The sequence below is a fragment of the Acidovorax radicis genome (assembly GCF_020510705.1).
In the GTDB taxonomy this organism is placed as follows: domain Bacteria; phylum Pseudomonadota; class Gammaproteobacteria; order Burkholderiales; family Burkholderiaceae_C; genus Acidovorax; species Acidovorax radicis_A.
This window is the reverse complement of sequence record NZ_CP075184.1, coordinates 1203902-1256358: the sequence shown is the minus strand read 5'-3', so window position 1 is coordinate 1256358 and position 52457 is coordinate 1203902. Positions and strand designations below refer to the sequence as shown.

Annotated in this window: 71 protein-coding genes, 2 tRNA genes and 1 pseudogene (2 of these 74 running past the window's edge); 30 read left to right on the top strand and 44 right to left on the bottom strand. The window is 63.0% G+C overall.

All coding sequences use genetic code 11. From position 1 onward, the window contains the following. The 19 genes from KI609_RS05765 to KI609_RS05680 all read right to left on the bottom strand — a co-directional run. Positions 1 to 202, bottom strand: the 5' end (the start) of a protein-coding gene (locus tag KI609_RS05765; RefSeq protein WP_226448027.1) for a terminase large subunit. Its footprint begins 1457 nt before the window's first position; 202 of the gene's 1659 nt are visible here — the first part of the coding sequence; the start codon lies at positions 200 to 202; the stop codon falls past the left edge of the window. Beyond that, positions 202 to 552, bottom strand: coding sequence for a terminase small subunit (locus KI609_RS05760; protein WP_226448024.1), 351 nt, complete (start codon positions 550 to 552; stop codon positions 202 to 204). The genes KI609_RS05765 and KI609_RS05760 overlap by 1 nt, the downstream gene beginning before the upstream one ends. Positions 553 to 838: 286 nt before the next feature. Beyond that, positions 839 to 1156: an HNH endonuclease gene (locus tag KI609_RS05755; RefSeq protein ID WP_226448022.1), complete on the bottom strand. Its 318-nt coding sequence runs from the start codon at positions 1154 to 1156 to the stop codon at positions 839 to 841. A 232-nt stretch (positions 1157 to 1388) separates the two neighbouring features. Next, positions 1389 to 1580 carry a hypothetical protein gene (locus tag KI609_RS05750; protein WP_226448020.1) on the bottom strand — a complete coding sequence of 64 codons (192 nt, stop codon included), beginning with the start codon at positions 1578 to 1580 and terminating at the stop codon, positions 1389 to 1391. 301 nt (positions 1581 to 1881) lie between these two features. Then, positions 1882 to 2009: transfer RNA gene (locus KI609_RS05745), tRNA-OTHER, on the bottom strand. Positions 2010 to 2065: 56 nt separating this feature from the next. Beyond that, positions 2066 to 2353: a hypothetical protein gene (locus KI609_RS05740; RefSeq protein WP_226448018.1), complete on the bottom strand. Its 288-nt coding sequence runs from the start codon at positions 2351 to 2353 to the stop codon at positions 2066 to 2068. Between the two features lie 134 nt (positions 2354 to 2487). After that, on the bottom strand, positions 2488 to 2862 hold the full coding sequence (locus KI609_RS05735) for a hypothetical protein (RefSeq protein WP_226448016.1): 375 nt from the start codon (positions 2860 to 2862) through the stop codon (positions 2488 to 2490). Positions 2863 to 2880: 18 nt separating this feature from the next. Continuing rightward, complete coding sequence (locus KI609_RS05730) at positions 2881 to 3054, bottom strand: hypothetical protein (protein WP_226448014.1); 174 nt, start codon at positions 3052 to 3054, stop codon at positions 2881 to 2883. After that, a complete protein-coding gene (locus tag KI609_RS05725) occupies positions 3048 to 3629 on the bottom strand; it encodes a recombination protein NinG (RefSeq protein ID WP_226448012.1) in 582 nt (193 codons plus the stop codon). The genes KI609_RS05730 and KI609_RS05725 overlap by 7 nt, the downstream gene beginning before the upstream one ends. Continuing rightward, positions 3626 to 4039 (bottom strand): recombination protein NinB, encoded by a 414-nt coding sequence (locus tag KI609_RS05720; RefSeq protein WP_226448010.1) that lies wholly within the window; start codon positions 4037 to 4039, stop codon positions 3626 to 3628. The genes KI609_RS05725 and KI609_RS05720 overlap by 4 nt, the downstream gene beginning before the upstream one ends. Beyond that, positions 4032 to 4247: a hypothetical protein gene (locus KI609_RS05715; RefSeq protein ID WP_226448008.1), complete on the bottom strand. Its 216-nt coding sequence runs from the start codon at positions 4245 to 4247 to the stop codon at positions 4032 to 4034. The genes KI609_RS05720 and KI609_RS05715 overlap by 8 nt, the downstream gene beginning before the upstream one ends. A gap of 114 nt (positions 4248 to 4361) precedes the next feature. Then, positions 4362 to 4649 carry a hypothetical protein gene (locus KI609_RS05710; protein WP_226448006.1) on the bottom strand — a complete coding sequence of 96 codons (288 nt, stop codon included), beginning with the start codon at positions 4647 to 4649 and terminating at the stop codon, positions 4362 to 4364. Beyond that, positions 4646 to 4852 carry a hypothetical protein gene (locus KI609_RS05705; RefSeq protein ID WP_226448004.1) on the bottom strand — a complete coding sequence of 69 codons (207 nt, stop codon included), beginning with the start codon at positions 4850 to 4852 and terminating at the stop codon, positions 4646 to 4648. Before KI609_RS05705 ends, KI609_RS05710 begins: the two co-directional genes overlap by 4 nt. 342 nt (positions 4853 to 5194) lie before the next feature. After that, positions 5195 to 5443, bottom strand: coding sequence for a hypothetical protein (locus tag KI609_RS05700; RefSeq protein ID WP_226448002.1), 249 nt, complete (start codon positions 5441 to 5443; stop codon positions 5195 to 5197). Then, positions 5443 to 5571 (bottom strand): hypothetical protein, encoded by a 129-nt coding sequence (locus KI609_RS22890; RefSeq protein WP_264181372.1) that lies wholly within the window; start codon positions 5569 to 5571, stop codon positions 5443 to 5445. Before KI609_RS22890 ends, KI609_RS05700 begins: the two co-directional genes overlap by 1 nt. Continuing rightward, positions 5568 to 6425, bottom strand: coding sequence for an ATP-binding protein (locus KI609_RS05695; RefSeq protein WP_226447999.1), 858 nt, complete (start codon positions 6423 to 6425; stop codon positions 5568 to 5570). The genes KI609_RS22890 and KI609_RS05695 overlap by 4 nt, the downstream gene beginning before the upstream one ends. Continuing rightward, positions 6409 to 7134 carry a helix-turn-helix domain-containing protein gene (locus tag KI609_RS05690; protein ID WP_226447997.1) on the bottom strand — a complete coding sequence of 242 codons (726 nt, stop codon included), beginning with the start codon at positions 7132 to 7134 and terminating at the stop codon, positions 6409 to 6411. Before KI609_RS05690 ends, KI609_RS05695 begins: the two co-directional genes overlap by 17 nt. Positions 7135 to 7145: 11 nt before the next feature. Continuing rightward, positions 7146 to 7427: a winged helix DNA-binding domain-containing protein gene (locus KI609_RS05685; RefSeq protein WP_226447995.1), complete on the bottom strand. Its 282-nt coding sequence runs from the start codon at positions 7425 to 7427 to the stop codon at positions 7146 to 7148. A gap of 278 nt (positions 7428 to 7705) precedes the next feature. Beyond that, the gene (locus tag KI609_RS05680) at positions 7706 to 7912 is read right to left on the bottom strand and encodes a hypothetical protein (protein WP_226447993.1); all 207 of its coding nucleotides are present in this window, start codon (positions 7910 to 7912) and stop codon (positions 7706 to 7708) included. Between the two features lie 124 nt (positions 7913 to 8036). Between KI609_RS05680 and KI609_RS05675 the strand changes: the two genes are divergently transcribed. Further along, positions 8037 to 8240 carry a hypothetical protein gene (locus KI609_RS05675; RefSeq protein WP_226447991.1) on the top strand — a complete coding sequence of 68 codons (204 nt, stop codon included), beginning with the start codon at positions 8037 to 8039 and terminating at the stop codon, positions 8238 to 8240. A 77-nt stretch (positions 8241 to 8317) separates the two neighbouring features. Here the strand turns inward: KI609_RS05675 and KI609_RS05670 are convergent, their stop codons facing one another. Further along, a complete protein-coding gene (locus KI609_RS05670) occupies positions 8318 to 8509 on the bottom strand; it encodes a hypothetical protein (RefSeq protein ID WP_226447989.1) in 192 nt (63 codons plus the stop codon). 71 nt (positions 8510 to 8580) lie between these two features. On the opposite strand from KI609_RS05670, the gene KI609_RS05665 reads away from it, so the two are divergent. The 25 genes and pseudogenes from KI609_RS05665 to KI609_RS05550 all read left to right on the top strand — a co-directional run bounded on the left by KI609_RS05665 (position 8581) and on the right by KI609_RS05550 (position 23584). Continuing rightward, the gene (locus KI609_RS05665; protein WP_226447987.1) at positions 8581 to 8985 is read left to right on the top strand and encodes a hypothetical protein; all 405 of its coding nucleotides are present in this window, start codon (positions 8581 to 8583) and stop codon (positions 8983 to 8985) included. A gap of 622 nt (positions 8986 to 9607) precedes the next feature. Then, on the top strand, positions 9608 to 9850 hold the full coding sequence (locus KI609_RS05660) for a hypothetical protein (RefSeq protein WP_226447985.1): 243 nt from the start codon (positions 9608 to 9610) through the stop codon (positions 9848 to 9850). Between the two features lie 290 nt (positions 9851 to 10140). Then, a complete protein-coding gene (locus tag KI609_RS05655; protein WP_226447983.1) occupies positions 10141 to 10380 on the top strand; it encodes a hypothetical protein in 240 nt (79 codons plus the stop codon). A gap of 286 nt (positions 10381 to 10666) precedes the next feature. Continuing rightward, a complete protein-coding gene (locus KI609_RS05650; protein ID WP_226447981.1) occupies positions 10667 to 10861 on the top strand; it encodes a hypothetical protein in 195 nt (64 codons plus the stop codon). A 401-nt stretch (positions 10862 to 11262) separates the two neighbouring features. Beyond that, entirely contained in the window at positions 11263 to 11550 is a 288-nt protein-coding gene (locus KI609_RS05645) for a hypothetical protein (RefSeq protein ID WP_226447978.1), read from the top strand. Then, positions 11547 to 11723 carry a hypothetical protein gene (locus KI609_RS05640; RefSeq protein ID WP_226447976.1) on the top strand — a complete coding sequence of 59 codons (177 nt, stop codon included), beginning with the start codon at positions 11547 to 11549 and terminating at the stop codon, positions 11721 to 11723. Before KI609_RS05645 ends, KI609_RS05640 begins: the two co-directional genes overlap by 4 nt. A 240-nt stretch (positions 11724 to 11963) precedes the next feature. Beyond that, entirely contained in the window at positions 11964 to 12302 is a 339-nt protein-coding gene (locus KI609_RS05635) for a hypothetical protein (protein WP_226447974.1), read from the top strand. After that, on the top strand, positions 12299 to 12571 hold the full coding sequence (locus KI609_RS05630) for a hypothetical protein (RefSeq protein ID WP_226447972.1): 273 nt from the start codon (positions 12299 to 12301) through the stop codon (positions 12569 to 12571). Before KI609_RS05635 ends, KI609_RS05630 begins: the two co-directional genes overlap by 4 nt. Then, positions 12568 to 12975 (top strand): hypothetical protein, encoded by a 408-nt coding sequence (locus KI609_RS05625; protein WP_226447970.1) that lies wholly within the window; start codon positions 12568 to 12570, stop codon positions 12973 to 12975. The genes KI609_RS05630 and KI609_RS05625 overlap by 4 nt, the downstream gene beginning before the upstream one ends. Beyond that, positions 12975 to 13286 (top strand): hypothetical protein, encoded by a 312-nt coding sequence (locus tag KI609_RS05620; RefSeq protein ID WP_226447968.1) that lies wholly within the window; start codon positions 12975 to 12977, stop codon positions 13284 to 13286. Before KI609_RS05625 ends, KI609_RS05620 begins: the two co-directional genes overlap by 1 nt. Beyond that, complete coding sequence (locus KI609_RS22885) at positions 13283 to 13411, top strand: hypothetical protein (RefSeq protein WP_264181371.1); 129 nt, start codon at positions 13283 to 13285, stop codon at positions 13409 to 13411. Before KI609_RS05620 ends, KI609_RS22885 begins: the two co-directional genes overlap by 4 nt. A gap of 7 nt (positions 13412 to 13418) precedes the next feature. Continuing rightward, positions 13419 to 14486, top strand: coding sequence for a hypothetical protein (locus tag KI609_RS05615; protein WP_226447965.1), 1068 nt, complete (start codon positions 13419 to 13421; stop codon positions 14484 to 14486). 11 nt (positions 14487 to 14497) lie between these two features. Further along, positions 14498 to 15319: a hypothetical protein gene (locus KI609_RS05610; protein ID WP_226447963.1), complete on the top strand. Its 822-nt coding sequence runs from the start codon at positions 14498 to 14500 to the stop codon at positions 15317 to 15319. Next, positions 15312 to 15974 (top strand): hypothetical protein, encoded by a 663-nt coding sequence (locus KI609_RS05605; RefSeq protein WP_226447961.1) that lies wholly within the window; start codon positions 15312 to 15314, stop codon positions 15972 to 15974. The genes KI609_RS05610 and KI609_RS05605 overlap by 8 nt, the downstream gene beginning before the upstream one ends. Before the next feature lie 45 nt (positions 15975 to 16019). Continuing rightward, positions 16020 to 16511, top strand: a complete 492-nt coding sequence (locus tag KI609_RS05600) for a single-stranded DNA-binding protein (RefSeq protein WP_226447959.1) — start codon at positions 16020 to 16022, stop codon at positions 16509 to 16511. 61 nt (positions 16512 to 16572) lie between these two features. Further along, entirely contained in the window at positions 16573 to 17868 is a 1296-nt protein-coding gene (locus tag KI609_RS05595) for a DNA cytosine methyltransferase (RefSeq protein ID WP_226447957.1), read from the top strand. A 55-nt stretch (positions 17869 to 17923) separates the two neighbouring features. Continuing rightward, complete coding sequence (locus KI609_RS05590; protein ID WP_226447955.1) at positions 17924 to 18496, top strand: hypothetical protein; 573 nt, start codon at positions 17924 to 17926, stop codon at positions 18494 to 18496. Continuing rightward, a complete protein-coding gene (locus KI609_RS05585; protein WP_226447953.1) occupies positions 18493 to 18975 on the top strand; it encodes a hypothetical protein in 483 nt (160 codons plus the stop codon). The genes KI609_RS05590 and KI609_RS05585 overlap by 4 nt, the downstream gene beginning before the upstream one ends. Further along, positions 18972 to 20165: a DNA translocase FtsK gene (locus KI609_RS05580; RefSeq protein WP_226447950.1), complete on the top strand. Its 1194-nt coding sequence runs from the start codon at positions 18972 to 18974 to the stop codon at positions 20163 to 20165. Before KI609_RS05585 ends, KI609_RS05580 begins: the two co-directional genes overlap by 4 nt. A gap of 307 nt (positions 20166 to 20472) precedes the next feature. Beyond that, positions 20473 to 21123 carry a hypothetical protein gene (locus KI609_RS05575; RefSeq protein WP_226447948.1) on the top strand — a complete coding sequence of 217 codons (651 nt, stop codon included), beginning with the start codon at positions 20473 to 20475 and terminating at the stop codon, positions 21121 to 21123. Further along, entirely contained in the window at positions 21120 to 21308 is a 189-nt protein-coding gene (locus tag KI609_RS05570) for a hypothetical protein (protein WP_226447946.1), read from the top strand. The genes KI609_RS05575 and KI609_RS05570 overlap by 4 nt, the downstream gene beginning before the upstream one ends. Continuing rightward, complete coding sequence (locus tag KI609_RS05565; RefSeq protein ID WP_226447944.1) at positions 21305 to 21451, top strand: hypothetical protein; 147 nt, start codon at positions 21305 to 21307, stop codon at positions 21449 to 21451. The genes KI609_RS05570 and KI609_RS05565 overlap by 4 nt, the downstream gene beginning before the upstream one ends. A 41-nt stretch (positions 21452 to 21492) precedes the next feature. Further along, positions 21493 to 22419: a recombination-associated protein RdgC gene (locus tag KI609_RS05560; protein WP_226447942.1), complete on the top strand. Its 927-nt coding sequence runs from the start codon at positions 21493 to 21495 to the stop codon at positions 22417 to 22419. Between the two features lie 62 nt (positions 22420 to 22481). After that, positions 22482 to 22568, top strand: a pseudogene (locus KI609_RS23010) (hypothetical protein); the annotation flags it as partial. Between the two features lie 59 nt (positions 22569 to 22627). Further along, positions 22628 to 23584 (top strand): tyrosine-type recombinase/integrase, encoded by a 957-nt coding sequence (locus tag KI609_RS05550; protein ID WP_226447940.1) that lies wholly within the window; start codon positions 22628 to 22630, stop codon positions 23582 to 23584. A 79-nt stretch (positions 23585 to 23663) separates the two neighbouring features. Here the strand turns inward: KI609_RS05550 and KI609_RS05545 are convergent. From KI609_RS05545 to KI609_RS05535, 3 genes are all read right to left on the bottom strand, one after another. Further along, a tRNA-Ser gene (locus KI609_RS05545) sits at positions 23664 to 23753 on the bottom strand. A gap of 29 nt (positions 23754 to 23782) precedes the next feature. Further along, on the bottom strand, positions 23783 to 25099 hold the full coding sequence (gene serS, locus KI609_RS05540) for a serine--tRNA ligase (protein ID WP_226447938.1): 1317 nt from the start codon (positions 25097 to 25099) through the stop codon (positions 23783 to 23785). Positions 25100 to 25133: 34 nt separating this feature from the next. Beyond that, complete coding sequence (locus KI609_RS05535) at positions 25134 to 26075, bottom strand: threonine/serine dehydratase (protein ID WP_226447936.1); 942 nt, start codon at positions 26073 to 26075, stop codon at positions 25134 to 25136. 202 nt (positions 26076 to 26277) lie between these two features. Between KI609_RS05535 and KI609_RS05530 the strand changes: the two genes are divergently transcribed. Next, positions 26278 to 26988 (top strand): HPP family protein, encoded by a 711-nt coding sequence (locus KI609_RS05530; protein ID WP_226447934.1) that lies wholly within the window; start codon positions 26278 to 26280, stop codon positions 26986 to 26988. 139 nt (positions 26989 to 27127) lie between these two features. Here the strand turns inward: KI609_RS05530 and ispH are convergent, their stop codons facing one another. Beyond that, positions 27128 to 28123, bottom strand: coding sequence for a 4-hydroxy-3-methylbut-2-enyl diphosphate reductase (ispH, locus tag KI609_RS05525; RefSeq protein WP_226447931.1), 996 nt, complete (start codon positions 28121 to 28123; stop codon positions 27128 to 27130). Then, a complete protein-coding gene (locus KI609_RS05520; protein ID WP_226447929.1) occupies positions 28123 to 28587 on the bottom strand; it encodes an FKBP-type peptidyl-prolyl cis-trans isomerase in 465 nt (154 codons plus the stop codon). Before KI609_RS05520 ends, ispH begins: the two co-directional genes overlap by 1 nt. Before the next feature lie 88 nt (positions 28588 to 28675). Here KI609_RS05520 and radC point away from each other — a divergent pair, with 88 nt between their 5' ends. Both radC and KI609_RS05510 read left to right on the top strand, forming a co-directional pair. Beyond that, positions 28676 to 29389 (top strand): RadC family protein, encoded by a 714-nt coding sequence (gene radC, locus KI609_RS05515; protein WP_226447927.1) that lies wholly within the window; start codon positions 28676 to 28678, stop codon positions 29387 to 29389. Between the two features lie 227 nt (positions 29390 to 29616). Then, positions 29617 to 30396 carry a Smr/MutS family protein gene (locus KI609_RS05510; protein WP_226447925.1) on the top strand — a complete coding sequence of 260 codons (780 nt, stop codon included), beginning with the start codon at positions 29617 to 29619 and terminating at the stop codon, positions 30394 to 30396. A 132-nt stretch (positions 30397 to 30528) separates the two neighbouring features. Here the strand turns inward: KI609_RS05510 and KI609_RS05505 are convergent, their stop codons facing one another. From KI609_RS05505 to KI609_RS05470, 8 genes are all read right to left on the bottom strand, one after another. After that, positions 30529 to 32598, bottom strand: coding sequence for a bifunctional 2',3'-cyclic-nucleotide 2'-phosphodiesterase/3'-nucleotidase (locus tag KI609_RS05505; protein WP_226447923.1), 2070 nt, complete (start codon positions 32596 to 32598; stop codon positions 30529 to 30531). 130 nt (positions 32599 to 32728) lie between these two features. Then, on the bottom strand, positions 32729 to 32956 hold the full coding sequence (locus tag KI609_RS05500; RefSeq protein ID WP_226447921.1) for a hypothetical protein: 228 nt from the start codon (positions 32954 to 32956) through the stop codon (positions 32729 to 32731). Between the two features lie 13 nt (positions 32957 to 32969). After that, complete coding sequence (locus KI609_RS05495) at positions 32970 to 33455, bottom strand: RidA family protein (RefSeq protein ID WP_226447919.1); 486 nt, start codon at positions 33453 to 33455, stop codon at positions 32970 to 32972. Positions 33456 to 33518: 63 nt separating this feature from the next. Then, positions 33519 to 34610 carry a M48 family metalloprotease gene (locus KI609_RS05490; protein WP_226447917.1) on the bottom strand — a complete coding sequence of 364 codons (1092 nt, stop codon included), beginning with the start codon at positions 34608 to 34610 and terminating at the stop codon, positions 33519 to 33521. A 128-nt stretch (positions 34611 to 34738) separates the two neighbouring features. After that, a complete protein-coding gene (locus KI609_RS05485) occupies positions 34739 to 35332 on the bottom strand; it encodes a LemA family protein (RefSeq protein WP_226447915.1) in 594 nt (197 codons plus the stop codon). Between the two features lie 316 nt (positions 35333 to 35648). After that, positions 35649 to 36092, bottom strand: coding sequence for a group II truncated hemoglobin (locus KI609_RS05480; RefSeq protein WP_226447913.1), 444 nt, complete (start codon positions 36090 to 36092; stop codon positions 35649 to 35651). A gap of 133 nt (positions 36093 to 36225) precedes the next feature. Continuing rightward, the gene (locus KI609_RS05475) at positions 36226 to 38745 is read right to left on the bottom strand and encodes an ABC transporter permease (protein ID WP_226447911.1); all 2520 of its coding nucleotides are present in this window, start codon (positions 38743 to 38745) and stop codon (positions 36226 to 36228) included. Between the two features lie 78 nt (positions 38746 to 38823). After that, positions 38824 to 40488, bottom strand: coding sequence for a C13 family peptidase (locus KI609_RS05470; RefSeq protein ID WP_226447909.1), 1665 nt, complete (start codon positions 40486 to 40488; stop codon positions 38824 to 38826). 248 nt (positions 40489 to 40736) lie between these two features. On the opposite strand from KI609_RS05470, the gene KI609_RS05465 reads away from it, so the two are divergent. After that, complete coding sequence (locus tag KI609_RS05465) at positions 40737 to 41807, top strand: DMT family transporter (protein WP_226447907.1); 1071 nt, start codon at positions 40737 to 40739, stop codon at positions 41805 to 41807. Positions 41808 to 41912: 105 nt separating this feature from the next. Here the strand turns inward: KI609_RS05465 and KI609_RS05460 are convergent, their stop codons facing one another. The 11 genes from KI609_RS05460 to KI609_RS05410 form a co-directional block, all read right to left on the bottom strand. Next, positions 41913 to 42848, bottom strand: coding sequence for a formate dehydrogenase accessory sulfurtransferase FdhD (locus KI609_RS05460; protein ID WP_226447905.1), 936 nt, complete (start codon positions 42846 to 42848; stop codon positions 41913 to 41915). A gap of 212 nt (positions 42849 to 43060) precedes the next feature. After that, the gene (locus KI609_RS05455) at positions 43061 to 43450 is read right to left on the bottom strand and encodes a hypothetical protein (RefSeq protein ID WP_226447903.1); all 390 of its coding nucleotides are present in this window, start codon (positions 43448 to 43450) and stop codon (positions 43061 to 43063) included. 11 nt (positions 43451 to 43461) lie between these two features. Next, positions 43462 to 44682: a formate dehydrogenase subunit gamma gene (locus KI609_RS05450; protein ID WP_226447901.1), complete on the bottom strand. Its 1221-nt coding sequence runs from the start codon at positions 44680 to 44682 to the stop codon at positions 43462 to 43464. An 8-nt stretch (positions 44683 to 44690) separates the two neighbouring features. Then, positions 44691 to 44933, bottom strand: a complete 243-nt coding sequence (locus KI609_RS05445) for a hypothetical protein (RefSeq protein WP_226447899.1) — start codon at positions 44931 to 44933, stop codon at positions 44691 to 44693. Then, positions 44930 to 45547 (bottom strand): formate dehydrogenase FDH3 subunit beta, encoded by a 618-nt coding sequence (gene fdh3B, locus KI609_RS05440; protein WP_226447897.1) that lies wholly within the window; start codon positions 45545 to 45547, stop codon positions 44930 to 44932. Before fdh3B ends, KI609_RS05445 begins: the two co-directional genes overlap by 4 nt. A gap of 24 nt (positions 45548 to 45571) precedes the next feature. Then, on the bottom strand, positions 45572 to 48541 hold the full coding sequence (locus tag KI609_RS05435) for a formate dehydrogenase subunit alpha (protein ID WP_226447896.1): 2970 nt from the start codon (positions 48539 to 48541) through the stop codon (positions 45572 to 45574). 14 nt (positions 48542 to 48555) lie between these two features. Next, positions 48556 to 48765, bottom strand: coding sequence for a formate dehydrogenase (locus tag KI609_RS05430; protein ID WP_226447895.1), 210 nt, complete (start codon positions 48763 to 48765; stop codon positions 48556 to 48558). Between the two features lie 149 nt (positions 48766 to 48914). After that, a complete protein-coding gene (locus KI609_RS05425) occupies positions 48915 to 49550 on the bottom strand; it encodes a molecular chaperone (RefSeq protein ID WP_226447894.1) in 636 nt (211 codons plus the stop codon). After that, positions 49547 to 51628, bottom strand: coding sequence for a 4Fe-4S binding protein (locus KI609_RS05420; RefSeq protein ID WP_226447893.1), 2082 nt, complete (start codon positions 51626 to 51628; stop codon positions 49547 to 49549). Before KI609_RS05420 ends, KI609_RS05425 begins: the two co-directional genes overlap by 4 nt. Further along, on the bottom strand, positions 51588 to 52367 hold the full coding sequence (locus tag KI609_RS05415) for a DUF3306 domain-containing protein (RefSeq protein WP_226447892.1): 780 nt from the start codon (positions 52365 to 52367) through the stop codon (positions 51588 to 51590). Before KI609_RS05415 ends, KI609_RS05420 begins: the two co-directional genes overlap by 41 nt. Then, positions 52360 to 52457: the 3' portion of a DUF3305 domain-containing protein gene (locus KI609_RS05410; RefSeq protein WP_226447891.1), read on the bottom strand. The gene runs 484 nt beyond the window's last position; only the last 98 of its 582 coding nucleotides appear in the window; the start codon falls outside the window, past its right edge; its stop codon occupies positions 52360 to 52362. The genes KI609_RS05415 and KI609_RS05410 overlap by 8 nt, the downstream gene beginning before the upstream one ends.

Here is a 52457-nt window from a genome sequence, read left to right as displayed (position 1 = left end):
AGATGGAGCGCACCAGGTCGAACACCCACTCTGCGCACGCCTCGCCAAACGTCGGGCTGCCCGGCGCGTCAACAATCCTGAGCTGCTTAAAGACCGCCAGCGCTTCCTCAGCCTGTTCATGGAAGATCGGCGGCGGGATGATCGATTCGCCCGCGCGCAGCCGCGCCGCCCAGTCAGGGCAGGCCGTTGACCACTCGGGCATCAGACCTTCTTACCGCCGGCTGCAACCAGCTTCGGGGGTGTCGCCGTGGCGAACTTGCTGGCCACCTTCTTTGCTGCGTCGGCCTGCTCCTGCTTCTTCCCGCCCTCCCCCTTCTTGGGGTGGCAGTACGGGGCAGCCAGGGTGGCCGCTTGAATGCGCCGGCCTTTATCCTCGGCTTCATCGCGCATGATCTGCAGCAGGTAGTCCAGCGGCATCAGTCCCGACAGGTCTGGCGCCGGGGCGGGGGGCGGCGTCTCCACCTTCTCCCGGCCGAACGGCCAGCCAGCAGGCGCGGCTTCTGTTTTGAAGCCCTGCGCATCCACAACCGGAGCACTTGCCGGCGATTCCACGGGGGTTTTCCGCTTCCGGCCAGCACCGGGACGGCTACCACCACGGGGCATTTTGATTCCTTTGAATTCGTCTTTTCCCTGCCCAGGCAATCAAACAGGGGGCTTTTTTGTCTACGTGGGGTACAGCGGGGTTTCGGCCGGGTTCAACCCCTAGACTTTCGATACCCCCCTCCCCTTCGCCACTCGGCCCGGCCCTGCGTCGCATTCCTGCCACACCGGAGGCAGGCCGCACCAGGACGGTGCATTTATGCCCTCGCGCTGGAAAAGCCGCTTAACTCTTGATCTTTTAAGCGCCAGCCCTGGCCTTGCCTTCGGCCTTGGTCTTGGCCGCGTGGCACCTATCAGGCCCACCACACAGCAGCTGCAGGTTGTCGAGGTCGTTGCTACCGCCTTGCTCCAATGGCACGCGGTGGTCAACCTCATGGTCTGCCCTGATGGCCCCGCAGGCGGCACAGGTGAACTTGTCACGCTGTTGGACCTGGCGGCGGGTTGCCATCCATGCATCGCCTCGGATGCGCTGGGTTGTGCCTGCCTTGGCTTGGAGCGTGGGCAGGCGGTTGGTGGCGATGGATGCAAGTCTGTTGGGCAAGCGGTTGAGTGCCATGAGCGCTCCTTGTGTTCTGCCAGCCATGGGACAACAGGGCTTGATCTGGCCCTGCTGGCTGCTGCCTACGCTTCCCAGCACCGAGCTTGCGGAGGAGACCCTTGATCCCGGATAAGCCCGGCGCTGGTTGCCAGTGATCAGGAGGGTGCGATGTGGATGAATGCGGGCCAGGCTGGGCGAGCCACTTAGCCACACCGGTCACGGATGGTGTCGGTGCGGGCCCTGCCAGCAATCAGGATGCAGTGGCGCTTGCCTTTGTGCCCAGCGGCACCTCAACGATCTTGAGCTCGTTACCGCTGTGCACGTAGACCTCCAATTCGTCGCCGGGCTCCAGCACGACAGAAGCGGCGCCACTGGTTTGCTCGACCTTGGCTTCGTAGGGGCCGGAGTTCTTGGGCACTTGAATGCGTACCTTGAGTGTCATGAGATTCCTTTTGGGGTTTGGTGCTTGTTGCTCAGCGCAGGACGATCCAGGGCGGTGAAAACTGTGTCTGGCGGGGCCTGGCTGAGCGAACGAGACAGGGCGCCCGTGGTATTGCTACCAGAGGCGCCCAGATACTTGCTATCCACATGGGACACAAGCGAAAAATGGCCGGGTGCGAATCCGGATGTGCTGCTGTCTTTCGTACCTCAGTCCACAAGGCTCAGTCGCGGGCGCGTCTCCCGCTTTCCACTTGTAGCACCTTGCTTTGTCCGGCGCCGGACTCGGCTAGTCACTACAAAACCTGCCGCGCTGGGATTCGAACCCAGGTAGGAGCATGTATTGCCTGCGCGCGGCACACGTCCCTGTTGCTTGCATCAGGCTTCCGGCCTGCCTTGGCGCATCACCTTTAGGCCACTCGGGCACACAGCGGGAAACGAAAAAGCCGCCTTATATTTCTATCGGCGGCTTCCATTGTGGGGTACTTGCTATTTCACGGGAGTGAGGCGCAGCACGCACTGGGCTATCTGCTTTTCAAGCATCATTGGCACCTTGTTAAATTCCACAAAACACCGTTGAGTGCGGCCAGCTAGCCTGAACGTTGCTGCCCTGCCTTCAGCCTGCAAGAGCGCTTGATAGGCTTGCAGTGTTGCGTCATCAGGAACGTAGAACACACCCGCGCCATCACAGCCATTTAGAGGCTTGTCTTGCGCTGGGATGCGCAACCAACCTGTCGAAGTTTCTATTTCAAGCATTTGTTTTGCAAAAGCCCGCATGGCGTGAACCTATGCGGGCTTGGCGTCAGCTTCTGGTTTAGTCACCGCACCCGGCGCAAACCGGGTCGTCCTATGCCATTGCCAACGAATGGGCGCACGTTATCACATTGTCAAGCGTGGCGCAAGGGGTTTAATCACAGTCTGTTCTGCAGCATCGTGCGCCCAGCCTCAACCAGATCAGCCAGCCCTTGCTTGCTCACCGCCAGCGAGCGGGCCATGGCCACTGGGTTGCCTGCATGCACATAGCTCCAGCGCACGGCGGCGCGGTGCTTCTCTGGCAAGGCTGAGACCGCCTTCTCCACCAGCACGGCGTCGAGTGTGTCCACCGGGTTCTGAATCACAGGCGCTTCCCACTGACGGGCCTTGCTCTGGTACATGCGGAACATTGGGGCGGTCTGCCAGCCATGGGGGCGGACAGTGACCCAGCGGCGCCAGTTCTCCAGGCGTTCGTGAATCGCCTTGTGGCGGTCCAGGACGTGGTTGTAATCGACTGTGTCTTGTACGCGCATCAGCATGTGTCCCTTTCGTTATCCAATTTCTTTCAGCATCTCTTTGAGATCTGCCTCGGCTTGCTCGATCAACTCCTTGGCTCTGCGCGGGCTGACCTCGGATCGCTCCAGACGGCGGCGCATGTCCACGTGTCTGCGCGCGAGGGCTTTGGCTTGCCGGAGGACTGTTTCCTGTTCTTCGCGGGTCAGCATTTCATCTCCTTGAGCTTTGCCTTGTAGGTGTCGCGGATGCCGCGCAGCTCGTCGTGCGCAAACTTGCGGACCGTGTTGTTCGTCTCCAGAGCCACTACCCGGCCCTCGCCAATCCGCGCGATGAGGCCGATTCGATACTCCACCGCGCGCCCCGCGCCGTACTGATTGCAGTGGACGCACTGGGCGTGAACGTTGTCCTCGTGGTAGCGGAGATGCGCAGCACTGCCCACAGAGCGATAGTGGCCAGCGTCACGACCAGCGTGTAATCCCGATAGATCAGGTGGAGGCGCACCGCAGGAGATGCAGGGTAGATGCGCGTCACGCGCGCGGATGAATGCGTTGAACTCACGTTCAGCCTCTTTCTTGAGTTTGGGCAAGGTCTTGATGGCCTCCTTGCGCCGGCGCGTCTCTGCCCTCTCCACCTTGGCAGCGGCGCGGGCCTCTTTCGCCTTCTTGCGCTCCATGCGTGCGGCCTCGGCTACAGCAAAGTCATCAATGCAAGCCGGGTGCAGGATTCGCTGGCCTGTCTCCAGCTTGCCCTTGCAGTGCTTGCAGCGGGTGCGGGGGAAGGTCATGCGGCCTGCCTCTCGCCCGTCTTGAAGACCGGCTCAACACCAGACTGCGCGGCCATGGCGATCAGGAACTCCAGCCAGTCGCTGAATACCTTCTTGCCCATGCTGCTGGTGCGCTGCGGGAGCATGATTACCTTGCCGTCGAACGCGGCCATGCGGGTTTCGCCATTCCAGCAGCCAGTGAGCACGTCTTTCCAATCGTCGTTCGTGACGTGCTGCATGACGCCGTTGATGCACAGTTGCTTTTGCTGGGCGAAGCCTTCCAGGTATGGCCACTGCGCGGCGTTCTGCTCAAGGCTGCGCGTCGGTTCCGAAACAGTTACGCAATAGCCATCAGGGGCGGTCTGGACTGCCTCGACAGCACCTCGGCGCGCGGTGGTGTGCACCAGCTTGAAAACTCGTTTTTCAGCCATGGCGGGCTACCTCCTCAGGCGTCATGTAGACCAGATCGCGCCCCTTCACCATGCGGTCACGGTCCCATAGCGGCACATAGACAACGGCCCAGCCTTTAAAGCCGGAGAACTTGAACCGCATCGGGTGAACGCAATCCTTGTCCTCGGCAAACTTCACCATGTCACCTTCGGCGGCACGGGACATCACGAACGTTGCTGCTTTAGCCATGGCTCACCCAATCCCGATAAGCAGCCGAAGGCGTGTACCCAATCCCCAGATAGCGGTTTGGGATGCCCTTGATGCCGCAGTGCCAGACACCGTAGATTCGCTTGATGTGGGGCTTCACTGGGGGCTCCTTGCGCGCATGGCCTTTGCAAGAAACTCGCAGGCACGAGGCTCACCGCTGGCTGCGTTGCTTAATTCCACATCGCCATTGAGAAGGGCCGTGTCTTTGTAATCGCTGTAGTGCGATCGCATTTCGTCACACACCTGCGCGCAAGCCTCCCGCTCCTTTGCGGCTACCAGGGCGGCGAAGCGCTCAAGCTCTACCGTGAAAAATGGCCAGTAATTTGCGTCGGAGTAATCGCCTATGACCTCTTTTGCCATGGCGATGATTTCGGCGGGGGTCATGCGGGCACCTCGTCGCGGCTGGGCAGCGCGAACCGCACGCGGCCCACTGCTTTGCGCATCGCGCGCACGGCGTACCGGCTTGGCATCTCATTGCTCCAGGAGATCGTTTGCCCTTCGGCCGTCAAGCCACCGTCGCTTGCCCAGGCGTAGTAGGCGTTGGAACTCCAGAACCGCAGATCACCACGGGCGCAGCGCACAGTCATGTGATGCGCTTCTGTGCTGACTACCTTTAGGTCTGGCGCCGCAGCGAAGTCGAGGAAAAGTTGCGAAAGATCGGGCGAGGCCCTGTAGTTACGCAGCAATGGAAACGGCCAAAACTTAAGCATGATTCACCCCCCAGCTATCTGCCGTGCGCCGGATGACCGCGCAAGCCAAGTTACTCTTGCGGTCACCACTTGCGGGGTGGCCTGTTTGTGTTTCCCGCATGTGTGCTGCGGTGGATAGAAAACCCACCTCGTGCCCAGGCTGCACAGAGCCATGCGGTGTTTGGACATGCCGCCCGACTCCTTTGGCAGCCAGTTGGTGCAGGTTTGGCAGGACATTCATCAGTGCCTCTCAGCAAACATGTTCTTGAACTCGCCAGAGTCGATGACGGCCTGGCAGAGTTGTTGTTGTTCTGGACTAATGGGCATCCGCCGCGTGTCCACTTGCCCATTCATGTAGCCGTGCCAGTACCCTTGATCGCGCTGGGTGTAGTCGGGCTCGTTGCGCATCCCCGCCCGGTATCCAGCAACGATCTGGTCTTGATCCAGGGCGTTCAGCGCTGCCACGGTGGTGATTGCTTTGAAGGTCATCACATGTCCCCCAAGATGCGCAGCGCGGCGCGAACATCACGGGAGAGAGCTGGCAGGCCGTCGCGCACGTCATCGAGCACGGCGTGTGCCCATGCCTTGTCATCGGTCAGGAAAGCGCGGAGGGTCATGCAAACTCCTTGCGAGCCTGCGCCCGGTAGCTTTCACCCTCAAAGGTCACAATGCGGGCGGTTTCCGTCAGGCGGTCATAGATGCGCTCACCAAGCACCTCGCGCAGGCCTGCGGGGTCTTCCGGCTTCTCGCGCTTGAGCTTCAAGTTGGCAAGCAGGACCGTGGGCATCATGTCGCGGTAGCGGCGGTCCATCACGTCAAACAGAATGTTCTGCTCGCTGTCGGTGCCGTACTGCACGCCGATTTCATCAATCACCAGCAGGGGCACGCTGAACAGGATCGAAAGCACTTGGGTCTCGGTCTTTTCAGAGTTGGGGCGCCACGTCGAGCGGACGGCACGAATGACACCCGAGCAGGTGGTGTACAGGCCGCAGTATTCCGGCAGGATGGCTTGCAGGATTGCCGCGGCGAGATGACTTTTGCCAGTCCCCGGCGCGCCCAGCAGGATCAACGAGTCGCCGCGCTTGGCCCTCTGCGGGAAGTTGTCGGCGTAGTCGGTAGCGACGGCAAGGGCGCGCTTTTGCTCTGGCGTCTCGGCGTTGTAGGTCTGCAGGGTGCGACCAATGAACCGGCGCGGTATCGCAGCGTCTTCAAGCATTGCCTCCAGCCGCTGGCGCGCAGCCGTCGCGGCCTTCTCGGCTTCAGCTTGTCGCTCACCTACCAAACGGGCCTCTTCACAGTCAGGGCAAGGCGTCCACACCTGGCGGTTCAGGCGCCCGATCTTGTAGCGCATGCCGGTCGATGTGTAGGCGCCGTGCGTGGCGCAATCCTTGCCGACTTCGCCAAGGGCATCCTTGGACGTATCCAGCAGTTGCCCGATGCTCTGGGCGGTGTTTTCAGGCGAATGTTCCATCTGCATTGACTCCTTCGGAATAGCTGCGGGTGGCCAAGCCGGTGTGTGCCGATGGCCGCTTGATCGATGTGCGCTGTCCGAACTTCACGGCGTTGCGCAACCACGTGCGGAACCCGGCCTGCCAGTCCTTGAAGACGGTGCCGCGTGCGGTGTGGTGGTCCAAAAAGTTCGCCAGCTCGGCCTGCAGGCTGATGCCAGTGCTCGCGGCAATGTCGATGGCGGTTTGGTCTGGCGTGAAGTCCGCAGGCACCACCGTTCCACGGCTCGGCTTTGTCGGCGCGGTAGCGGCGGAATGATTCAGTGATGGTTCACTGATGGTTCTATGATGGTTATTTGCGGGTGCAACGGGCTGCACCCTTTTGTGTTCTGGATTGCACCCTTTCGTGTCTCCAGTTGCACCCTTTGTGTCGTCGTTTGCACCCTTTTGGATGGGTGCAATATCTGCACCCTTTATCCAATCGAGCGAAATCCGGTACTCATTGGTCATCGAGCGACCACCGTTGCCAGAATTGACCAGGATCAGCCAGCCCGACTCTTCCATGCGGCGCAGCTGATACTGGATCGTCCGCTCGGACTGGCGGGTCTTCTCGGCCAATGCCTTAATGCCTGGGAACACGCGGGTGCCGTCATCGCTGGCATGGTCGGCCAACGCAAGCGCGGTCAGCATCTCGCCGCCGCCATTGGGATAGCGGTCGAACACTGCTGTCATGACTCGAACGCTCACACAGCCTCCCAAACCCGATAGCCCTTGCGGATCAGGTCGTTGCCGTTGTCCTGCACTACGCGGGCCTGTCCGGCCTTGGACAAATCTGGCAGCCTCCGATCTGACTGAACAATCGTCAGGCCGGTGTAGGCCTGCAGCTCTGCAGCTGTGGAAGGGCCGTACAGCTTGAGTGCTGCCAGGATGCGTGCGCAGTGGGCACCAGAGAAAGCGGCGGAACGCTCTGCAGCCATGACGGATGAAAGGGGGTCGCTGGCGCGAACGAGGTGTTGGACTTGCATGGATGCACCTTTTCCGTTACGCGAAAGTGCAGCCGCCGCAGCGGGCGGGCTTACTGGCGCTTGATGAATGGAAGAACCCGAGCTGGAACCTTCGGCCGAACGAATCGCGCCTGAATTTCCTGCTGGGTTAGTTGTGTGCACGCCTGTTCCAGCGTTAGCCCGTGCTGATCCGCGTACTGCTGGACCTGACGTGCTTCCGCCTCTGACAGCTGCACTGTCGGTGGTGGTTTTTGATGCACTGGTGCTCATTCCGTTACTGGTTTGAAACGGGAATGAAACTAAGCAGCGGCTCGCATTTCGCAAGCACCCGCACCAGAATTGCCACCATGAATCTGCTTCGCCAACGCCTCCATCAACAGCTCACGAATGAACGTGCTGGGCTGCATGTTGTTGATCTCGCTGACGGCCTCGATCACGCGCATCTCTGCCGCGTTGAGGCTCAGATTGACTCGCTTGACTCGAATAGCACTGGGATCGGCGTACATGTTTTTCTCTCGTTTGTTTTGGTTGGGTTGGTGGATGGCTTAGGCCGTGGCCTTGGCTGGGGTGTCTGCCCGCAGACGATGGACAATGGAAGTGCAACCAACCAAGCCAACGAAAGGGGCAGACATGAAATCGAATACACGTCTCACGCTGGAGAACGCGACAGAGGGGGTGTTGAACGCCACGTACGAACTCACTTTGAGCAACGGGGAGTCAATGCGCCTGAGCTTTCTGCTGCCGAAGAAGCAGGAATCGCAGACCCTTCACCAGATCGAACTGGCAATGCTTCAGAGGGCGAAGGACATTGCGGAGCGCATGCTGCAGGGCTAGCGCCACAGATCAGGATCTCCACGTCAGATGCCAGAAACTTGACGGTGGATGGCCCGCGTTCGCACGTGCAGATGGCATCAGCCATGTGCGGCCTCCTTGGTCTTGCGGGTCTTGCCCTTGCGCGCCACGACACCAGCAACGCGATCAGCGGTTGCCTGGGGCAGCGTTTCGGGCCAGAGGTAGATGGTTTGGACAGCGCGGTAGCCCATGGCCTCCGCAGCCTTTTTAGGCGTGCCGCCCAGCAGTTCGATAGCGCGTGTCTTTTTCATGGTGCGCCATTGTAAACATGTTTACAGCAAATGACGCAACCTAATTTACATTTGAGAGCGTATTTTTCGGCATGACCTACGGCGAACGACTCTTATTGGCGATGCGCAGGCGCAGTGATGCACTTGGGCAGGAAATCGAGCGCAAGGATGTGGCCCGCGTGGCAGGCGTGAGCCCTCAGAACATTGGCATGATCATCACCAATGCGAAGGGCCGCGACCAGAATTTGCGCACCAAAGCGCACACCGCCGTGGCCGCATATCTCAAGGTTAATTCTGACTGGCTGCTTACCGGCGAAGGTCAGATGGAATCGACCGCAACTGTCAACGCGCCGACAGAGCTAACCCCCGCCGCCATTGAGCTGGCGGTCCTTTTCGACATGCTGCCCCAGGCAGACAAGATCAGCCGCGCAAAGGCGTTCAACGCGGCCAGCACGGCCATCATGCAAGTGCTGCAAGACGCAGCCTCCAAGCCCTAAGCAACGATTCGTCGGGAAATACCAATGTCTTGACCCCGGTCAAGGCCAGGTGTTGCGCGTGCGCAGCGGCGACCTCCAGTGATTCACCGGCACCCAGCACCCGCACTCGTGTGGGTGATTCGCTATCGTCCGGCGATACTGTGTTTTTATCCATGGGTTCCATGCTAGCCGTCTCCCTATAGGTGTGGCAACAACTATATAGACCGCTGAAACACATTGTTTTTTTGTAAATTTATCTACAAATACTTGCGCACATTCCTGTAAACGTGTTTACAATCACCCATCGCCAGCCACAAAGCAGCGACAGGGTGAGCGGATCGGCGGTCACCTGGGGTTCTTTAACAACTGAGAGGATGAACTGGCGCACTTGATGAAAGCGCCCTGCCCCCTCGATCTGTCGGCAGAAGCAAAAGACAGGTGGCGCGCGAACACAACCCGCGAACCAGGCCCAGCTCGGGCTAGATCAAAAAAGCACTACTCGCCACCCGGGGCGGTCAAGCCGGGACAACAGCAGATGGAGCCTGAGCAATCGGGGAGATGCCAGCTGCAAGGGCCTTGGGGACAGGGCCGACATCAAAGCGTCTTACAGGTAGGGCGCTTCGATGTTTAACCAGGAGAGAGCATGGCCACCTCACAACAGATTTCCAACGCCTTTGGCAATGCCATTTGCAGGCCAGTGAAAAAGACTCGGACAACGCCGTCCAAGAAGCGCCGAGAGCTGGTGGATGCGCAGGTGGCCGCGCTCAGGGCCGCAATCGAAGACATCCGAAACAAGGCCCGCGAAACCCCTGCGTGGGCGCATGGCTACAACAGCGCGATCACAGCAATCGAGTCGCGCATACAACTCTTAGGAAAAGCCGAATAGTTCGACTTGGCTACTCGTCGGGCTGACCAAACGCGATGCTTTCATCACCTGGGTGCGCCATGTTCACCAACTTGTTGCGGTGGCCGCAGCCAGGGCAAAGGAAAAAGCAGCCGTCTTCGTCTACCTCGGGCTCGACAGCGCGGAATAGCACAAGCAGTCCGCAGGATTTGCACTTCCACATAACAGCACTCCGTAGCTGGGTGTCTGGATCGTAACCCCTTCCCCCATCCACACGGGGCAACCCAGGCGCTTCTAGTGAGGCGCTTTTGTTTTTTAACGAAGGAATTCACATGCAACGTTCAGCACCATTTGCACGCGCCATGGCTATGGCCGCAGCTATCGCCGGGATCATGAGCAGCGCTGTTTCTGCATCGGTGCAGCAAGCGCAAATTGCAGAACTCGGCCCTTACGTCTCACGCGGTAAAGGCCAAGGCCATGGCAACCGCTGCGCACCCGGAGCCCACAAGGCCGCACACCGTGCCGCGATGAAGTTGCGCCGCGTCAAAAAGCACAAGGCACGCTGCAAGTAACCCCACCCCGCCCCTACACCAGGGGCCGGGAGTGCCGGGATTGCTTTGATGGGCGGAAGCGGCGAAACCTTCGGGTAACGGGGCCGCAAACATGCCAAATCATGCGAGGAAGTAGCGCCCTCGGGTAGATAGCGCTGTGACGACCCTGGCAGGGCTTCGGTCCGGGTCGGTTCATATTTGAGGCACGTGAACACAGTGTCATAGCCAGGACTGGCCGTCTGGCCCGCCCTTCAAAGCATTCACCCCGTCCCGGCCAAGCGCCGGGGCTAACTGATAGGAGATAGAGATGGACCCGAAATCAATTCCGGCGTTTCCAGTGACAGAAGCCAACGGCTCTAACGATGGGCAGCCTGGCATGACGCTGCGCGACTACTTTGCGGCTAATGCGATGCAGGTGTTCCTTGCAAACACCGAGAGCTCATTCGCGTCTGACGCAAAAAATGCCTACGCAATGGCAGACGCCATGCTCGCCGCCCGTTAACCCCACCCCGCCCCTACACCAGGGGCCGGGAGTGCCCGGAGTTGTCCGGGGCCATCATTGAAGCGGCGGCGTGGAAAATCGATGACACGCTAGTCCTCCCGGGGACGAAAAGCTCAGCCGGGATTCTCAAGGTAGGTAGGTGACCTTTGGCAGAAACTGAGAGCCGTTCGCGGCCAGCCTGACCGAACACATCGCGGGGGTAGCGTCCCGCCCGCTTCAATGATGGTGAATGCGGAGGCTGATCCGCAAACGGATGGATGGGATAAGCAGGCGGAATGCTCCTAGGCTGTTTTCACAGCTGCCATGAAAAAGCGCCGCGCCACTGAGTCGGAAATCAGCACCGACCACCATCAACCACCCAACCCAAGCCGCCATGAGCGGCTTTTTTCATGGAGCAAGCAATGAGCAAATTCCCTTGGGGCAAGGTGCTTGAGCGATTCGAGTACGACTTTGACGGCCAGCAGGTTGAGGTGGTGAAGTATCTCGCCACCAAGTTTGTCAACGGAAGCGCGGTGCGAGGCGAATGGGAAGACGTGCCGTCGTATCACATAGAAGAATTGAGCGAGTCTGCTAGGTCGCTTGATTACATCCTGATCGCATGGATCGCCCGCAAGCGCATCGGCCTCAACCAACACGCGCTTATCTCAGGCATCTGCAGGGCGCTCTGCGTTGAGCGAAACCCATCATGAACGACCACGTAGACCCCGGCATATCAGCCCTGCTGCATCGCTTCTGGCCCATCCCACGCGATGTTGACCACTTTGCCCGCGAAGAAGCGCTGAGAGAAAAAGCACGGGATCGGCAGATGCTTGCCCATCCTGATAGTCGCGATCCAGCACACCCAGGAGATGAAGATGAGTGACCAAGAATTGACACCGTGGTTTGTGAATGGCGAGGCCCCTTGGGAGCCGGGTGTTTACAACGTGTCGTGTCGTAAATATGACCAGACCGGGTCTTGGTGGAGCCACTGGAATGGCGGTGCATGGTCTAACGCTGCATCGCACCCTGAAGCAGTCCGCATGGGTGGATACGGAAGCCTTCCGCTGCATTTTTCGGCAAAAGGCTCTTGGCGCGGCCTAGCCCACCCACCAAAAGCCAAGCCATGACCCCAGACCTCCGAGCAGTCCAGAAGGCTAGCACTGAAGCGCAGGCACGGGTGAAGCGGGAGAACGCGGCCAGTGACATGCTGGACATGGCCTACATCAATAGTTTGCCGCAACCATTCGTCGCAATAGGGCGCGATGGATGGGGGTGGCCTGTCGAGTCGATTGATGTGGAAACTGGGCTGGTGCGAGTTGATGTGTGCGGACTTCTTCAGGCCATGCACGTCAGTGACTTTGCCAGCTTCCGCGATGACGCAGGCATTGGGCATACGGCAGAAGGCTTCTACAGCGATGCCATCCCAGAAGAACGCGAACCGATTCAGGAGAAGACCCCATGACCCACCACCCGAACTGGAAAACCTTCCTCTACCTGGCCGCGATTTTCGCGGCTTTCTTTTGGGCGCAATGGGACGATCACCGCGCCGAGTGGCCCGAGTCCGACAACCTTGTAGCCATCCAGCAGGAAGAAGCTGCCCGAGCCTCGCGCGAGTTTGCAGGCCAGGAAGTTTGCGGTCCTGGTGCGCTGGCTCAGTGGGTGGACGACAAGACTTTGACCTGCACGCCACGGCGCGGGCAGACCTACACCGTTGCAGGGGGAACGAAATGAGTGAAGCAATCAAGCCGACGCAAGGCCTGTGGGAATTGGAGACGTACGGCGACGGTGGGTGGTGCTTGTTTGTTTTGCCCGTAGTAGACATGGGCGTGGCCAGAACCATCGCCAGTCGCGGCCAATGGAACCACAACATCGAAGAGAGCCACGCCAACGCGGCATTGCTCCTTGAGGCTGGCACCGTCTGGAACACCACCGGCCTCACTCCCCGCCAGCTTGTAGAGCGGGTGAAGGAGCTGGAGAAAACTCTCGCGTTAGTAGCGGATGTCTATGCAGCGATGCGCACGACGCTATCCGAGAAGTACCCGCAAGACGGTTGGACGAAAGAGACGATGACTCTAGACGCAGCCCGCGCCGCCCTCTCCAAGTCTCTCCCCAACACAGTAGCGGAGGTGCAGTGATGACCAAGAAAATCACAGTGAAGCAATACGTGTACTGGCAAAAGTGCAAGTACACCGGGCACGAAAAGTTCGGCGCTACCGAGTACGACTTCCGCCTCTTGCGCGAGGAACACCGCTACGGCATGGTCTTCGTGAAGGAGATCCAGACCACTTTTGAAGTGCCCGACGACTTCAACCCAGTTCCGCAACAGATCGCGGACCTTGAGGCCATCAAGACCAAGGCCAGCGCGGATTTCTACGCCCGCGTTACCGAGATTGACCGCCAGATCCAGAGCCTGATGGCGATTGAGCATGTGGAGCCATCCCCATGACCAACAACCCCGACGACATCGACTTGACCCCAGGCGAAAGCCTGTTCTTTTGGGCTGTTGTTGCCCTGGCCATCTTTGCAGTGACCGGCTTTTGCGCCGGGCTGCTTTATCCATTCTTTCTCTGAGGACCATATGAGCAACACGACCGAACTTATCGAATTGCCACCTGCAGAGACAGCGCTGGCGGTCTATTCAGCGCCGCATGGCCTGGACCCGTACCTCATCAAGATCAAGGAAGAACTCGACGCATTCGTGCATGATGTGTCCACCAAGAAGGGCCGCGACGCCATCGCCTCGATTGCCTACAGGGTGGCGAAGGGCAAGACGGCGCTCGACAACATCGGCAAAGAGCTGGTGGCAGAGTTGAAGAAACAGCCCGGCCTGGTTGACGCCGAGCGCAAGCGCATGCGCGACCTGATGGACCAATGGAAAGACGAGGTGCGCAAGCCCCTCACCGACTATGAAGAAGCGGAAGCGGCGCGCGAGGCCAAACATAAGGCTGGCGTTCAGTGGCTGAGCGACCAGGGGCGTGAGATCGGCTTTCTCAAGCGGGAAGAACTGCAAACCGCCATCGCCGCTGTGGAGGCTCGGATTGTTGACGAGTCGTGGGAAGAATACGAGGCCGAGGCGCACCGAGCCAAGGCTAGGACGCTCGAATCACTTGCCACAGCCATCGCCACCAGGGAGCGCGAGGCAACCGAGCAGGCCGAACTCGCCAAGCTGCGCGCCGATGCTGCTGCCCGCGAGCAGAAGGACCGTGAAGAACGCATTGCACGCGAAGCCGCCGAGCAGGCACAGCGCGCGGCTGACGCCAAGGCCCAGGCCGAGCGCGACGCGGCCGCCAAGCGCGAAGCCGAAGCCAAGGCCGCTGCAGAGCGTCGCGAGCTGGAACTGAAGCTGCAGGCCGAGCGCGCAGAGCGCGAGAAAGCCGAAGCCCTGCGCCGCGAAGAGCAGGCCAAGGCAGATGCGGAGCGCCAGGCCGCCGCAGCGGTTGAAGCCGAGCAGCGCCGCGTAGCCGCCGCTGCGGAAGCCGAGGCCCAGGAAGCCAAGCGCCGCGAGCGCGACAAGGCGCACAAGATCGCCATCAACCGCGCAGCCATGGAGGCATTCATGGCTGGCGGCCTGACCGAGGAATGCGCCAAGACCGCCGTGACCCTCATCGCGAAGAAGGCGATCCCGGCTGTATCCATAACCTACTGAGAAACACCACTATGAACGCTGTCGTTGAAGTTGATACAGCCAGCATGGTTCCCGCACGAAGCGCGAACCCAACTGCTGAAGTCGTCGCGCATGCCAAGACCGTGCAACAGGTTATGCAGGCCGTGATGAAACCCAATGTGCACTACGGGGCCATTCCTGGCGCTGGCGACAAGCCTACGCTGCTGAAGTCCGGCGCCGAGGTGCTGTGCATGACATTCCGCATTGCCGACCGCTACGAGGTCACAGACCTGTCGCGCGATGGCTCCATTCGCTACCGGGTGAACTGCGTAGGTGAGCACCAAACCTCTGGAGCGACGCTGGGCTCTGGCCTTGGTGAGTGTTCCAGCGATGAAGAAAAATACCGCTGGCGCAAGGCCGTGTGCGTGGAGGAATTCAACGCCACGCAAGAAACACACCGCCGCCTAAAGTTCGGACGCAAGCAAGGCGGGCACTACACCGTGCAGCAGGTGCGCACCGAGTCAGCAGACCTTGCCAATACCGTTCTCAAGATGGCATGCAAGAGGGCCAAGATCGCCATGGTGTTGAACGTCACGGCGGCATCTGACATGTTCAGCCAGGACTTGGAAGACCTGGACGCCGAACTGGTACGCCACTTGGTGGACGACGAGCGCGATGCGCAAATGCAGCTTGTCCGCGATGACTGGTGCGCGCGTGCGACTGCGGCGCCCGATGAAGCGGCCTTGCGCAAGACCATGCAGGACGGCGTGAAAGTGTTCCAAGCCGCCCGCGACAAGGACGGCTACGCCACCTTTGCCAAAGCCGTGCAAACGCGCGGCGCGGCCCTCAAGAAACAAGGAGCAGCACATGCGTGAAATCCTCATCCGGTGCAGCTCATTGGGCAAGATCATGACCGAGCCCAAGACGCTCAAAGATGGCCCGCTATCGGTGGGCGCCAAGACCTATATCCGCGAGCTGGCCCAGCAGGAAATTCTCGGTGTGGACTTCGAGTTTTCCAGCAAGGAAACGCAAAAGGGAATCGAGGTCGAGGATGAAAGTATTGCACTTCTCAACCGGGTGCGTGGCTTGAGTCTCTCCAAGAACAAAGAGCGCAAAAGCAATGGGCTGATCAGCGGCGAGTGCGACCTATACGACGTGGAGCGCAAGCGCGGGCACGATCTCAAGTCGTCGTGGTCAGCGAAGACCTTCCCCGGCTGGGTCGTGGACTGCGAAGACAAGCTGTATGAATGGCAGATGCGCGGCTACATGTGGCTGTGGGACGCCGACGAGTGGGAGGTGAACTATGCCTTGGTTGACACCCCTGAGCGCCTGATCGGCTTCGAGCCGTTGCAGATGCACGTTGTCGGCCACATCCCCGAGCACATGCGCCTGACCAGCTGGACTATTCAGCGCGACTTTGCCAAAGAGCGTGCCATTGCTGAGAAGGTGAAGGCAGCGCGCGAGTATTACGCCGAGGTCGTGCAGGAGTTCGACCAGATCCACCCAATCACCGAGCTGGAAACAGCTTAACCAACACCCAGCGGGCAGGCTGCTGGGACTTTAGAAAGGCCAATCATGGCAAAAATGTACGGGTTGATGCGTCTCGGACGCGATGCAGAAGTGAAAACGCTCCCAAGCGGAAAGCAGGTAGCGAACCTGTCCCTGGTCTACAACTTTGGGCAGAAAGAGGGCGATGAGTACCCGTCGCAGTGGATTGATGCGGCGTTCTGGGGCGAGCGTGCAGAGAAGCTGGCGCCATTCCTTTTGAAAGGATCGCTGCACCTTTTCACGCTGGGCGATGTGCACATTGAAAAGTACACCGACAAAGACGGCTACGAGGCGCAGAAGCTAGCCGCGCGCGTGGACGATGTGGAATTGGGGCCGAAGCGTGATACCGGGCAAGGCGGGAGCGATTCGCAACCACAGCGCAGGCCAGCTGCGGCACCTGCGCCCACGTCGCGCCCGGCACCGCCACCGCAATCTGGAGGAAGTGGGTTCGATGAAATGGAAGATTCCATTCCCTTCCGCGACCCCCTGAGCTATCGCGGCGCCCATCTGGTGCTGTAGCCCTCCCCCACCCCCCACACAGGCCCGCAATAGCGGGCTTTCTCTTTTGGAGCCCCAACCAATGCAATTCGGTTCAGTGTGTAGCGGCATAGAAGCCGCGACGGTCGCCTGGCATGACCTCGGCTGGCGAGCTGCTTGGTTGGCCGAGATCGACAAATTCGCCAGCGCAGTCCTGGCGCATCACTACCCCAGCGTGCCAAACCTGGGCGACATGGCCAAGATCGCGCGTGCCATTTTGGCTGGCGAAGTGCCGGCACCCGATGTGCTGTGCGGTGGAACTCCCTGCCAGGCATTCAGCGTGGCGGGCCTGCGCGAGTCGCTGGCTGATGCCCGCGGCAATCTCACCCTCAAATTTGTGGAGATCGCAAATGCAATTGACCATGTTCGAACTGGACGCGGTGAAGACGAGTGCATCGTCTTCTGGGAAAACGTCCCCGGCGTCCTCAGCACCAAAGACAACGCATTCGGGTGCTTTCTGGGCGGCCTTGCCGGAGAAGATGGCCCGCTGGAGCCACCAGGGGAAAAGTGGGCGAACGCTGGTGCTGTGTATGGACCAACGCGGGCAATTGCCTGGCGGACCTTGGACGCCCAATATTTCGGAGTGGCCCAACGCCGCCGCCGTGTGTTCGTTGTCGCAAGTGCTCGAAAAGGGTTTGATCCCGACCAGGTTCTTTTTGAGTGGGACGGCATGCGCCGGGATACTGCGCCGAGCAGAGAAGCGCGGCAAACAGCTCCCACCATCCCTTCACGCTGCACTGCAGGCGGTGGCCTTGGGACAGACTTCGACTGCGACGGCGGGCTGATCGCCAGCGGCAACGCGGAAGGGTCTACGGGCCTGACGTGCAGCAACATCGGCAAGACCGTCAACAATCAGACGCCGTTGATGGTGTTCGCTGACACCACTCACACACTGCGCGGCGAAGGCTTCGACGCCAGCGAGGACGGAACGGGGCGTGGCACGCCGCTGGTGCCGTGCACGGTGGGCACACTCACAGCCAACGGCGATGCGCACAGCGGTTTTAAGGACGAACGTGGCCTGGTGCCCGTCGCGTACACGCCAGAAGTTGCGGCAACCATGGTGGCTCGATCGTCACGCGGCGGTGGGCAGACGAATAGCCCAGGACATCAAGCCGATTCAGAACTGGTTGCCAGTGCCATGCAGGTGCGCCGCCTGACACCCACCGAGTGCGAGCGTCTGCAAGGTTTCCCCGATGGATATACCGCCATCCCCTGGCGCGGCAAGCCCGCCGACCAGTGCCCAGACGGGCCTCGTTACAAGGCGCTTGGCAATAGCTGGGCTGTGCCCAACGTCACATGGATTGGCCGGCGCATTCAGGTTGCGCTACGCAATTCATAGCAACCAGCTGATACCAGTTAAGCGCTGGCCGCGATGTACCACACAAGGAGCCCGTATGACAGACAAGACAACAGCAGAGCGCGAGGCGTTTGAGGAGTGGATGAACCAACAAGATCAAGCCGAGCCAGAACCCGAACGCACATATGAGCTTGATGACGCTGGAATGAACCAGCTCACTGAGGATTGCATGTGGATAGCGTGGAAAGCCCGCGCATCCCTGCCCCTGCCAGGAGCACAAGAAGCGGTGGCGCCGCACGGCTGGCTGTACGACTGGACGCACAGCAGCGCAACTGGGCGACCAGATGAAACGTACACCGGTTTTACAAAAGACGAACAGCATGCACGAAAGCATGACAACTGCACCCCCGTTTACGCCGCCCCACAGCCTGCTCTATCCGCAGGGTGGGTGAGCGTCAAGGATCGTTTGCCGCCGCCGTTTGATGAAGTGTGGGTGCACCCGCGTCCGTCTGACTACTGCTGTGAGGCTAGCGTGGACACGGTGGGCAACTGGAAGTATTCGGAGTACGAAACGAACTTCGGCGTGAACCACATCAAGTGCACGGTGGAGTATTGGATGCAGCCGCCAGCACTGCCTGTCGAGCCCTCTATGGATGGAGAGAACAAGTGAGCCACTACAAACAAGCAATCGGCTCAACAAACTGCATGCAATGCTGCGTCGGTTTTCTTCTTGGTTTGCCTCTAGAGCAAGTCCCACACTTCATGAACGATGGAGGGTGGGAGCTGTTTGAAGAGTACGCATCATCACAAGGCTATTCCGCCGTCATGCTACCGGGAAACCGGGAGTTTGAGGCCGACTATCTCGCCTCTGGGAATACGGAGCGCGGTACGTCGCACATGGTGGTCATGAACGACGGGAAGCTGATACACGACCCGCACCCGTCAAACGCTGGACTGGTCGATGTGCAGTGCGTCTGGCTGTTTGCAAAGCGCGCTGCCCAGCCGAAACCAAACATTGCGCCCAAACCGGGTGAACGATGTAAACACTGTATAGACCTTGCGGACGGCTTCTATGGATCGTGGGCGCCTGACTGCCCATACCACTATGAGAACGGAAAGCCGCGCGCAATTCAAGGAGTTTCAACATGACAAACCCCACCCCCACCAGCGGAGCGGCAGACCTGCCGGAAGCTCTGTACGCCGATGCTGTGAAGTTCGCTAAGGAGAAAGCCAGCATCGCCTACGTGCAGCGCAAGTGCCGGTGCAGCTACAACAAGGCCGAGCGCATGCTTGAGCAGATGGTTGCAGACGGCATCATCCAAACTTACAACGGGCGCAAGGATGCCGCCCTCACCTCGCAGGCAATCAGCGCAGAGCCAGCGGGGGCGGGATATGCGGCGCTGCAGCAGAAGCACAACGACTACGTGGAAACCGTAGGCTTGATGCTTGACGCCATTGGCTACAAGGAGGAATACGCACTCCAGTGGCCCAAGGAAAAGGCTTCAATCACGTTCAAGCGCTGGTTTGACGAACAGCTTGCATCCCATGGGCAAGCACCAGCCCAGCCAGCAGCTACGTGGAAGCCCCCGGGCATTGGCGCGCTGATGTGCGTGATTTCTAGCTTGCGCGACACGGCTCATTTCAGCGATGAGGAAGGCGAGGTGACGAATGACCTGCGCGCCCTACGTGATTGGGCATCCTCTGTCGCCACCCCCACGCCCCAGGCGGCAGACACGGGGGCGGCATGGGGAGCGGTGGTGGTGCCGAGCGATGGGCAAAAGGATCGGCTCTTGGCTGCACTGGAGCGGGCAGCGGCGGCAGAGTTCGAATTGCGGTTGTTGGTCGATGAATGCGATAACGACTGCATTCCTGGGTGGGAAGAACGCATGAGCGAGCGGGTCGCCAGCGCAAACCGACTGCTCGCCACCACCACCACGGCACAGGGAGCGGGTATCACAGCGGGGCCGCTGGACAGTCTCGCGCTGATGAAGGTCGTGATGCAGGCGGATGAAGCACTGTCAGGTCGTTGCATTAGAGGAACTACGAATTGGGCGGCAGCCATCGGCAAGTCCGTTCAACGTGCAGTTATCGCCGCCGCACCCCAGCCAGCACCCCCGGCAGACAGCGTGCTGGAGGATGCGGCGCGGCTGGAATTCCTGTGCGACCCCACACGTCTGCGCATGGTCGAGTGCGAAAAGGCTGGGCTTTGGAGGGTCTACCAAGACGAGGCCCCTGCAGAAGCCGCGCAGCACCATTGGCAGGCCATGACGAGCTTGTGGCACCCCACCGCACGCTCCGCCATCGACGCAGCCCGCAAGCAAGGAGGTTCCCATGACTGAGCAAACACCTAAGGATGCAGCACGGGCTGCGCAAAAGGAGGGCGCGTGAAAAAGAACGTACTGTCTGTAAGCATTGCAGCAATGATCGGTGGACTCAGCCTCCCGACCCCAACAGTCCGTGCTGCAGCAAGCTATGCCGAATGGCCCGGGGCGGTCCGCATCCGGTTCCGAGGTGATCCCCACCCGGAGGCTTTCGACTTCCCGGTCGATATTGTTCCGTACTGGACGAGCAGTGCGGCGATAGTAGGAACCGCTTGCTGTGACCTGCCAACGATGGTGGCGCTGCCTTACCTCAAGGAATCAAAACATGACCCAAGATAAGACACCCACGGAGGCGCCCTCGGATGCGCAGCTGATTGCCGAACTTGAAGCCGCAGGCGTCGCGTTCATAGCTTTTCGCGGAGGGCTTGGCGGCACGAAGGATATTTTGACAACTTCGGGCTCACAGGATGCTCGGAAGATAGCAGCCGGGGTGCGCGCCGTCTTGGCAAAGTGGGGCTCGCCTGTAGTAGCGGGAGAGCCACGCGAGGTGCCAAAAGGAGCGATTACGGCAGCAGTGATGCGAGACGATGGCGGCGATGCTCCAGCCTTCTGCCTGATGGTGGCCTACAGGTCCGAAAAAGACGCCCTCGACGCGCTTAAATTGCTGAACGACACGCATCCAGATGTGCGCAGCGGATACGCGAATGGTTGGCAAGATGGTGCGTCAGAAGCAGCGCGGTTGTTGGCAGACGATCTCGCCACCCCGCAGCCCACCCAGGCGCAGGCCGGGGCGGTGCCGCTGAGTGATGAGGGTATTTTGGAGATGGCTGACTCCGCCGACCGATATGCGAATGCAATGGAGGATTGCGGGGCATTGGAGGGTTACAAGCAAACATGGTCGGCAGCTAGGGATATTGAACTTGCTCGTCGTGTCGAAGCCGCCCACGGCATCACAAAGGAAGGGGGCCAGCCGTGACCACAAAGAAGCAAGTTCAAGTCGGTTGGATCGTCACCGTGCCAGATGGCTCACGGATGTTCTGGGCGATGGATGAACTGCCTGAGGCTGTAACCTTTTGCGAAGACGGCACGAATCCTGTTGCCATCTGGGCAGATGCCGAAGACCTGAAGAAGCACGAAGAAGCACAAGGTGAGACGCCATGAGCCCATCCGCCCGCTCCCGCCGCGCCCAACAGCAGGCGCTCGAACAACTCTGCCGTGGTGACGCATGGCAGGACGAACGAGACGCCGATGACACAGAGCTACCGGAGCCCGAAGAGCCGGAGCCGGTCAACACACTTCACTGAGCCGCCACTGAGCGGCTTTTCTTTTTTAAGGACACAACCAAATGTTCAAGAGCCTCATCATTTACCGCATCGCCCAGAACTGGGCAATCGATCTGCCGGCCGTCGAAGAAGCACTGGCCAAGGCGCCCTTTCTGGAATGTGGCGCTACGCAAGAAAAATCACTCGGCTGGGTGCCGCCACGTGGCGACGAACATGGCCCACTTGCCGAATCTGTCGGTGGCCAGTGGATCCTGCGCTTCATGGTCGAATCCAAGGTGCTGCCTGGCAGCGTGCTGGCGCGCCGTGTGAAAGAAAAGGCCGCGCGCATCGAGCAGGAAACCGGCCGCAAGCCCGGCAAGAAGGAAAGCAAGGAGCTCAAAGACGAGGCCAAGCTCGACCTGCTGCCCATGGCCTTCACCAAGCAGGGCTCGATGTGGATATGGATCGACACCGCATCGCGCCTGCTGGTGCTGGACACCGGCAGCCAGGGCCGCGCGGACGAAGTGGTTGCGCTGCTGGTCGAAGCCCTGCCCGGCCTGTCGGTGTCGCTCATCAACACGCAGACCAGCCCGCAGGCGGCCATGGCCCACTGGCTCAAAGAACAAGAGCCGCCCGTGGGCTTCACGGTGGACCGCGAGTGCGAGCTGAAAAGCGCCAGCGAAGAAAAGGCGGTTGTGCGCTACGGCCGCCACCCGCTGGACATTGAAGAGGTGCAGGCCCACATCGATGCGGGCAAGCTGCCAACCAAGCTGGCGATGACGTGGGATGACCGGGTTTCGTTCTTGCTCACCGAGGGCCTGCAGGTGCGCAAGGTGCAGTTCTTGGACACGGTTTTCGAGGGCACCAAGTCCGACGACAGCGGCTTTGACACCGATGTGGCGATTGCCACGGGCGAGCTGGTCAAGCTGATCCCGGATCTGATCGAGGCGCTGGGCGGAGAGGCAGAGAGCGGCATTGCCAGCGCGGCCCGCGAAGCTACATCCGCCTGACAGTCGTCCACATCAACCACCCTGCCCGCACCACGCGGGCATTTTTCTTTCTGGAGGTCAGGATGACCGCTGACGAAGCTGCAGCATTCCTGCAAGTGTCAAAACGACACGTCTATACACTCGCGGCCCCACACGGCCCAATCCCTTGCATCCGCATTGGCAAGCGCGTGATCTTTGATGAGCCTGATCTCATGGAGTACAAATTGTCATGTCGATCTACAAAGACAAAGAGCGCGGGTGCTACGTTTTCGAGTTCTCGCGCCGCATTAATGGCGAGCGAGTCCGGGCTACAAAAGCTCTTCCGCAAACATGGACTAGAGCCCAGGCTGACGCCTACGATCGGAGCGAGTCCGCACGGCTTTATGCAACAGCTACAGGCGTCACGAAGCCGGAGCGCTCAGTCGAAGACGCTGTCGCTTGTTACCTGACAGAGCGCGCGCCGAAGCTGAAACAAGGGGCCAACGTCGAGCGCGAGTTGGCCCTTATCTATTGGGTGTACCAGGGGCGCAAGCTCTCGGAGCTGCCAGAGGTATGCAAAGAATACGCGCAAAAGGCCGTCACAACCAAGGGCGAGCCATTGGCGCCCGCCTCGATACGAAACCGTATCCGGTACTTGACGGCGGCTTGCCGGTACGCATGGAAACAGGGGTATTGCGAACATGACCCCGGCGCGCGGGTAGTTGTGCCCGAGGTGAAGAACGAGCGCCAGCACTACGCCGACCGGGCCACCATGTTGACGATTGCGCGGGCCTGCACCAATCGCAAAGCCCGCATGGCCATCAGAATCGCGTTTTACTCAGGCATGCGCCTGTCTGAGATCCTGCGGGCAAGGCCTGTCGGTGGGGTTTGGATGCTGGACGATACGAAGAACGGGCAGCCCCGCCATGTCCCGATACACCCGAGGGTTGCCGTGTGCGCGCGGCGGTTTGTGCCTGGCCCGAAAATTACCATTCAATGGGCGTGGAGCAAGGCGCGGGACGCCACCGGCAACAAGCACTTGCACTTCCACGATCTGCGACACAGCACCGCGTCGGCCATGCTGCAAGCCGGGGTCGAGCTTTACACCATTGGCAAGGTGTTGGGTCACAAGGACAGCCGCAGCACCCAGCGCTACAGCCACTTGAGCACAGACGCTCTCACCAGCGCCGTGCGCAAGATTGGGTAAGTTGTCCAAATAATTACCAGACGCCAAAAAGCAAAAAGGCTTTACGCTATTGTTTAGATAGCAGCAAAGCCTTATGCATTGGCGGAGAGGGTGGGATTCGAACCCACGGTGATATTGCTACCACGCCTGATTTCGAGTCAGGTACATTCGACCACTCTGCCACCTCTCCGCTCGAAGCCTCAGATTATAGCCAGGTTTTCAGGGCGCCAAAACAGCCAGGCCGCCCATGTAGGGGCGCAGCACTTCGGGCACCGTCACGCTGCCGTCGGCCTGCTGGTAGTTTTCCAGCACCGCCACCAGCGTGCGGCCCACGGCCAGGCCTGATCCGTTGAGGGTGTGCACGAGTTCGTTCTTGCCCTGGGCGTTCTTGAAGCGGGCCTGCAGGCGGCGCGCCTGGAAGGCTTCGCAGTTGCTCACCGAGCTGATCTCGCGGTAGGTGTTCTGCGCGGGCAGCCACACTTCGAGGTCATAGGTCTTGGCGGCGCCAAAGCCCATGTCGCCGGTGCACAGGCTCATCACGCGGTAAGGCAGGCCCAGCTTTTGCAGCACGGCCTCTGCGTGGCGGGTCATTTCTTCCAGCGCTTCGTAGCTTTGGTCGGGGTGCACGATCTGCACCATTTCAACCTTGTCGAACTGGTGCTGGCGGATCATGCCGCGCGTGTCACGCCCGTAGCTGCCCGCTTCGGAGCGGAAACACGGCGTGTGCGCCGTGAGCTTGATGGGCAGCTCGGCCTCGGCCACAACCACGTCGCGCACGAAATTGGTCAGCGGCACTTCGCTGGTGGGAATGAGATAGAGCGCCGCGTTGTCGGGCACAGGCTCGCCGTCCTGGCCGCCCTTTTTGGCGGCAAACAGGTCACCCTCGAACTTGGGCAACTGGCCGGTACCCTTGAGCGAATCGGCGTTCACAGCGTAGGGCACATAGCACTCGGTGTAGCCATGCTCTTGCGTCTGCACGTCCAGCATAAACTGGGCGAGGGCGCGGTGCAGGCGGGCGATGGAGCCCTTCATCACCGTGAAGCGTGAACCCGAGAGCTTGACGCCCATGTCGAAATCGAGGCCCAGCGGGGTGCCCACATCGACATGGTCCTTCACTTCAAAATCAAACTTGGCAGGAGTGCCCCAGCGGCGCACTTCCACGTTGCCAGCTTCGTCGCTGCCCACGGGCACGGATTCGTGCGGCAGATTGGGCACGGCCACCAGCATCGCCAGCAGCTCGGCCTGGATCTGTTCGAGCCGGGCGGCGGATTGCTCCAGCTCGGCCTTGCCCGCAGCTACCTGGGTCTTGACGGCTTCGGCACCGTCCTTGTCGCCACGGCTCATCAGCATGCCGACCTGTTTGGACAGCTGGTTGCGCTGGGCCTGCAGCTCTTCGGTTCGGGTCTGCAGCGTCTTGCGCTCGGACTCCAGGGCCTGGAACGCGGAGACGTCCAGGAAGGCCTGGGGCTTTTTGCGGGTTTCCAGCCGCGCGATGGCGGTGTCGAGGTCTTTGCGGAGGAGAAGAATGTCAAGCATGGCGTGGATTTTAAAGGGGGTGGTCGGTCTCGGCTCAGGCGAGGCTTGCAGGGTCGAAGTTGGCGCCGCAGAGAATGAGGGCCACGGTCTCCTGCGGCTGGGGCTTGTAGGCGCCCGTTTGCAATGCCGCCAACCCCAGCGCGGCAGCGGGTTCCACGGCCAGTTTCAGTTCTTTCCACAGCCACAACTGCGCGGCGCGGATGGCGTCGTCGGGCAACAGCAGCGCATCGTGCACATGGCGCTGGCTGACCTCCCAGCCAATGGCGCCGATGCGGCGGGCGCCCAAAGAATCGGCAGCAATACCACCCACCTCCACATCCACCGGCTGGCCTGCGGCACGCGCCGCGTTCAGGGTGGGCGCGCGTTCGGGCTCCAGTGCCACCACATGGGCGCGGCTTTCCACCCAGGCAGCCACGCCGCCGATGAGGCCGCCACCGCCCACGCTGACCAGCACGCTGTCGGGCAGGCGGCCGCCCTGCTCTTCCAGCTCCAGCGCCAGGGTGCCCGCGCCCGCCACCACTTCAGGCTGGTCATAGGCGTGGGCTTGCAGAGCGCCCGTGGCTTTCTGGCGGGCCACACAGGCTTCAAACGCCTCGGAATAGGCGGCGCCCGTCACCACCACTTCGGCGCCCAGGGCACGCAGGCGGGCACGTTTGGCCTCGGGCGAGACTTCGGGCACAAACACCTCGCAGCGCACACCCAGCGCCTTGGCCGCCGCCGCCACGGCGATGCCGGCATTGCCGCCCGAGGCGATGATGACCCCGCTCTCGGGCACGGGGTTGGCCAACAGGCGGTACAACATGCCGCGCGCCTTGAAGCTGCCGCCCACCTGCAGGTGCTCCAGCTTGAGCCAGACCTCGCCACAGTCCACGCCCAGGGACTTGCCAGACACGCGCATCAGCGGCGTGGTGCGCAAAAAATCGGGCTGGGTGGCGAGTTGGCGGCGGGCGGCGGCAATGGCGGCGCGGTCGATCATGCGGGGGCTCCGTGGGACAAAGGGTGGCAGTGTAGGGGCAGGCTGCCGCACGTGCTGGCGAAAGGATCGCGATGTCGAGTCGATCGCAACACACCGATACACCGCACCGCGCAAGCGTGCCGGGCATCTGCCGATAACATGGTCAGCGCAGCCGCCAGTGCAAACACCTTTTTTTGCAGGCCTGCCAGCAGGAGGTGCGAGCATGTTCTTCGTTTTTGGCCCGTCGGGGCAGATGTACCGGGGGGGGCCGGAGAATCTGGCGCAGATTTCTCCGGTACGCCGCGTGCAGCGGCCCCAGGCACTGCGCACGCGCACGCTGGACACGCCCGTGGAGGTGTTCCACCCTCCTGCCGCCACCGCTGCAAACACACACCCCATCTCCGTGCCCTCTCCGGTCAACCTGCGCTCGCAGGACGCCGTGAGCGCCTATGCACAAACCGGCCAGGGGCCCCAGCAGGCACGCCAGCCGCTCACCCTGGTGAGCGACGTGATGACCACCAGCGCGCTGAGCGTGCCACCCGAGGAGCGGGTCAACGACGCCTGGCAGACCCTGGCCGAACACCAGGTTGCCCAGGCCCCCGTTGTGGATGCGCTGGGCCGCGTGATCGGGCTGCTGCTGCGGGCCGACATGGCGCCGCTGGATCTGTTGCCCGAGCCGGGCGCCGTCAAAGCCGCCATCGAGCTGGCGCGCCGCCCCGTGTCCGAGGTGATGGTGAGCCCCGTGCCCACTGTTACCGCCGACACCGAATTGCGCCGTGTGGCCGCCGTGCTGCTCGATACCGGCCTGCCCGGCCTGGCGGTGACCGATGAAGCGGGGGTGCTGGCAGGCTTTATCTCGCGCTCCGACATCTTGCGCGCGGTGGCGGCCGACCCACCGCTGGATCTGTGGAGCGGTCCGGCAGTGTCGCTGTAGAGGCCGGTCAGTGCAGGCCGTGGCGACAACAATATGAGTCAAATGAGGCTCTAGCGCTTACCCAACAAGCGCTAGCAGCTATCAATAAAGAAGCAATTGAATCTCGACAGGTGCCGAAGAGACGGCGGCCCCTCGCGGCTCAATGCCCCCCAGGCCCTGTCTCTGGCGCGCGCTCGGTGATGCTCAAGCCCGTGGCCGCATCGATCTTGAGCCCCTTGGGCAGGGGGAACTTCACGGTTTCCTCGATGCCCGCCATGGTGCGCACCGAGACGGCGCCCAGCGCCTTGATGCGGTCGATGACCTGCTGCACCAGCACTTCCGGGGCCGAGGCCCCTGCGGTCAGGCCCACGCGGGCTGTGCCGTCAAACCATTCGCCGCGCAGCTCTTCAGCGCTGTCCACCATGTAAGCGGTGGTGCCGAGCTTGGCAGCCAACTCGCGCAGGCGGTTGCTGTTGGAGCTGGTGGGGCTGCCCACCACGATGACCACATCCACCTGCGGGCTCAGCACCTTGACGGCGTCCTGGCGGTTCTGGGTGGCGTAGCAGATGTCTTGTTGCTTGGGCTCGCGGGCCTTCGGGAAACGCGCCCGCACCGCGGCCGATATTTCTGCCGCATCGTCCACGCTGAGGGTGGTCTGCGTCACCACCGCCAGCTTGTCGGTTTGTGCGGGCTGCACGCGGGCCACGTCGGCCACGTCTTCCACCAAGTGAATGCCATGGTCGAGCTGGCCCATGGTGCCTTCGACCTCGGGGTGGCCCTTGTGGCCGATCATGATGAACTCGTAGCCCTCTTTGGCGAGCTTGGCCACTTCGACGTGCACCTTGGTCACCAGCGGGCAGGTGGCGTCAAAAATGCTGAAGCCGCGTGCCACGGCCTCTTGCTGCACGGCCTTGCTCACGCCATGGGCGCTGAAGACCAGCGTGGCGCCGGGCGGCACATCGGCCAGCTCTTCGATGAAGATCGCGCCCTTGGCCTTGAGGTCGTTCACCACGTAGGTGTTGTGCACGATCTCATGGCGCACGTAGATCGGCGCGCCAAACTTCTGGATGGCACGCTCGACGATCTCGATGGCGCGGTCCACGCCCGCACAAAAGCCGCGCGGCTCGGCCAGCAGGATCTCCTGAGGGGACTGCATCACAGCACCCCGATCAGCTCGACCTCGAACGTCACCGGCTGGCCGGCCAGGGGGTGGTTAAAGTCAAACCGCACCGCGCCATCCTCACGCACCTGCAGCACCACACCCGCATAGCTGCCTTGCCCGTCGGGCGTGGGGAACTGCACCACATCGCCCACGCTGTATTTTTCGTCGGGGTCACCCAGTTCGTTGAGCAGCTTCTTCGCCACCCACTGCTGCATGTCGGCATTGCGCTCGCCAAAGGCCTCGCCCGCAGGCAGCTCGAACGTGGTGCGCGTGCCCTCGGTCAGGCCCAGCAGGTGTTGCTCCATGGCGGGCGACAACTGGCCGCTGCCCATGGACAAGGTGGCGGGTTTGTCGACAAATGTGTTGATCACATCCCCCGCCGGGCCCGCCAGGCGGTAATGCAGCGTGAGAAAGGAGCCCGGCTGAACGGTGGGAAGGGGGGTGGCAGTAGTGGTCATGAAAGTCCCGATAAACTGCCCCGATTGTAGAAAACCGGGCAAAGCCCTACGCCTGCCGCAGCCTGACCTGCGACAAAAGCCCTGCACCATGGCCCTCAAAGACCTGCCCACCGACGCCCAGCCGCGCGAAAAGCTGCTGGCGCGCGGCCCCGCCGCGCTGGCCGATGCCGAGCTGCTGGCCATCCTGCTGCGCACCGGCATCGTGGGCAAAGGCGTGCTGCAGATGGCGCAAGAGCTGCTCGACCCGCCCGGGATTGACCCCGCCACAGGCGGCATCACCGGCGGGTTTGGTGGCATTGCGGGCCTGCTGCACACCAGCGCGGCCGACCTGGAACGCATCAAGGGCCTGGGCCCTGCCAAGCGCGCCGAGCTGGTGGCCGTGCTCGAACTGGCCCGGCGCGCGCTGGCCCAGCAGCTGCGCGAGCGCGAGGTGTTCGACTCCCCCGACGCCGTGAAGCACTACCTGCAGCTGCACCTGGCGGCCAAGGGCCACGAGGTGTTTGCCGTATTGTTTCTCGACAGCCAGAACCGCCTGCTGGCCATGGAAGAGCTGTTTCGCGGCACGCTCACGCAAACCAGCGTGTACCCCCGCGAGGTGGTGCTGCGCGCGCTGCACCACCAGGCCGCCGCCGTGGTGCTGGCCCACAACCACCCCAGCGGCAGCGTGGCCCCGAGCCGCGCCGATGAAGCCCTGACCCAAACCCTCAAGACCACACTGGCCCTGGTGGATGTGCGCGTGCTCGACCACGTGATCGTGGCGCCGGGCCAGGCGCTGTCGATGGCGGAAAAGGGCCTGGTGTGAGCCCGCCGGCACCCACCGCCCTGCATGCTGCGCTGGCCCGCGCAGCACTGAAAGGCAGCAGCGCGCCCAAAGCGGCAACCCCAGGCGCGGCAGAGCCGCTGGCCCAGGGTCTTTCAGCAAGCCTGCCGCCGTGCGCGCCGCCGTCAGCCACTTCAACGGCCACCCCGCACCCGGAAGCTCCGCCTCCACCGTCACCCGCGCCTTCGAGAGCGGCCCACCGTGCAGCGATGGCCAGCAAGAAGGCCGCGGCAAAGGCCGCCATGCGCCCAGTGCAGCCAGAGCACCCGCACCGCCCTGCGGGGACCAGGCCAGCCGCCGCCCGCCGCCGCGCCCCACCCGCCCCGCGCCGGGCGGGTGAACGCATTACGCAACTGCAGGATCTGGCCACCATGGCCCGCCGCCTGCGCGAAGAGCAGGAACGCCGCGAGGCCGAAGAGAAAGCCCGCCGCGAAGCCGCCGCGCGGGCCGAGGCCGAGCGCCACCTCTTCAGCCACAGCGTGGGCCCCGTCACACCGCTGCGCAACCCCAACCTGGCGCGGCTGCGCCGCAGCCTGCCACCGCCGCTGCCCGTGCAGCACTGGCTGGACGAAGAGCGCGTGTTGCTCGAATCGATCAGCGACGACTTCGACGTGAGCACCCTGCTCGACACCGACGACCAGCTCAGCTTTCGCCGCCCCGGCATTGGCGTGGAAGTAACGCGCCGCCTGCGCGCGGGCCACTGGAGCATCCAGCGCCAGCTCGATCTGCACGGCCTGCGTGTGGATGAAGCGCGCGAGGCGCTGGGTGATTTCATCCGCCACGCCCACAAGACGGGCCTGCGCTGCGTGCGCGTAGTGCATGGCAAGGGGCTGGGCTCGCCCGGCAAGAGCCCCGTGCTCAAGGGCCGCGTGCAGCGCTGGCTGGTGCAAAAGAACGAGGTGCTGGCCTTTGTGCAGGCCCGCCCGATGGACGGCGGCGCGGGCGCGCTGGTGGTGCTACTGCAACCCGTGTTGCACCGAAATATATAAAAAAATAGCCGCAAGCGCTTGATACACAAGCGCAAGCAGCTATAAAAACCGCAGCAAATAGATTCAAGCGTATGGCGTGGCGGCACTGCCAAGGCATGCGCCGCCACACGCTCTGCGGCGCGGTGCCGGTGCTTACTTGGACAGGTCCACCCCGTATTTCGACGTGCCCTTGCCCGATCCATCATCGGCCGCCAGCAGCGACACATTCGCCAGACCGGCCGCCTGCGCCACGCTGAGCGCATTGGCGCCCGAGCTGAACACCACCGGGCCTGCCACGGTGGCCTTGGCAAAACGCCAGCTCTTGGCAGCGCCGTTCGCAGCGCGCGTCACGGCGGGGTTCTTGCGGATGTAGTCGATCACCACATCGCGGTTGGCGTCGGGCGAGGCCCAGATGGTGCCCGAGCCGTCGAGCTTGTCGATGAAGCTCTTGCCGCTGGTGGCGCGGTAGTTGTTGGTGGCAATCACAAACTCCTGCGCCACGTCGATGGGCTTGCCCAGGTAGGTGAGGTTCTTGATGCGGCTGCCCACGGGCTGGGTCACGTCGATCTCGTACTGCACATCGGCCGTGGTGAACATGTCGAAGTTGTAGCCGGGGAAGGTGCTGATGAGCTGCTGCTCGGTGGTCTTGGCCGGGTCGATCTGGTTGAAGCGCTTAGCAGCAGCTTCGAGCCAGTTCTTGATGTCCGCGCCGTTCACCTTCACCGCATACACGGTGTTGGGGTACAGGTACAGGTCGGCCGCGTTGTTGATGGCCAGCGGGCCCACGGCCACGTCGGTGTAATCCGCCCCGCCCTGGAAGCCGCTCTTGAACGGCGCGCTCACCGACAGCACGGGCAGCGCAGCGTATTGCGGCAGGCTGGCCTTGATGTAGGCGGCCACATACGCCTGCTGGGCCTGGTTCACGATCTGGATCGCACCGGGGTCACCCACGTCGGCAAACAGCGTGCTCATGCGGAAGTCGGTCTGGCCAACGGGCGTCTTCACGTACTTGATGGCGGCCTGGTGCTGTGTCTCGATCAGCGGGGCAATGGCGGGGTCGGCGTCCACGGTCACCGTGGCGCCCGCGGCGTTCTTGCTCTGGATGTTGCGCAGCTCGCTCTTGCTGGCTGCCTTGTTGATCACCCACTTGCTGCCATCCCACTGCAGTGCCAGTTGCACCACGCCCAGCGCCTTGCCCCACGAGCTGGCCATCACGGCGGGCACGCCGTTGATGGTGCCTGCCTTGTTGTCCACGCCTGCCATCGAGAAGGCCGGCGGTTTGGCCGCCGTGTCGGGGAACACGCTGTGCTGGTGGCCCATCACCATCGCGTCGATGCCGGGCACCTTCGAGAGGTACAGGCCGGGGTTTTCCATGGTGGCCGTGTAGGCGGCGCTGTCGAGCCCGCCGTGCAACAGTGCCACCACCACGTCGGCACCCTTGGCGCGCAGCTCGGGCACGTACTTATTGGCGGCCTCGACGGCGCCTTCGGTGTAGACCTTGCCTTCGAGGTAGCGCTTGTCCCAGTTCATGATGCCGGGGGTGGTAAAGCCGATCACACCCACCTTGATGGGCAGCTTCACTTCCTTGCCATCGGTGCCCTTGGCGACCAGCGTGCGCTCCAGCAGCGTGTAGGGCTGCACCAGCGGCTTCTTGGTCTTGCTGCTGTACACGTTGGCCAGCACGGCGGGGTAACCTGCGCCCGCGCATTTCTTGGTGGCATCGACACCGTCCACGTCGAGCCCGCCGCCCAGCACCTGGTTCAAAAAGGGCAGGCCGTAGTTGAACTCGTGGTTGCCCAGCGTGCCCGCATCAAAACCCAGCGCGCCCATGGCCTTGTACATCGACAGCTGCTGCGTGCAGGGGATGGGGCTGATGGTGGCCTCGTAGTCGGCCAGCGCCGTGCCCTGGATGGTGTCGCCGTTGTCCACCAGCAGCGTGTTGGCGAATTCCTTGCGTGCGGCGCGCACCAACGTGGCGGTGCGCTCGAAGCCGTAGCTCTTGTCTTCAGCGAGCTTGAAGTAGTCGTAGCTGCGCACGTTGAAGTGCAGATCGGTCGTCTCGAGCACAGCCAGGGTGGCTGTGGCGCCCGCGTTGGTGCTGGTGTTGTCGTTGCCGCCGCCACAGGCAGCCAGCGACGCGGCAAGCGCCACCACGCCCAATGTGGCCACGCGGCGCGAAACGCGGGAGGGAGAAATCAGAAGGCCAAGAGTGCGTTCAGGCATGAACAGTCCCAAGTTGAAACAAGGGACCGAGTGTCTGGGCTGGTTTTGACAGCGGTGTGACGTGGGTATGACGTGGCAGCGGGGACACACCACTTGCTCCGGGAGGTGCGTTCCCTGCACCCCGCGAGGCTCAGGCGATGCGATGCACGTCGCCGTTGTGCGGCGAAGCGCTTTCGTGGAACAGGTCTTCGAGAAACTGCGCCAGCTCAGGCTCTTCCACAAAGTCGGGGATCACAAAACCCGAAGGCGTGCGCTTACCATCGGCACCCACGCGGTAGGCCTGCCACAGCGCACCTTCGCGCCGCACCTCGACGATGCGGCCGTAAACATGGAAACGCAGGTGCGTGGGCGCATCCATACACGGGGCTCCTTCAGTTCGGCGCGTGCGGGCCCACGGTGGCAATCAGGTCCACCTCCACCGTGGCGTTCTTGGGCAACTGCAGCACGCCCACCGAGGTGCGGGTGTGGGCCCCCGCCGGGCCCAGCACGGCAAACAGCAGGTCGGACGCGCCATCGGCCACCTCGCTTTGCTGTGTGAAGGTGGGCGCCGACTGCACATACACGGTGATGCGCAAAATGGACTGCACGGCGTCGAGCGAGCCCAGCGCACGCTGCAGCAGCGCCAGCGAGCGCATCACGCACACCTTGGCCGCTGTCTGCGCCTGGGCCAGCGTGGCGCCCGCCCCTGCAGCGCCCGTGACCACCACGGTGTCGCCCACGCGCGGGATCTGCCCGCTCAGGTAGATGTGGTGGCCATCGCGCACCAGAGGCACGTAGTTGCCGCCGATCTTGATCTCACCATCAAAGCGGTAGCCCAAGGCATGGGCTTGTTCCTGAAAACGCTCATCGCGGGACATGAAAGAAGGTCTCCTGAAAGGACAAAACAGCGGGCCGGCAGCCGCAGCGGCGGCACCCAGGCGTTACATGAAACGCGCGAACGGATCTACCAACGAGGCGATCGACACCGCCCCGGGTGCCACACCCTCATCACGCCGCGCAGACTCGGGCGCGGCCGCTACCGGCACGGCGGGCAACGGCTGCATGCGCCGGCCATACACACGCTGCACGCGGTCTTCGAGCGTGGGGTGGGTGTCCAGCCAGCGCTCCATGCGGCTGCCGCCGCCTACATCCACCAGCAGCATGTGCTGCACGGCCGGATGGGCCAGGCCGGTGTGGGTGGGGTTCTCGGCATAGCCCGCCGGGGTGTCGCGGCGCTGGGCCATGACCTTGCGCAGCACGCCGCCCAGGCCGTCCTTGCTACGGGTCCATTGCACGGCACGCGCGTCGGCCAGGTATTCGCGCTGGCGCGACACGGCGGCCTTGAGCATGCGGCCCGTGAGCCAGCCCGCAAAACCCGCCAGCATGATGGCCGACCCGAACCACCAGGCCAGGCCACGCCGCTCGCGCATCGTGTCGCCAAAGTTGTAGACCAGCTCCAGCCCGAACACCATGCCCGCCAGCCGCATCTTCAGGCGCGTGTCACCCTCGTGCAGGTGGCTCAGTTCGTGGGCGACCATTCCCTGCATTTCTTCGCGGTTGAGGTAATCCAGCGCGCCTTGCGTGACAGCCACCACCGCATCCGTTTCGTCCCAGCCTGCGGCAAACGCGTTGATGGCGTCGGCACGGGGCATGACCATGATCTCGGGGCGTGGCATGTGCGCGGCGATGCACAGCTCGTCCACGATGTTGGACAAGCGCTGCTCAGCATGCGACAGCGAAGGCCGCAGCTCACGCGCGCCCACCCGCTTGGCCAGCCGCACGCCGCCAGCGCGCAGGTTGGAGGTCTCCACCCACCAGCCGCCCAGCACCAGCAGCAATGACACCCCCACATTGGCCACCAGAAACCCGCGCGGAAACGGCAGGTGCACCGGCAGCACCGCCGCCATCAGCAGCCAGGCCAGGGCCAGGGCGCTGTGCACGGCCACCACCAAAATCACCACGGCCACGGCAAACCCCAGCAGCAGGCGGCGGGTCTCCGTGCGGGCGTCGTGCTGTTGGTCCCAGAACTTCATATTCGGCGTTGCGATGGTGGCGGTGAGAGCGGGCTGCGGGGGCGCGGCTGCGCGGGCGCTTTCCGGGGGTGCTTTGCTGGCGCGGCGGCGGTTACCGGTGCAGTGGTCAGGGCCGGGTCAGCACCGGGTCAGAACGCCACCCGGGGTGCGGCGCGTTCTTCGTCGGTGCGCGTGGACTCGAGCATCGGCGCCGGAGCGAAACCCAGCAGCCGCGCCACAACGAGGTCGGGGAACTGTGTGGCGGCATCGTTGAACTCCAGCGCCTGGTCGTTGTAGGCCTGGCGGGCAAAACCCAGCCGGTTTTCAGTGCTGGTGAGCTCTTCGGAGAGCGATTGCATTGTGGCGTCGGCCTTGAGTTCGGGGTAGCTTTCTGCCACCACCATCAGGCGCCCCAGGCTACCGCCCAGCACGCCCTCGGCGGCCGCCAGCGCACCCATGGCGCTGGCGTTGCCAGGCGCTACCCGCGCGGCGGCGGCAGCGCCCTGCGCCTGGCCCCGTGCCTGGATGACGGCCTCCAGCGTGGCGGCTTCGTGCTTCAGATAGCCGCGCGCCACCTCCACCAGGTTGGGAATCAAATCGTATCGGCGCTTGAGCTGCACGTCGATCTGGCCAAAAGCGTTGGCGATGCGGTTGCGCAGCTGCACCAGCCGGTTGTAGACCGTGACGGCCCACACCAGCAAAGCGGCCACCACCGCCAAAACGATCCATCCGGTTGCTGACATACCCCACCTCCTGATTTATTGGTGGGGGCATCTTAGAGCCTGTTTGAATACACCCAACACAAGCCCTGGTGCTTGGCCAACGGATGGCACGACCCCGGTCTGCACAGGCGCAACAACGCCCTCGCTGCCGACCCACACAACCACCATCGCCAGAAACAACCATCGCGTCATGCCAGTGGCCCCAGGGTCGCGTGCAGCACGGGCAAGCAGCGCACAGCAAACAACAAAAGCCATGCGGGCAGAGATATGAGCAAAAATCGGCTCTAGCGCTTTAGGTACAAGCGCTAACAGCTATTGAATGCATAGCAAACAAGGGTCACACGCCCTTGTTCCGCATCCAGTCTGCCGTGCCCATGAAGCTTTCTTTCAACCGTGCGCGCAGGTCTTGCGGCACACCAGTCTCTCCCATGGCCTGGTCCATGCAGGCCACCCACTGGTCGCGCTCCTTGATGCCGATGGCAAACGGCATGTGGCGCGCGCGCAGGCGCGGGTGGCCAAACTGGTCGGTGTAGTACGACGGGCCACCGAGCCAGCCGCACAAGAACATGAACAGTCTTTGCCGGGCCTGTCCCAGATCGCTGCCGTGGGCCGCGCGCAACTCGGCGTAGCCAGGCTCCAGGTCCATCAGGTCATAAAAGCGCTCGGTCAGCGCACGCACGCGGCTTTCGCCGCCGATCCACTCAAAGGGGGTGGCTGCAGCCACTGGTTCGCTCTCGCTGTCGCTGCTGCTATTGCCAGATGCAGGGGTATCAGAATTCATATAAAAACAGGCTGTAGCGCTTATTCATAAAGCGCTAGCAGCTATCAAAATCATATTAGCAAGGCCGGCATCAGCGCTGCATCGATGCTGCACCGGTTACCTGCGAAAACCGGGTGGGTGAGGACGCCCGCACTCACTCTGCCGAACGCCGCAGCGTATCAACCACCGAGCGCAGCAGCACCTCGCGCAGCCCCCACCAGCCCGCCGCCAGGGCCAGCACCGCGCCTGCCACGGCACCGGCCAGCGGCACCCAGGGCGATGCCGTCCAGGCGAAGTCGAACACATACCGCGCCAGAGCCCAGCCCACGCCTACCGCCACCGCGCTGGCCAAAAACCCGGCCAGCAGGCCCACGCCCACCAGCTCGGCCCGCTGCACCTGGCGCAGCAGGCTGGCGCGGGCACCCACGGCGCGCATGATGGCGTACTCGCGGGCGCGCTCTTCGCGTGTGGCGGTGACCGCCGCAAACAGCACCACCAGCCCGGCGGCCAGCGTGAAAGCAAACAGAAACTCCACGGCCCGAATCACCTGATCGAGCACCCGCTGCACCTGGGCGATGGTGGCCCCCATGTCCACATTGGTGATGTTGGGGAATTGCCGCACCAGCGCGTTGTCGAACCCATGCACGTCAGGGGCGCGGTAGGCTGCGAGGAAAGTGACCGGTACATCCTTGACGTTGGCCACCGGGTACATCACAAAAAAGTTGGCGTGCATGGAGCCCCAGTCCACCTTGCGCAGGCTGGTGATGCGCGACTCGTTTTGCACGCCGCCCATGTCGAACTGCAGGCGGTCGCCCAGTTGCAGGCCCAGCGTGGTGGCGATGCCTTCTTCGACGCTGATGGCGCCTTCTTCGCCTGCGGTCCACAGGCCGGCCACGATCTGGTTGTGGGGTGGTGCCTCGACCGCGTTGGAAAGATTGAACTCCCGGTCTACCAGGCGCTTGGCGCGGTCGTCGGTGTAATTGTCTGGGCCCACCGGCTTGCCGTTCACGGCCACCAGGCGACCGCGAATCATGGGGTACCAGTCGTATTTGGCCACGCCGCCGCTCTGGAGCGCCTGCTGAAAGGCCTCGGACTGGTCGGGCATCACGTTGATGACAAACCGATTGGGCGCATCGGGCGGCGTGGCCTTGCGCCAGCTGTCCACCAGGTCGGTGCGCAGCAGCACCAGCAACACCAGGGCCAGCAGCCCCACCGCCAGGCTGCTGACCTGTACCACGGCATAGGCCGGCCGCGCAGATATCTGCCGCGTGGCCAGCACCAGCCAGCGCGGGGCGGTGCTTTCGTTCACACTTTTGCGCAGCAGCTTGACCGCCACCCACGACAGCCCCGCAAACAGCGCCACAGCCCCGGCAAAACCGCCCACGGCGATCAGGCCCAGCTTGATGTCGCTGCTCACGGTGAGCAACAGCGCCGCAAAGCCCGCAATGCCAACGCCCAGCACTGCCAGTGAAGCGGGTTTGAGCCCCCCCACGTCACGCCGGATCACCCGCAGCGGCGGCACCTGGGCCAGCTGCAACACCGGCGGCAGGCCAAACGCCAACAGCAGCGTGAGACCCATGCCCAGGCCAAACACCACCGGCCACAGGCTGGGCGGCGGCAGGGCCGACTCCACCAGGCCGGCCAGCAGCAGCACAAAGGCGTAATGCACCACATAGCCCAGCGCCACCCCGAGCGCGCTGGCAAACAGGCCAATCAGCGCGAACTCGGTGGTGTAGGCGCCCGCAATGGTGCGCTGGCTTTGCCCTAGCACGCGCAGCATGGCCGAAGCGTCGAGGTGCTCGGCGGCAAAGCCGCGTGCAGCCAGCGCCACGGCCACGGCCGACAGCAACGCAGCCAGCAGCGCCACCAGGCTCAGGAATTTCTGCGCGCGGTCCAGCGTCTGGCGCATCTCGGGGCGGCCGCTTTCGAGCGACTCCACACGCACGCCGTGCACCTCTGGCTTCTTGGCCTCGGCCACGGCCCACTCGTTGAACGCCTTGACCGCAGGCGCCGCACCCACCACCGCAAAGCGGTAGGTCAGGCGGCTGGCAGGTTGCACCAGGCCCGTGGCAGGCAAATCGCGTTCATTGACCATCACACGCGGCGCAAAACTCATGAAGCCCGCACCCCGGTCGGACTCGATGACGATGATGCGTGCAATGCGCAGTTGCGCATCCCCCAGCAGCAATGTGTCGCCCATCGCGAGGTCCAGCGATTCGAGCAAAGGCGCATCCACCCAGACGTCGCCGGGCGCTGGAATGTCGCGTGTGGGCTGCTCCAGCGCTCCGGGGGCATCGGCTACCGTGAGGGTGCCGCGCAACGGGTAGCCCGGCTGCACGCTTTTGAGCGCCACCAGCTTGCTGGCCCCGCCCTGCGCATCGCTGGCGCGGCCCATGGTGGGGAACCCCATCGTGGTCACCGATCGCAGGCCCAGTGCCTGGGCGCGCTCGACGAAAGCGGCCGGTGTCGGGTTGTCGCTGGCCACCACGGCATCGCCGCCCAGCAGTTGCAACGCATCGCGCTGCAGCCCACCTTGCAGCCGGTCGGCAAAAAACCCCACCGATGTGAGCGCGGCCACTGCCAGCGTGACGGCCACGATGAGCAAGCGCAATTCGCCCGCACGCAGGTCCCGGGCCAGGGTGCGCCAGCCAAGGCGCAGAAAAGACAGATTCATGGCGTGGACCTTAGCGCAAAGCAAGCGGGCAAGCGGCCCGTGGGGTGTTTGGGGCAGCGTTAGAACGTGTTCACGATCTTAGGAGCCCTCGGCGGCCACCGCCACCTGGGCCTTGGTCTGCGTGGGCGCAGCGGGGGATGCGTCCAGGCGCTGCTCAAGCGCACGCAGCACGGGGGCAATCTGCGCCCCCACCCGGATTTGGGGGTTCGAGAACCCATCGGCCTTGCCCGCCTCGACCTCGCGCTGCGCGATCAGCGGCACCGCCTTGGCAAACGCGTCGGCAAACGAATGGGTGGTGCGCAACTGCTCATCAAAAACAGCCCGGCCGAAAAAGGTGAGTGCTGAACGCGAGCCACAGCCGTAAGAAGTGTGCGTGGCATCGGCAGCCGTCATGACCAGCGTGTGGTCGGTGCTCAACGGCGCGATCCAGCCGCCCGAGTAGCAGGCCGACACGGCAATCACGCGGTTGCGGATACCGGCGGCATCAAGCGCGGCGCGCAGCATTTCGGGCGTGGCGGGCGGCACCTCCAGCGGCCAGTTGGCTGCGGCCAGCTCGTGGTTGCGCGCGCCGTGTGACGTCATGTAGATCACCAGCACGTCGTGTTCACGGTCCATGCGCGTGCCCAGCGCGGCAATGGCACGTTGCAGGTTTTGCGGGGTGGCCCAGGCGTGCGTGACAGCCGTGTCGGCATGGTTGAGCAGATGGATCACGCGGCCACGGGCGTCAAAACGCTCCTGCAGCAGCGTGCTGACCATCGCGCTTTCGCGGCGGAACACGTCTTCATCGGCGTAGGGGGCAAACACCAGCCCATACACATCCACCACGCCGGGACGCTCTGGCAGCAGGGCATCCACCTGCTGGTGCCACAGGGCCTGCTGGCCTTCAAACACCGCCTGCGACAGCGCCAGGTGCGCAGGCTCTTCCTCTTGCGACGGCTCCTGGCCCTCCTCCAGCGCATCGGACGACTGTGCGGCCGCATCGGCCACGGGCTGCCCACTCGCCACCCAAGGCTGATCGGGAAACTGCCATGCCCCCACGCCGATGACACCCACCAACGCCACCGCAAACACCGCCGTGCGCCAACGCGATTGAATAAACCGCGCACTCATCACCACCAGCGCGGCCAGCACCCACAGCGTGAGCCCGCCATATGCCACCCAGAACACAATCCCCGCCACCGCCCCATCCCACAGCGCGGGCCGGTGCACCTGTGCCGCTGCCAACCCATAAAGCACCAGCACAGGCGCCAGCGGCGCCCAGATCGACAACACATACCAGGCCGCCAAGCCACCGTACACAGGTGCGCTGCCAGGCAAAGCGCTCGCCGATACAGGCGGCACGCCCCCCGCTGGGGCACGCGCCATGGCCCACCACGCCATCCACAGCAACGCCAGACTGCCCCACATCGGCGCCAGCCAGCCACGCAGATTAAAGTCGGCCGGCCCCACCACCTCCAGCCGCGCCGCGCCCACCAAAAGTGCACTGCCAATCACCAGCAGCCATAACAACTGCCATGGCGTGGGGGAGGCCGCTGCGGTGCGAGGCCTCAGGAAAAATGCGGCCCGCAACCCTTCTCGCATCCAGCCCAGCAGCGACAGCCGAGCCGGTGCTGCCACGGGTGGGGGCGCCAACGCGGTGGCTCGCTCTTCTCGCAGGGGGATTTCGATCTTCGCAAGCTCGGGGCCCCACTGGCTTGGCAGGGTGTCGGCCCAGGTGCTGCTACTGGCGTTCAGATCTTTCATGCGCGCATCATGCCATCGCGTGGCGGGCTGGCGGCTGCCAAGGTGCGGGCACAAGCAATGGGGCGTGAGGGAACGTTTGGCGGTGCCGGAGGGGTGTTTTGTTGGTTACTTGCGGCTGCCCCGCGGCTCCGCCCTTTCAGCGCCTGCGGGCTCTATACGGCTGTTGCCAGCATCTGGCTGGTTTTCGACAATCCCCACCAACCCCACAAGATGCCTCACGGCGTTTGCGGCTGTGCTTTACTTTCACCATGTCGATTCGTTTTGCCACCCCCGCCCTCACTGCCGCCCTGCTGTTTGGCGCCAGTACACCACTGGCCAAGCTGTTGGTCGGCAATGTCACACCTTTGCTCCTGGCCGGGCTGCTCTACCTGGGCAGCGGCATCGGGCTGGGCCTGTTGCTTGCATTGCGCCAGTGGAGGCGCAAGGAAGGCCCGCGCACTTCCGCTGCCCTGCATATTCCCCGGGCCGAACTGCCCTGGCTGCTGGGGGCCATCGTCTTTGGTGGCGTGCTCGGCCCAGCGCTGCTGATGCTCGGGCTGACCCAGACCAGTGGCGCTTCGGCGTCGCTGCTGCTGAACGTGGAAGGCGTGTTGACTGCGGTCATCGCCTGGGGGGTATTCAAAGAGAATGCGGACCGGCAGATCGTGCTGGGCATGGTAGCCATCGTTCTTGGGGGCATCCTGCTGTCCTGGGAACCAGGTGGTGCGACCTTCTCGCCTGGCGCATTGCTCATTGTGGGGGCATGCCTGTGCTGGGCCGTGGACAACAACCTGACCCGCAAAGTCTCGACGAACGATGCCATGTTGATCGCCGGACTCAAGGGCTTGCTGGCCGGCGTCAGCAACACCGCCCTTGCGCTGATGGGTGGCGCGGCACTGCCGTCAATGGCGACGCTGGGCGCCAGCCTGGTGGTGGGATTCTTTGGATATGGGCTGAGCTTGACGCTTTTCGTCGTGGCCCTGCGGACGCTGGGCACGGCCAGGACAGGGGCCTATTTCTCGGTGGCGCCGTTGTTCGGGGTTGCCATTTCATTGCTGCTGTGGCCCGATCTCCCCGGCCCACTCTTCTGGATGGCTGCGGCTCTGATGGCCGCTGGTGTCTGGCTGCACGTTCGCGAGCGGCATGGGCACGAACACACCCATGAGCCGCTGGAACACAGTCACCGGCATGCGCATGACGAGCATCACCAGCACACGCATGCGTTTGACTGGGACGCCAAGGAGTCACACACGCATGCCCACCGGCACGAGGCGTTGACGCACTCGCATCTGCACTACCCGGACATTCATCACCGGCATCCGCATGTGCATCCCGATTGAGACGCACTGCTCGTCAGTTCGGGCAGTCAGGCCGTCGCACGGTGATTTTCTGGCACCGGCTCAGGAGAAAAATCTGCAGCCGCTTGGTGCCCCCACACACGCCGCTCAGCCTTCGCCAGACGGCCTTGCCGGTGGCACGACCGGTGGCTGCGCCAACTCGGGCTGCAGCACCAGCCGGTGCGCGCCGCTGTAGCACATGAACCGGCGATTGGTGGCGCGGCCGATGGCGCACAGGCCCAGCTGCTGGGCGACCGCATGGCCCATTTGTGTCATGCCGCTGCGCGACACCACGATGGGCACACCCATCTGCGCCGATTTGATGACCATTTCGCTGGTGAGCCGGCCCGTGGTGTAGAACACCTTGTCTGTGCCAGACATGGGTGAAGAACCATGCTCCACAGCGCTTGCGGCCCTACTGGCTTCGGGGTTCATCCACATCCAACCTGCAATGGTGTCAATGGCGTTGTGGCGGCCTACGTCCTCGACAAACGTCAACAGCTCCTCACCCCGAAACAAGGCACAACCGTGCACGGACCCGGAAGACTTGTACGTGGTCTCCTTGAGCCGGATGGCGTTGACGATGCCGTACAGCTGTGCCTGCGTCAGGCACGCTTCGGGCAGGACGATGCGGTCCACATCGTCCATGAGGCCACCAAACACGCTGCCCTGGCCGCAGCCTGTGGTCACCACTTTGCTGGCCGTGCGCTCTTCAATGCGGGCAATGCCGTGGCGGGTGCGTACGGCGGCGGCGTTGACGTCCCAATCAACGGTGATGGACTCGATATCAAACACAGAATCCACCAGCCGCTGGTTGCGCAGGTAGCCCAGCACCAGCAACTCGGGCTGCGCGCCCAACGTCATCAGCGTGACGAGTTCGCGCTTGTCCACATAGATGGTGAGCGGACGCTCTGCGGGAATTTGCACCTGCTCGCGCTCGCCCTGTTCGTTGACGACGTCCACACGGTGGGTGAGAGGCGCCTGGGCCTGCGTCAGGCGCGGCAAGGCGGGCACAGCATCAGCGGCGGGCGAGAGAAAGGTCATGGGCCAAATATACGCACACTTTGTGGTGCGTTACAGGGGGTGATGTTGCTGGGGCTTCTTCAAGGGATGGCAACAAGCATCGGCGGGCCATCCACGACCGCCCCCAAGCTGCATTGCCGCATCGCCAAGCCATGCAAAAAAAAGAAGCCGCGCCCTTTGGAGTGGGCGCGGCTTTCAGCCAGGGGCGGTGCCGATACGGCGACGGATCGCTGTCAGAACTTGGGTGCCGAAGCGGCAGCAGCGCCGGGCACCAGCGTGCTGGGCGGGCTGCTGGCCGTGCCGGGTGGCGAGTGCGCGCCAGCAGCCTCAGCGGGCTTGGCAGCGGGCGGGGTGTAAGCGAAGGGACCTGGGTCGGTGCAGGCTGCGCCTGTTGCCGCAGCGGGCTTGGCCGACGGCGTGGTCTTGCGATAGTGGGCTGCCACCCGGTCTTGCGACTGGCACAGTTTGTAGTTGTCTACCTTGCCACCCCAGGCCGCCTTGGCGGCAGCCTCTGCAGCCTTGGCAGCGGCTTCCGGCGAAGGGGCTGGCAGCTTGGCCGAAGCCAGCGTGCACACACCGGCTGTGCACAACACCAACAAAGAAGAACGGAAAATTTGCGTCATGGTGCGAAACCTCATACCTGCGCGGGCTGGCCCGCTGATGGTGTGGCAGCAGCATCGGCCGCCGGTTGCTGGGCGCTGCGCTGGCGCGCAATCTTGCCCGCCTGGACATCGTCGTACCAGAGCTCGTGGTGCTCCTTGGCCCATGCCTCGCTCACGTAGCCCGTCTTCATGGCCTTGTAGGCACCACGCATGCCCACGGTGCCCATGTAGATGTGGCCACAGATCAGCGCCATCATCCAGATGGCCAGGGTGGCGTGGATCATGTGGGCGATCTGCATGTCGCCACGCACATCACCAAAGCCGGGGATGAGCTTGTCAAGCACCAGGCCCGTGGCCACCACAAAGATGCCAGGGATGGTGATGCCCCACCAGAAGAGGCCCTTCTCGCCAGCATTGAAGCGGTGCGAGGGAACCTGGTGGTCACCGCCCAACATGCCACCGCCCTTGGAGAGCCAGACAAAGTCGGCCCGGTTGGCGATGTTGTCCTTGACGAAGGTGAGGATGATCACGAGCAGCGACACGGCAAACAGCGGGCCCATGAAGTTGTGCACGTTCTTGAGCGCGTAGGTCAGCCACCCAAACAGGGTGCTCCCCATCACCGGCAACAGGAAGAACTTGCCAAACGCCATGACGATGCCCGAGGTGGCCAGCGCAATGAACGCAAAAGCATTGGCCCAGTGCGCAGCGCGCTCGAACGGCGTGAAGCGTTCGATGCGGCGGGCGGCCGCCCCCTCAGGATAGTCATGCCCCAGCGGACCTTTGACGAAGTAGAAAATACCCAGCGCCAGCAAGACGATGGCGAACAAGGCCGCACCGTAGGGAATGACCCACTGGTTGCGCACCTGGCGCCACGCCTCGCCCGCGTTGGTAAAACGCGAGCCGGGGTATGCCACAAAAGGCTGGATCAGGTTGCCTGCTTCGGGGGCCTGGGTCTTGGGCAGACTGCTGTAGCCCGTCACGCCCTGGCCCACCTGGCGCCACATGGGCGCGTTGTTGCCTGGCTGCACCTTCATGCGCTCGCCATTGGTCTGCTCGGCGTACTTGGGGTCTGCGCTGGCGTCGGGTTTGATCTGGAAGATGTTCTGGCTCTGGAAGCCGCCCGCTGCAGGGGCAGCGGCGGTGGCAGCCGGTGCAGATGCGGCGGCATCTGGCGTTGCCGGAGCCTGCTGGGCACCCGCAGGGCCCCAGCCCAGGCCTGCCGCCAAAGCCAGGGTCCACATGATGTGTTTCATGGTGGGCCTCACTTTGCCTGGGTGCGGGTGTATTCGTTCTGGCCGTATTGCTGACGCGCCTTCAGCTGCGATTCCCACTCGGTTTTGTCCCCGACTTTCCAGCCTGGCCGCGTGAAATTGCTGCCCGTTCCGGCATAAGGGGGGGCGTCGCTGCGGATGCCAGCACCGGTTTGCGGTTTTTCACCACAGGCGGTCAGCGCGGCCAGTGCCACTGCGGCGGCAAGAGTCGTTTGAACAAGACGCTTCATCATGACTTGCCTCCTGCAGGCTGGCCTGCCTGTTGCGAACCATAGGCCGTGCCCCAGCCCCACACTTCGGCACCCTTGCCGCGCTGCACAACGCGGTTGCGGAAGATATCTGCCACCACGTCACCATCGCCAGCCAGCAGGGCCTTGGTGGAGCACATTTCGGCGCAGGCAGGCAGCTTGCCTTCGGCCAGCCGGTTGCGACCGTATTTTTCAAACTCTGCCTGGCTGCCGTTGGCCTCGGGGCCGCCGGCGCAAAAGGTGCATTTGTCCATCTTGCCGCGCACGCCGAAGGTGCCTTGCGAAGGGAACTGTGGCGCACCAAATGGGCAGGCATAGCTGCAGTAGCCGCAGCCGATGCAGACGTCCTTGTCATGCAGCACCACACCCTCTTCGGTGCGGTAGAAGCAGTTGACGGGGCAGACAGCCATGCAGGGCGCATCGCTGCAGTGCATGCACGCCACCGAGATGGACTTTTCGCCCGGCACACCGTCGTTGAGCGTGACCACGCGGCGGCGGTTCACGCCCCAGGGCACCTCGTGCTCGTTCTTGCAGGCGGTCACACAGCCGTTGCATTCGATGCAGCGCTCTGCGTCACAGATGAATTTCATTCGTGCCATGTCGTGTCTCCGTACGCTGCGCTATCAGGCGCGTTCCACGTTGCAGATCGTGGTCTTGGTTTCTTGCATCATGGTCACGCTGTCGTAGCCATAGGTCGTGGCCGTGTTCACGGCCTCACCGCGCACCACAGGCGCCGCACCCTTGGGGTAATACGCCAGCATGTCCGCACCTTGCCAGTGGCCCGAGAAGTGGAACGGCATCCACACCGTATCGGGTGCCACACGCGGGGTAACCAGCGCCTGCACGTTGATGCGCGCGCCCGTCGGCGAACTCAGCCATACCCGTTCGCCGTTGCGAATGCCCCGGTCCGCAGCGGTCTTGGGGTTGATTTCGACGAATGCTTCTTGCTGCAATTCGGCCAGCCAGGGGTTGGAGCGCGTTTCTTCACCGCCACCTTCGTATTCGACCAGGCGACCCGAGCTCAGGATCAGCGGGAACTTCTCGTACACCTTGTCGGCGACGTTCTTCTCCTGCAGGCTCTTGTAGAGCGTGGGCAGACGCCAGAAAGCCTTCTTGTCGTCGTGCGTGGGGTACTTGGCCACGAGGTCGGGTCGCGTGCCATAGATGGGCTCGCGGTGCTGAGGAATCGCATCGGGGAAATTCCAGACCACGGCACGGGCCTTGGCATTGCCAAAGGGGTGGCAACCATGCTTCATGGTCACACGAATGATGGCGCCTGTCGGGTCGGTCTTCCAGTTCTTGCCTTCGGCCTTGGCCTTCTCGGCATCACTGAGATCGTCCCACCAGCCGAGCTTCTTGAGCAGCACATGGTCGAACTCCGGATAGCCCGTGGTGATCTCGCTGCCCAGCGAGTGCGATCCATCCTCGGCCAGCAGGTTGACGCCGTCCTTCTCCACGCCGAAGTTGGCCCGGAAGTTGCCACCGCCGTCCATCACATGCTTGGAGGTGTCGTACAGGTTGGCCGAGCCTGGGTGCTTGATTTCAGGTGTGCCATAGCAGGGCCAAGGCAGGCCAAAATAGTCACCGGTAAAGTCGTAGCCTGTTTCCTTGTCCTTGCCGCCCTTGGCCTTGAGCGTCTTTACATCGAACACATGCATGTTCTTCATGTGTGCCTTCAGGCGTTCGGGGCTCTGGCCGGTGTAGCCAATGGTCCACACGCTGCGGTTGATTTCGCGCAGGATGTCCTCGGGCACGGGCTCGTCCATGCCCTTGACCTTCTGCATCTTGTAGTTCTTGGACAGCTCGGTGGCAAAGCCCAGTTTTTCGGCGAACTGGTGCATGATCATGTGATCGGAGCGGCTCTCCCACAGGGGTTCGATCACCTTCTCGCGCCACTGCAGTGAGCGGTTCGAGGCCGTGCACGAGCCACTGGTTTCAAACTGCGTGGCCGCCGGCAGCAGATAGACCGCGCGGTTGGGGTTCAGGTCTTCGGCCTTGCCCGGCATGGCGGCCATGGCAGCGGTGGCCGATGGGTAAGGGTCCACCACCACCAGCAGGTCGAGCTTGTCCATGGCGCGCTTCATCTCCAGGCCACGCGTCTGCGAGTTGGGCGCATGGCCCCAGAAGAACACACCGCGCAGGTTGGAGTCCTGGTCGATCAGCTCGTTGTTCTCCAGCACACCGTCGATCCAGCGCGACACGGTGATGCCGTTCTTGGTCATCATCGCGGGCGATGCGTACTGCTTCTTGATCCACTCGAAGTCCACACCCCACACATTGGCAAAGTGCTTCCACGAGCCTTCGGCCAGGCCGTAGTAGCCGGGCAGCGAATCGGGGTTGGGGCCCACGTCGGTAGCGCCCTGCACGTTGTCGTGGCCACGGAAGATGTTGGTGCCACCACCGCTCTTGCCCACATTGCCCAGCGCCAGTTGCAGGATGCACGAGGCGCGCACCATGGCGTTACCGATGGAGTGCTGCGTCTGCCCCATGCACCACACGATGGTGCCGGGGTTGTTGTCGTGCAGCATCTTGGCGACCTTGAACATCTGGTCTTCCTTGACGCCGCAGGCCTCTTCCACCTTGTCAGGTGTCCACTTGGCCAGCACTTCGTCACGCACCTTGTCCATGCCATAGACACGGTCGTTGATGTACTTCTTGTCTTCCCAGCCGTTCTTGAAGATGTGATAGAGCAGACCGAACAGGAAAGGAATGTCAGTGCCTGAGCGAATGCGCACATACTCGTCGGCCTTGGCGGCCGTGCGGGTGAAGCGCGGGTCCACCACGATCATCTTGCAGCCGGTTTCCTTGGCATGCAGCATGTGCAGCATGGACACCGGGTGGGCCTCAGCTGCGTTGGAGCCGATGTACAGAGCGACCTTGCTGTTTTGCATGTCGTTGTACGAATTGGTCATGGCGCCGTAGCCCCATGTATTGGCCACGCCCGCCACGGTGGTCGAATGGCAGATACGCGCCTGGTGGTCGCAGTTGTTGGTGCCCCAGAAGCTCACGAACTTGCGCAGCAGGTAAGACTGCTCGTTGTTGTGCTTGGACGAACCCACAAAGTACACGCTGTCAGGGCCGCTGGCCTTGCGCAGCTCCTGCATCTTGGCCGTGATTTCGTTCAGGGCCGTGTCCCAGCTGATGCGCTCGTACTTGCCGTTGACCAGCTTCATGGGGTAGCGCAGGCGGTACTCGCCGTGGCCGTGCTCGCGCAGCGCCGCGCCCTTGGCGCAGTGGGCCCCAAGGTTGATGGGCGAGTCGAACACGGGCTCCTGACGCACCCACACGCCGTTCTCTACCACGGCATCTACCGCACAACCGACGGAACAGTGGGTGCACACGGTACGGCGTACTTCGATCTTGCTGTCGCCAAGGCCCACCTTGGCGCCTTCGGCAGCGTTGGACTTCTTGACCAGCACGAGCTGCGATGCCGCAATACCCACACCCACCCCCAGGCCGGAGCGGCGCAGGAACGAGCGGCGGTCCATCGTAGGCAGCGCCTGCGACAAGCCACGGCGCAAGCTGTGTACAAAAGGAGACGCTGAGGACGATGCGTCTTGCGCAGCGTGGGAGGACTTCTTGGTAAGCAACATGGTGCGCCCCGCTGTCAGAGTTGGGTGGTTTTGTAGTACTGCTTCACGTGGGCAGACAGGTGGTAGCCCCCGCCATTTTCTGGCGCCACGCGCGCAGGCTCAGACACCGTGGCATCGGAGGGAATCACCTGGGGGAGAGCCACAACGGCGGCTGCGGCAGCCCCTACAGTGGCGGCGCCGGAAAAGAAACTCCGGCGGGAAGAATTGGGCTGGCGGTTCTGCATGCTTGTCTCCAGAATGGCTGGCAGCTATGAAACGGAATTCATACGAGTCTATGTCAGTGTGTAAAAGCCTGCAATGTGACACCACAACTGCCGACCAAAGCGCTCATCTTTTATAGCGCCCACATCAGGGTTTCCGAGGACTCCGAGGACTATTCCATCATGTCGAAGCCCTGGGTTTCTACCGACACAAAAGCCCGCGTGAACTGGGCCACAGCAGCATAAAACCGGGCCTGCGGCTGGACCGCAAGGGCATCACACAGCAGCAACACCCAGGGCTGCAGATGTGTTGCAAAAAAGTCGCGCTGCGCCGTCAGGTTACAGACAGCGACGTCATCACCCGCGATCAGGTAGCGCATCACTTCGCACAAGTAGGCGATGTGGTCCTCGGTCTCGGACATGGCCTCGTCGCGTGCCAACCCCAGCCTGTCCAGGTCGGTGCGCAAGCGGGCAAGCGGCTTCTCGTTGAGGAAACCGCTCAGGTAATGCGAGCCGTACAAAAACACCTCCGGCTTGCCCACACCGCCAAAGAGGCGGTCGAACTCTTGCGCAATCACGCCGTCGCTCAGTTCACGGGCCGCGCCCACCAGCACCTGCCAGGGCTCTTGCAAAAAGGCACCATCGGCGGGTGCCTCGGTCACGGCCACACGCAGGGCAGACAACAGATCGGCGCTGGGCGCGGCGTAATACAGCTGCGACAGCAGCCCATACAGTTCAGCCCGAGCGGTTTCCTCATCCAGCGCAGAGCTACCGCCAGAGGATGTCAAAGAAGCAGGTTGGGCGCTCACAGGTCCGTCACTTTCGTTTCGCTTTGGGAGGAATACAGGTCAATCACGCGGCAGTCGCTGCACATCTTCAGGCGCTCCAGCGCCTCACCCTGGAACATGGCATGGCCCGCCAGTTTGCCCAGCATGGCCTCGATGGCTTTGACCGTGCCAAACGGCTTGCTGCAGCGCACGCAGGCCCAGGGCTTGGCCTCGTTGAGCACACGCAGCTGCGCACGCTCCGGACTCAAGAGCAGACGGGGCTGCAGGGTGATGGCGTCTTCCGGGCAAGTGGTGGCACACAGGCCACACTGCACACAGTTCTTTTCGATAAAGCGCAGCTGCGGCAGCTGCGGATTGTCCTGCAGCGCACTCGCCGGGCAGGCGCTCACGCAGCTCAGGCACAGGGTGCAGCGGTCTTTGTTGACTTCGATGGTGCCTAGAGGCGATCCCATGGCTGGCAAGGCGATGGCCTCTGGGCGCTCTGCCACGGGCATTGGAGCCTGCTCGATGAGGTGGTCAAGCGCCATCTCCAGCGTGCTGCGTTTTTCCTGCGCCACAGCAAAGCGTGCGGCCACGGCCGGGGTCTTCTGACGGGTCTGGCCCAGAGCCTGCAAGGCGGCATCCAGCTCGGTGGGGTGCGCAGCGCGCAGCAGTTGCACATGCGTGCCGGTGTAGCCCAGGCCCCGCAAGATGGCTTGCGCCACATCCATCTGCGCCTGCAGGCCGTCGAGGTACTGCGGCGCCTCTTCGTGCGTCGCCAGCACCACCACCTGCGAAGCCCCGTAGGCAATGGCGCTCAGCCACAAGTCCACCCCGGTGCTGGCCGTGTGCCACAGCGCCACCGGGATCACGTGGGCAGGCACACCCTGCGCCAGTTTGAGCTGCGCGGCACGGCCTAGCTCTTCCACCAGTGCCTGCCCGCGCTCTTGGCTGTGCAGCAGCAGCACGGCGTCCTTGCCGCCTGCGGCGGTGTAGGTGGACAACAGGGTCTTGAGCTTGGTGCCCTGCTCTGTCGCACTGGGGTAGGCATAGGTCAGCGCGCCCGTGGGGCACACGGTGGTGCAGGCGCCGCAGCCCACGCACAGGTTGGGGTTCACCTTGATTTGCTGGCGGCTCTTGTCGCTGCTCACGGCCTCGGCCGAGCAGATGTCCACGCAGGCGTTGCAGCCCACGGTTTCGTTGCGGCTGTGGGCGCAGAGTTTTTGCTTGTAGACAAAAAACCTGGGCTTCTCGAACTCGCCCACCAGTTCGCGCAGCTTGAGCAGCGTGGCCATATAGCCCCCATCACTCCGCCCATCCCAGCGCAGGTAGCCCTGCGGCAGCGCGTGCTGCAAGAAGGTGGGCGTGGCAGTGGGTGAGCGCAGGTCCAGCACCAGGTCAAAGCGCTCGGTCTGAGCGGCAGCATCGCGCGTGAAGTCGATGGCACCCGCCACCTGGCACACCTTCACGCAGGCGCGGTGCGACTGGCAGGCGGCCAGGTCAATCTGGTAGTCGAGGCCAATGGCGTTCTCGGGGCAGGCCGCCACGCAGGCGTTGCAGCGCGTGCACAGGTCCAGGTCGATGGGGTTGTCGGCCTTCCATTGCAGCTCGAACGCGCCCAGCCAGCCGGTAAGGCCCGTGATGCGCCCGCCCAGCACCGGAAAGCGCCGCGCCTGCGCGCCCCCCGCGTTGCCAGGGCCCTGGGTGAACAGGGTGACATCGAGCACATCCGACACCAGAGCAGCCGCCTGCTCGGCCTGGTCGAGCGGGCCGATGATGAGCAAGCGGCCGGTGCTCTTGTAGGTGACCGTGGGCACGGGCGGCGGGTCGGGCAGCCGGGCGGCCGCCAACAGCGCGGCGATCTTGGGGCTGGCCTTGGCGGCATCGCGGCTCCAGCCACCAGTTTCGCGGATGTTCACAAACCGGATGGGCGACACCGCGCCTTCGGTCTGCTGGCCCAGGTCGCCAAACAGGCGCTGCTCTTGCGTGCAGGCCACCACCACATCATCGCCCGACCGGATGGCTTTTTGGAATACCCCCGCGTCGCGCCGACACAGGGTGGAGTGAAGGGTCAGGTCTTCATGCAGCGCCGCGCCCAACGCCTTCGCGTTGAGGGGCATCGTCTGGTTGCAGTCGCAGATGAGCGTCGTAGTCATTTTTGGTGTGGCTGGCTGGCATGGTCTCCGCGTCCTCTGCGGAGCGGGTGAGCATCTCAAGCTCGCTGGAAGGGTCGCTAGGAATAGCGTTGCATACCCCAGACTGTGCCACGTCTGCGGGGGACAGCCCCTGCGCATCATCCCGAGGCTGAGCAAGGGCAGGGGCTATTGCCGTCGCCTCTGTGTCTGCAGAGGCTTGCACGGCAGCGCCACCGATCGGCGCGTCGGGTGCTGCTTCTTCTCCGGCGTCGCCCTTCTTTTCATGGTCGAAGAATCCCAGCGCGTGGGCGCTGGCCATCTTGCGCAGCATGCCCTCGGGCAGCGGGTCGGGCTGGGTGTAGTCGCCGATGTAGATATCCAAACCATCCATCACGTTGAAGTGCGGGTCGGCAAAAAGCTTTTTCATGGCCAGGTTACGCACCTCGGGCGATACCTCGCGGGCCACAAAGGCCTTGAAGTCGGACGCAGGCGTGAGCGCCTGGGCATCGGCCAGCGTGGGGGGTGGCGGTGCCTCGGCGACGGGCGCAACCCCCTCTGACACCGCGCGGGGCGCAGCGGCGGCCAAGGCAGGCCTGGGGGCCGGTGCCAAGGAAGCAACGGGTGGGGGCAACGCTGGCGCGGGTGGCGGGGGCTCCTGCACCGGTTTGCCTTCGCGCACCTCCTGCTTGCGGCGCGACCAGCGGCCCAGGAAACCGTCAGCCATGGCTCCCTCCTCCGGCATTGCCACCGCCTCCACCGCCTCCTCCACCACGCTGCTTTTCCGTGGAGATGGACGCGGGGTTGCCAAACCGGT

Bases quoted from the DNA above. Each gene is read 5' to 3' on its own strand.
- KI609_RS05755 (WP_226448022.1), bottom strand. From the start codon at position 1,156: ATGGCACTCAACCGCTTGCCCAACAGACTTGCATCCATCGCCACCAAC.
- KI609_RS05750 (WP_226448020.1), bottom strand. From the start codon at position 1,580: ATGACACTCAAGGTACGCATTCAAGTGCCCAAGAACTCCGGCCCCTAC.
- KI609_RS05740 (WP_226448018.1), bottom strand. From the start codon at position 2,353: ATGCGGGCTTTTGCAAAACAAATGCTTGAAATAGAAACTTCGACAGGT.
- KI609_RS05735 (WP_226448016.1), bottom strand. From the start codon at position 2,862: ATGCGCGTACAAGACACAGTCGATTACAACCACGTCCTGGACCGCCAC.
- KI609_RS05730 (WP_226448014.1), bottom strand. From the start codon at position 3,054: ATGCTGACCCGCGAAGAACAGGAAACAGTCCTCCGGCAAGCCAAAGCC.
- KI609_RS05725 (WP_226448012.1), bottom strand. From the start codon at position 3,629: ATGACCTTCCCCCGCACCCGCTGCAAGCACTGCAAGGGCAAGCTGGAG.
- KI609_RS05720 (WP_226448010.1), bottom strand. From the start codon at position 4,039: ATGGCTGAAAAACGAGTTTTCAAGCTGGTGCACACCACCGCGCGCCGA.
- KI609_RS05715 (WP_226448008.1), bottom strand. From the start codon at position 4,247: ATGGCTAAAGCAGCAACGTTCGTGATGTCCCGTGCCGCCGAAGGTGAC.
- KI609_RS05710 (WP_226448006.1), bottom strand. From the start codon at position 4,649: ATGACCCCCGCCGAAATCATCGCCATGGCAAAAGAGGTCATAGGCGAT.
- KI609_RS05705 (WP_226448004.1), bottom strand. From the start codon at position 4,852: ATGACTGTGCGCTGCGCCCGTGGTGATCTGCGGTTCTGGAGTTCCAAC.
- KI609_RS05700 (WP_226448002.1), bottom strand. From the start codon at position 5,443: ATGACCTTCAAAGCAATCACCACCGTGGCAGCGCTGAACGCCCTGGAT.
- KI609_RS22890 (WP_264181372.1), bottom strand. From the start codon at position 5,571: ATGACCCTCCGCGCTTTCCTGACCGATGACAAGGCATGGGCACACGCC.
- KI609_RS05695 (WP_226447999.1), bottom strand. From the start codon at position 6,425: ATGGAACATTCGCCTGAAAACACCGCCCAGAGCATCGGGCAACTGCTG.
- KI609_RS05690 (WP_226447997.1), bottom strand. From the start codon at position 7,134: ATGACAGCAGTGTTCGACCGCTATCCCAATGGCGGCGGCGAGATGCTG.
- KI609_RS05685 (WP_226447995.1), bottom strand. From the start codon at position 7,427: ATGCAAGTCCAACACCTCGTTCGCGCCAGCGACCCCCTTTCATCCGTC.
- KI609_RS05680 (WP_226447993.1), bottom strand. From the start codon at position 7,912: ATGTACGCCGATCCCAGTGCTATTCGAGTCAAGCGAGTCAATCTGAGC.
- KI609_RS05675 (WP_226447991.1), top strand. From the start codon at position 8,037: ATGAAATCGAATACACGTCTCACGCTGGAGAACGCGACAGAGGGGGTG.
- KI609_RS05670 (WP_226447989.1), bottom strand. From the start codon at position 8,509: ATGAAAAAGACACGCGCTATCGAACTGCTGGGCGGCACGCCTAAAAAG.
- KI609_RS05665 (WP_226447987.1), top strand. From the start codon at position 8,581: ATGACCTACGGCGAACGACTCTTATTGGCGATGCGCAGGCGCAGTGAT.
- KI609_RS05660 (WP_226447985.1), top strand. From the start codon at position 9,608: ATGGCCACCTCACAACAGATTTCCAACGCCTTTGGCAATGCCATTTGC.
- KI609_RS05655 (WP_226447983.1), top strand. From the start codon at position 10,141: ATGCAACGTTCAGCACCATTTGCACGCGCCATGGCTATGGCCGCAGCT.
- KI609_RS05650 (WP_226447981.1), top strand. From the start codon at position 10,667: ATGGACCCGAAATCAATTCCGGCGTTTCCAGTGACAGAAGCCAACGGC.
- KI609_RS05645 (WP_226447978.1), top strand. From the start codon at position 11,263: ATGAGCAAATTCCCTTGGGGCAAGGTGCTTGAGCGATTCGAGTACGAC.
- KI609_RS05640 (WP_226447976.1), top strand. From the start codon at position 11,547: ATGAACGACCACGTAGACCCCGGCATATCAGCCCTGCTGCATCGCTTC.
- KI609_RS05635 (WP_226447974.1), top strand. From the start codon at position 11,964: ATGACCCCAGACCTCCGAGCAGTCCAGAAGGCTAGCACTGAAGCGCAG.
- KI609_RS05630 (WP_226447972.1), top strand. From the start codon at position 12,299: ATGACCCACCACCCGAACTGGAAAACCTTCCTCTACCTGGCCGCGATT.
- KI609_RS05625 (WP_226447970.1), top strand. From the start codon at position 12,568: ATGAGTGAAGCAATCAAGCCGACGCAAGGCCTGTGGGAATTGGAGACG.
- KI609_RS05620 (WP_226447968.1), top strand. From the start codon at position 12,975: ATGACCAAGAAAATCACAGTGAAGCAATACGTGTACTGGCAAAAGTGC.
- KI609_RS22885 (WP_264181371.1), top strand. From the start codon at position 13,283: ATGACCAACAACCCCGACGACATCGACTTGACCCCAGGCGAAAGCCTG.
- KI609_RS05615 (WP_226447965.1), top strand. From the start codon at position 13,419: ATGAGCAACACGACCGAACTTATCGAATTGCCACCTGCAGAGACAGCG.
- KI609_RS05610 (WP_226447963.1), top strand. From the start codon at position 14,498: ATGAACGCTGTCGTTGAAGTTGATACAGCCAGCATGGTTCCCGCACGA.
- KI609_RS05605 (WP_226447961.1), top strand. From the start codon at position 15,312: ATGCGTGAAATCCTCATCCGGTGCAGCTCATTGGGCAAGATCATGACC.
- KI609_RS05600 (WP_226447959.1), top strand. From the start codon at position 16,020: ATGGCAAAAATGTACGGGTTGATGCGTCTCGGACGCGATGCAGAAGTG.
- KI609_RS05595 (WP_226447957.1), top strand. From the start codon at position 16,573: ATGCAATTCGGTTCAGTGTGTAGCGGCATAGAAGCCGCGACGGTCGCC.
- KI609_RS05590 (WP_226447955.1), top strand. From the start codon at position 17,924: ATGACAGACAAGACAACAGCAGAGCGCGAGGCGTTTGAGGAGTGGATG.
- KI609_RS05580 (WP_226447950.1), top strand. From the start codon at position 18,972: ATGACAAACCCCACCCCCACCAGCGGAGCGGCAGACCTGCCGGAAGCT.
- KI609_RS05575 (WP_226447948.1), top strand. From the start codon at position 20,473: ATGACCCAAGATAAGACACCCACGGAGGCGCCCTCGGATGCGCAGCTG.
- KI609_RS05565 (WP_226447944.1), top strand. From the start codon at position 21,305: ATGAGCCCATCCGCCCGCTCCCGCCGCGCCCAACAGCAGGCGCTCGAA.
- KI609_RS05560 (WP_226447942.1), top strand. From the start codon at position 21,493: ATGTTCAAGAGCCTCATCATTTACCGCATCGCCCAGAACTGGGCAATC.
- KI609_RS05550 (WP_226447940.1), top strand. From the start codon at position 22,628: ATGTCGATCTACAAAGACAAAGAGCGCGGGTGCTACGTTTTCGAGTTC.
- serS (WP_226447938.1), bottom strand. From the start codon at position 25,099: ATGCTTGACATTCTTCTCCTCCGCAAAGACCTCGACACCGCCATCGCG.
- KI609_RS05535 (WP_226447936.1), bottom strand. From the start codon at position 26,075: ATGATCGACCGCGCCGCCATTGCCGCCGCCCGCCGCCAACTCGCCACC.
- KI609_RS05530 (WP_226447934.1), top strand. From the start codon at position 26,278: ATGTTCTTCGTTTTTGGCCCGTCGGGGCAGATGTACCGGGGGGGGCCG.
- ispH (WP_226447931.1), bottom strand. From the start codon at position 28,123: ATGCAGTCCCCTCAGGAGATCCTGCTGGCCGAGCCGCGCGGCTTTTGT.
- KI609_RS05520 (WP_226447929.1), bottom strand. From the start codon at position 28,587: ATGACCACTACTGCCACCCCCCTTCCCACCGTTCAGCCGGGCTCCTTT.
- radC (WP_226447927.1), top strand. From the start codon at position 28,676: ATGGCCCTCAAAGACCTGCCCACCGACGCCCAGCCGCGCGAAAAGCTG.
- KI609_RS05510 (WP_226447925.1), top strand. From the start codon at position 29,617: ATGGCCAGCAAGAAGGCCGCGGCAAAGGCCGCCATGCGCCCAGTGCAG.
- KI609_RS05505 (WP_226447923.1), bottom strand. From the start codon at position 32,598: ATGCCTGAACGCACTCTTGGCCTTCTGATTTCTCCCTCCCGCGTTTCG.
- KI609_RS05500 (WP_226447921.1), bottom strand. From the start codon at position 32,956: ATGGATGCGCCCACGCACCTGCGTTTCCATGTTTACGGCCGCATCGTC.
- KI609_RS05495 (WP_226447919.1), bottom strand. From the start codon at position 33,455: ATGTCCCGCGATGAGCGTTTTCAGGAACAAGCCCATGCCTTGGGCTAC.
- KI609_RS05490 (WP_226447917.1), bottom strand. From the start codon at position 34,610: ATGAAGTTCTGGGACCAACAGCACGACGCCCGCACGGAGACCCGCCGC.
- KI609_RS05485 (WP_226447915.1), bottom strand. From the start codon at position 35,332: ATGTCAGCAACCGGATGGATCGTTTTGGCGGTGGTGGCCGCTTTGCTG.
- KI609_RS05480 (WP_226447913.1), bottom strand. From the start codon at position 36,092: ATGAATTCTGATACCCCTGCATCTGGCAATAGCAGCAGCGACAGCGAG.
- KI609_RS05475 (WP_226447911.1), bottom strand. From the start codon at position 38,745: ATGAATCTGTCTTTTCTGCGCCTTGGCTGGCGCACCCTGGCCCGGGAC.
- KI609_RS05470 (WP_226447909.1), bottom strand. From the start codon at position 40,488: ATGAAAGATCTGAACGCCAGTAGCAGCACCTGGGCCGACACCCTGCCA.
- KI609_RS05465 (WP_226447907.1), top strand. From the start codon at position 40,737: ATGTCGATTCGTTTTGCCACCCCCGCCCTCACTGCCGCCCTGCTGTTT.
- KI609_RS05460 (WP_226447905.1), bottom strand. From the start codon at position 42,848: ATGACCTTTCTCTCGCCCGCCGCTGATGCTGTGCCCGCCTTGCCGCGC.
- KI609_RS05455 (WP_226447903.1), bottom strand. From the start codon at position 43,450: ATGACGCAAATTTTCCGTTCTTCTTTGTTGGTGTTGTGCACAGCCGGT.
- KI609_RS05450 (WP_226447901.1), bottom strand. From the start codon at position 44,682: ATGAAACACATCATGTGGACCCTGGCTTTGGCGGCAGGCCTGGGCTGG.
- KI609_RS05445 (WP_226447899.1), bottom strand. From the start codon at position 44,933: ATGATGAAGCGTCTTGTTCAAACGACTCTTGCCGCCGCAGTGGCACTG.
- fdh3B (WP_226447897.1), bottom strand. From the start codon at position 45,547: ATGGCACGAATGAAATTCATCTGTGACGCAGAGCGCTGCATCGAATGC.
- KI609_RS05435 (WP_226447896.1), bottom strand. From the start codon at position 48,541: ATGTTGCTTACCAAGAAGTCCTCCCACGCTGCGCAAGACGCATCGTCC.
- KI609_RS05430 (WP_226447895.1), bottom strand. From the start codon at position 48,765: ATGCAGAACCGCCAGCCCAATTCTTCCCGCCGGAGTTTCTTTTCCGGC.
- KI609_RS05420 (WP_226447893.1), bottom strand. From the start codon at position 51,628: ATGCCCCTCAACGCGAAGGCGTTGGGCGCGGCGCTGCATGAAGACCTG.
- KI609_RS05415 (WP_226447892.1), bottom strand. From the start codon at position 52,367: ATGGCTGACGGTTTCCTGGGCCGCTGGTCGCGCCGCAAGCAGGAGGTG.